General features: G+C 71.5%; 46 protein-coding genes, 1 tRNA gene and 1 rRNA gene. 16 read left to right on the top strand and 32 right to left on the bottom strand.

What is annotated here, in order from left to right:
- Nucleotides 1–84: 84 nt before the first annotated feature.
- The 6 genes from hflX to miaA all read right to left on the bottom strand — a co-directional run bounded on the left by hflX (nucleotide 85) and on the right by miaA (nucleotide 8219).
- Nucleotides 85–1590: a GTPase HflX gene (hflX, locus tag ACFWA7_RS21795; protein ID WP_385540009.1), complete on the bottom strand. Its 1506-nt coding sequence runs from the start codon at nucleotides 1588–1590 to the stop codon at nucleotides 85–87.
- A gap of 189 nt (nucleotides 1591–1779) precedes the next feature.
- Entirely contained in the window at nucleotides 1780–3225 is a 1446-nt protein-coding gene (locus ACFWA7_RS21790; RefSeq protein ID WP_385540011.1) for a M1 family metallopeptidase, read from the bottom strand.
- A gap of 80 nt (nucleotides 3226–3305) precedes the next feature.
- The gene (locus ACFWA7_RS21785) at nucleotides 3306–5393 is read right to left on the bottom strand and encodes a RelA/SpoT family protein (protein ID WP_385540013.1); all 2088 of its coding nucleotides are present in this window, start codon (nucleotides 5391–5393) and stop codon (nucleotides 3306–3308) included.
- 139 nt (nucleotides 5394–5532) lie between these two features.
- Nucleotides 5533–6417 carry a diaminopimelate epimerase gene (dapF, locus tag ACFWA7_RS21780; protein ID WP_385540014.1) on the bottom strand — a complete coding sequence of 295 codons (885 nt, stop codon included), beginning with the start codon at nucleotides 6415–6417 and terminating at the stop codon, nucleotides 5533–5535.
- Between the two features lie 172 nt (nucleotides 6418–6589).
- Complete coding sequence (locus ACFWA7_RS21775; protein ID WP_385540072.1) at nucleotides 6590–7174, bottom strand: hypothetical protein; 585 nt, start codon at nucleotides 7172–7174, stop codon at nucleotides 6590–6592.
- A 106-nt stretch (nucleotides 7175–7280) separates the two neighbouring features.
- Nucleotides 7281–8219 (bottom strand): tRNA (adenosine(37)-N6)-dimethylallyltransferase MiaA, encoded by a 939-nt coding sequence (gene miaA / locus ACFWA7_RS21770; protein WP_385540016.1) that lies wholly within the window; start codon nucleotides 8217–8219, stop codon nucleotides 7281–7283.
- 182 nt (nucleotides 8220–8401) lie between these two features.
- Between miaA and ACFWA7_RS21765 the strand changes: the two genes are divergently transcribed.
- Nucleotides 8402–8668: a hypothetical protein gene (locus ACFWA7_RS21765; protein WP_385824635.1), complete on the top strand. Its 267-nt coding sequence runs from the start codon at nucleotides 8402–8404 to the stop codon at nucleotides 8666–8668.
- A gap of 94 nt (nucleotides 8669–8762) precedes the next feature.
- Nucleotides 8763–9002 (top strand): antitoxin, encoded by a 240-nt coding sequence (locus ACFWA7_RS21760; RefSeq protein WP_385540019.1) that lies wholly within the window; start codon nucleotides 8763–8765, stop codon nucleotides 9000–9002.
- Nucleotides 9003–9124: 122 nt separating this feature from the next.
- Here the strand turns inward: ACFWA7_RS21760 and ACFWA7_RS21755 are convergent, their stop codons facing one another.
- Nucleotides 9125–9847, bottom strand: coding sequence for a class III extradiol dioxygenase subunit B-like domain-containing protein (locus ACFWA7_RS21755; protein ID WP_385824633.1), 723 nt, complete (start codon nucleotides 9845–9847; stop codon nucleotides 9125–9127).
- A gap of 238 nt (nucleotides 9848–10085) precedes the next feature.
- Nucleotides 10086–11582, bottom strand: a complete 1497-nt coding sequence (gene miaB / locus ACFWA7_RS21750; RefSeq protein ID WP_385824631.1) for a tRNA (N6-isopentenyl adenosine(37)-C2)-methylthiotransferase MiaB — start codon at nucleotides 11580–11582, stop codon at nucleotides 10086–10088.
- Between the two features lie 98 nt (nucleotides 11583–11680).
- On the opposite strand from miaB, the gene ACFWA7_RS21745 reads away from it, so the two are divergent.
- Entirely contained in the window at nucleotides 11681–12676 is a 996-nt protein-coding gene (locus tag ACFWA7_RS21745) for a TAXI family TRAP transporter solute-binding subunit (protein ID WP_385824629.1), read from the top strand.
- A 63-nt stretch (nucleotides 12677–12739) separates the two neighbouring features.
- Here ACFWA7_RS21745 and ACFWA7_RS21740 read toward each other — a convergent pair whose 3' ends face one another.
- Entirely contained in the window at nucleotides 12740–14140 is a 1401-nt protein-coding gene (locus ACFWA7_RS21740; RefSeq protein WP_385540026.1) for a sensor histidine kinase, read from the bottom strand.
- Between the two features lie 15 nt (nucleotides 14141–14155).
- Nucleotides 14156–14860: a response regulator transcription factor gene (locus ACFWA7_RS21735; protein WP_371655082.1), complete on the bottom strand. Its 705-nt coding sequence runs from the start codon at nucleotides 14858–14860 to the stop codon at nucleotides 14156–14158.
- A gap of 253 nt (nucleotides 14861–15113) precedes the next feature.
- On the opposite strand from ACFWA7_RS21735, the gene ACFWA7_RS21730 reads away from it, so the two are divergent.
- The 8 genes from ACFWA7_RS21730 (at nucleotide 15114) to ACFWA7_RS21695 (ending at nucleotide 21541) form a co-directional block, all read left to right on the top strand.
- Nucleotides 15114–15899, top strand: coding sequence for an amino acid ABC transporter ATP-binding protein (locus tag ACFWA7_RS21730; protein ID WP_385540028.1), 786 nt, complete (start codon nucleotides 15114–15116; stop codon nucleotides 15897–15899).
- Nucleotides 15900–16010: 111 nt separating this feature from the next.
- Nucleotides 16011–16931 (top strand): glutamate ABC transporter substrate-binding protein, encoded by a 921-nt coding sequence (locus ACFWA7_RS21725; RefSeq protein WP_385540029.1) that lies wholly within the window; start codon nucleotides 16011–16013, stop codon nucleotides 16929–16931.
- Between the two features lie 143 nt (nucleotides 16932–17074).
- Entirely contained in the window at nucleotides 17075–17722 is a 648-nt protein-coding gene (locus ACFWA7_RS21720) for an amino acid ABC transporter permease (RefSeq protein WP_385540031.1), read from the top strand.
- The gene (locus tag ACFWA7_RS21715) at nucleotides 17719–18633 is read left to right on the top strand and encodes an amino acid ABC transporter permease (protein WP_385540033.1); all 915 of its coding nucleotides are present in this window, start codon (nucleotides 17719–17721) and stop codon (nucleotides 18631–18633) included. The genes ACFWA7_RS21720 and ACFWA7_RS21715 overlap by 4 nt, the downstream gene beginning before the upstream one ends.
- A 143-nt stretch (nucleotides 18634–18776) precedes the next feature.
- Nucleotides 18777–20381 (top strand): FAD-dependent monooxygenase, encoded by a 1605-nt coding sequence (locus ACFWA7_RS21710; RefSeq protein ID WP_385540035.1) that lies wholly within the window; start codon nucleotides 18777–18779, stop codon nucleotides 20379–20381.
- 32 nt (nucleotides 20382–20413) lie between these two features.
- Nucleotides 20414–20500 carry a putative leader peptide gene (locus ACFWA7_RS21705; protein WP_311605579.1) on the top strand — a complete coding sequence of 29 codons (87 nt, stop codon included), beginning with the start codon at nucleotides 20414–20416 and terminating at the stop codon, nucleotides 20498–20500.
- A 127-nt stretch (nucleotides 20501–20627) separates the two neighbouring features.
- Entirely contained in the window at nucleotides 20628–21143 is a 516-nt protein-coding gene (locus ACFWA7_RS21700; protein WP_385540074.1) for a cysteine dioxygenase, read from the top strand.
- Entirely contained in the window at nucleotides 21134–21541 is a 408-nt protein-coding gene (locus ACFWA7_RS21695; protein ID WP_385540076.1) for a rhodanese-like domain-containing protein, read from the top strand. The genes ACFWA7_RS21700 and ACFWA7_RS21695 overlap by 10 nt, the downstream gene beginning before the upstream one ends.
- A 181-nt stretch (nucleotides 21542–21722) precedes the next feature.
- On the opposite strand, the gene ACFWA7_RS21690 is transcribed toward ACFWA7_RS21695, so the two are convergent.
- From ACFWA7_RS21690 to ACFWA7_RS21665, 6 genes are all read right to left on the bottom strand, one after another.
- A complete protein-coding gene (locus ACFWA7_RS21690) occupies nucleotides 21723–24314 on the bottom strand; it encodes an FtsX-like permease family protein (protein ID WP_385824627.1) in 2592 nt (863 codons plus the stop codon).
- Nucleotides 24311–24913, bottom strand: a complete 603-nt coding sequence (locus ACFWA7_RS21685) for a helix-turn-helix domain-containing protein (RefSeq protein ID WP_385540036.1) — start codon at nucleotides 24911–24913, stop codon at nucleotides 24311–24313. The genes ACFWA7_RS21690 and ACFWA7_RS21685 overlap by 4 nt, the downstream gene beginning before the upstream one ends.
- 291 nt (nucleotides 24914–25204) lie before the next feature.
- A complete protein-coding gene (gene recX / locus ACFWA7_RS21680) occupies nucleotides 25205–25861 on the bottom strand; it encodes a recombination regulator RecX (RefSeq protein ID WP_385540038.1) in 657 nt (218 codons plus the stop codon).
- A 3-nt stretch (nucleotides 25862–25864) separates the two neighbouring features.
- Entirely contained in the window at nucleotides 25865–26986 is a 1122-nt protein-coding gene (gene recA, locus ACFWA7_RS21675) for a recombinase RecA (RefSeq protein WP_385540040.1), read from the bottom strand.
- 230 nt (nucleotides 26987–27216) lie between these two features.
- A complete protein-coding gene (locus ACFWA7_RS21670) occupies nucleotides 27217–28368 on the bottom strand; it encodes an AI-2E family transporter (protein ID WP_385540078.1) in 1152 nt (383 codons plus the stop codon).
- 332 nt (nucleotides 28369–28700) lie between these two features.
- The gene (locus ACFWA7_RS21665; RefSeq protein WP_385540042.1) at nucleotides 28701–28895 is read right to left on the bottom strand and encodes a DUF3046 domain-containing protein; all 195 of its coding nucleotides are present in this window, start codon (nucleotides 28893–28895) and stop codon (nucleotides 28701–28703) included.
- Between the two features lie 79 nt (nucleotides 28896–28974).
- Between ACFWA7_RS21665 and ACFWA7_RS21660 the strand changes: the two genes are divergently transcribed.
- Nucleotides 28975–29916, top strand: a complete 942-nt coding sequence (locus tag ACFWA7_RS21660) for a hypothetical protein (RefSeq protein ID WP_385540043.1) — start codon at nucleotides 28975–28977, stop codon at nucleotides 29914–29916.
- Nucleotides 29917–30074: 158 nt separating this feature from the next.
- On the opposite strand, the gene ACFWA7_RS21655 is transcribed toward ACFWA7_RS21660, so the two are convergent.
- The 3 genes from ACFWA7_RS21655 to ACFWA7_RS21645 all read right to left on the bottom strand — a co-directional run bounded on the left by ACFWA7_RS21655 (nucleotide 30075) and on the right by ACFWA7_RS21645 (nucleotide 32099).
- The gene (locus ACFWA7_RS21655; protein WP_385824625.1) at nucleotides 30075–30383 is read right to left on the bottom strand and encodes an AzlD domain-containing protein; all 309 of its coding nucleotides are present in this window, start codon (nucleotides 30381–30383) and stop codon (nucleotides 30075–30077) included.
- The gene (locus tag ACFWA7_RS21650; protein ID WP_385824637.1) at nucleotides 30380–31138 is read right to left on the bottom strand and encodes an AzlC family ABC transporter permease; all 759 of its coding nucleotides are present in this window, start codon (nucleotides 31136–31138) and stop codon (nucleotides 30380–30382) included. The genes ACFWA7_RS21655 and ACFWA7_RS21650 overlap by 4 nt, the downstream gene beginning before the upstream one ends.
- A 106-nt stretch (nucleotides 31139–31244) precedes the next feature.
- Entirely contained in the window at nucleotides 31245–32099 is an 855-nt protein-coding gene (locus tag ACFWA7_RS21645; protein WP_385824622.1) for an AraC family ligand binding domain-containing protein, read from the bottom strand.
- Nucleotides 32100–32155: 56 nt separating this feature from the next.
- Here ACFWA7_RS21645 and ACFWA7_RS21640 point away from each other — a divergent pair, with 56 nt between their 5' ends.
- The 3 genes from ACFWA7_RS21640 (at nucleotide 32156) to ACFWA7_RS21630 (ending at nucleotide 38820) form a co-directional block, all read left to right on the top strand.
- Entirely contained in the window at nucleotides 32156–36817 is a 4662-nt protein-coding gene (locus ACFWA7_RS21640) for an ATP-dependent helicase (protein WP_385824620.1), read from the top strand.
- A 353-nt stretch (nucleotides 36818–37170) separates the two neighbouring features.
- Nucleotides 37171–37965 carry an Fpg/Nei family DNA glycosylase gene (locus ACFWA7_RS21635; protein ID WP_385540051.1) on the top strand — a complete coding sequence of 265 codons (795 nt, stop codon included), beginning with the start codon at nucleotides 37171–37173 and terminating at the stop codon, nucleotides 37963–37965.
- 90 nt (nucleotides 37966–38055) lie between these two features.
- Nucleotides 38056–38820 carry an SDR family NAD(P)-dependent oxidoreductase gene (locus ACFWA7_RS21630; protein ID WP_385824618.1) on the top strand — a complete coding sequence of 255 codons (765 nt, stop codon included), beginning with the start codon at nucleotides 38056–38058 and terminating at the stop codon, nucleotides 38818–38820.
- Here ACFWA7_RS21630 and ACFWA7_RS21625 read toward each other — a convergent pair.
- From ACFWA7_RS21625 to ACFWA7_RS21580, 10 genes are all read right to left on the bottom strand, one after another.
- On the bottom strand, nucleotides 38768–38983 hold the full coding sequence (locus tag ACFWA7_RS21625; RefSeq protein ID WP_385540081.1) for a hypothetical protein: 216 nt from the start codon (nucleotides 38981–38983) through the stop codon (nucleotides 38768–38770). The genes ACFWA7_RS21630 and ACFWA7_RS21625 overlap by 53 nt on opposite strands.
- A gap of 179 nt (nucleotides 38984–39162) precedes the next feature.
- Nucleotides 39163–39633: a Dps family protein gene (locus tag ACFWA7_RS21620; protein WP_385824616.1), complete on the bottom strand. Its 471-nt coding sequence runs from the start codon at nucleotides 39631–39633 to the stop codon at nucleotides 39163–39165.
- A 150-nt stretch (nucleotides 39634–39783) separates the two neighbouring features.
- Nucleotides 39784–40167, bottom strand: coding sequence for a helix-turn-helix domain-containing protein (locus tag ACFWA7_RS21615; RefSeq protein WP_067165033.1), 384 nt, complete (start codon nucleotides 40165–40167; stop codon nucleotides 39784–39786).
- 109 nt (nucleotides 40168–40276) lie between these two features.
- Nucleotides 40277–40786: a CinA family protein gene (locus ACFWA7_RS21610; protein WP_385824614.1), complete on the bottom strand. Its 510-nt coding sequence runs from the start codon at nucleotides 40784–40786 to the stop codon at nucleotides 40277–40279.
- Nucleotides 40783–41472, bottom strand: coding sequence for a CDP-diacylglycerol--glycerol-3-phosphate 3-phosphatidyltransferase (gene pgsA / locus ACFWA7_RS21605; RefSeq protein ID WP_385540059.1), 690 nt, complete (start codon nucleotides 41470–41472; stop codon nucleotides 40783–40785). Before pgsA ends, ACFWA7_RS21610 begins: the two co-directional genes overlap by 4 nt.
- Nucleotides 41469–42944: a 30S ribosomal protein S12 methylthiotransferase RimO gene (rimO, locus tag ACFWA7_RS21600; RefSeq protein WP_385540061.1), complete on the bottom strand. Its 1476-nt coding sequence runs from the start codon at nucleotides 42942–42944 to the stop codon at nucleotides 41469–41471. Before rimO ends, pgsA begins: the two co-directional genes overlap by 4 nt.
- Before the next feature lie 94 nt (nucleotides 42945–43038).
- Nucleotides 43039–43902 carry a helix-turn-helix domain-containing protein gene (locus tag ACFWA7_RS21595; protein WP_385824612.1) on the bottom strand — a complete coding sequence of 288 codons (864 nt, stop codon included), beginning with the start codon at nucleotides 43900–43902 and terminating at the stop codon, nucleotides 43039–43041.
- A gap of 255 nt (nucleotides 43903–44157) precedes the next feature.
- Nucleotides 44158–46971 carry a DNA translocase FtsK gene (locus ACFWA7_RS21590; RefSeq protein WP_385824610.1) on the bottom strand — a complete coding sequence of 938 codons (2814 nt, stop codon included), beginning with the start codon at nucleotides 46969–46971 and terminating at the stop codon, nucleotides 44158–44160.
- A gap of 161 nt (nucleotides 46972–47132) precedes the next feature.
- Entirely contained in the window at nucleotides 47133–47813 is a 681-nt protein-coding gene (locus ACFWA7_RS21585; RefSeq protein ID WP_067165024.1) for a two-component system response regulator, read from the bottom strand.
- A 244-nt stretch (nucleotides 47814–48057) separates the two neighbouring features.
- Nucleotides 48058–53517, bottom strand: coding sequence for a HAMP domain-containing protein (locus ACFWA7_RS21580; RefSeq protein ID WP_385824608.1), 5460 nt, complete (start codon nucleotides 53515–53517; stop codon nucleotides 48058–48060).
- Between the two features lie 298 nt (nucleotides 53518–53815).
- Here ACFWA7_RS21580 and ACFWA7_RS21575 point away from each other — a divergent pair, with 298 nt between their 5' ends.
- On the top strand, nucleotides 53816–56515 hold the full coding sequence (locus tag ACFWA7_RS21575; RefSeq protein WP_385540068.1) for a SpoIIE family protein phosphatase: 2700 nt from the start codon (nucleotides 53816–53818) through the stop codon (nucleotides 56513–56515).
- Between the two features lie 107 nt (nucleotides 56516–56622).
- On the opposite strand, the gene ACFWA7_RS21570 is transcribed toward ACFWA7_RS21575, so the two are convergent.
- From ACFWA7_RS21570 to rrf, 3 genes are all read right to left on the bottom strand, one after another.
- Nucleotides 56623–56695 (bottom strand) — tRNA-Thr (locus tag ACFWA7_RS21570).
- Between the two features lie 112 nt (nucleotides 56696–56807).
- The gene (locus ACFWA7_RS21565; RefSeq protein WP_385824606.1) at nucleotides 56808–57485 is read right to left on the bottom strand and encodes a DegT/DnrJ/EryC1/StrS family aminotransferase; all 678 of its coding nucleotides are present in this window, start codon (nucleotides 57483–57485) and stop codon (nucleotides 56808–56810) included.
- Nucleotides 57486–57583: 98 nt separating this feature from the next.
- Nucleotides 57584–57671, bottom strand: a 5S ribosomal RNA gene (rrf, locus tag ACFWA7_RS21560); the annotation flags it as partial.

Raw genomic sequence — 57671 nt, 5'->3', positions numbered from 1 at the left:
CGACGACAAGGCCCGCCCCCTCGTACGGAGGGGGCGGGCCTTGTTCGCGTCTGCGGGCCGGTCAGTGCCCGGCCGCGCCTGCGGTCAGTGCGTCGCCGGTACGTACGGAGCGAGCTCCGCCGCCAGCACCTCGTGCACCCGCGCCTTGAGCAGCGTGCCCTCCGGGGTGTGCTCCTCGGAGATCACCTCGCCCTCGGCGTGCGCGCGCGAGACCAGCTGTCCGTGCGTGTACGGCACGAGGGCCTCGATCTCGACCTCGGGGCGCGGCAGTTCGGCGTCGATGATGCCGAGCAGCTGCTCGATGCCCATGCCCGTACGGGCGGAGACCGCGATGGAGTGCTTCTCGATCCGCAGCAGGCGCTGGAGGACCAGCGGGTCGGCCGCGTCCGCCTTGTTGATCACCACGATCTCGGGCACGTCGACCGCGCCCACCTCGCGGATCACCTCGCGCACGGCGGCCAGCTGCTCCTCCGGTGCGGGGTGCGAGCCGTCCACCACATGCAGGATCAGGTCGGAGTCGCCGACCTCCTCCATGGTGGAGCGGAACGCCTCGACCAGGTGGTGCGGCAGGTGCCGGACGAACCCGACGGTGTCGGCCAGTGTGTACAGCCGGCCGCTGGGCGTCTCTGCCCGGCGCACGGTCGGGTCGAGGGTGGCGAACAGTGCGTTCTCCACCAGGACGCCCGCGCCCGTGAGGCGGTTGAGCAGCGAGGACTTGCCGGCGTTGGTGTACCCCGCGATGGCTACCGAGGGGACCTTGTTGCGACGGCGCTCCTGGCGCTTGATCTCGCGGCCGGTCTTCATCTCCGCGATCTCCCGGCGCATCTTCGCCATCTTCTCGCGGATCCGCCGCCGGTCCGTCTCGATCTTGGTCTCACCGGGACCACGGGTGGCCATGCCGCCGCCGGACGAGCCGGAGCCGCCACCGCCCATCTGCCGGGAGAGCGACTGGCCCCAGCCGCGCAGCCTGGGCAGCATGTACTGCATCTGGGCCAGCGAGACCTGGGCCTTGCCCTCTCGGGACTTGGCGTGCTGGGCGAAGATGTCGAGGATCAGGGCGGTCCGGTCGACCACCTTGACCTTGACGATGTCTTCCAGATGGATCAGCTGGCCGGGGCTGAGCTCACCGTCGCAGACCACGGTGTCGGCGCCGGACTCCAGGACGATGTCCCGCAGCTCCAGTGCCTTGCCGGATCCGATGTAGGTGGCCGGGTCGGGCTTGTCGCGGCGCTGGTAGACGCCGTCGAGCACCAGCGCGCCCGCTGTCTCGGCGAGTGCGGCGAGCTCCGCCAGGGAGTTCTCCGCGTCCTTGAGCGTGCCCGTGGTCCAGACGCCCACCAGCACGACGCGCTCCAGGCGCAGCTGGCGGTACTCGACCTCGGTGACGTCTTCGAGTTCGGTGGAGAGGCCCGCCACGCGCCGCAGGGCGGCACGCTCGGAGCGGTCGAGCTGCTCGCCGTCCCGCTCGCCGTCGATCTCGTGGCTCCAGGCGACGTCCTCTTCCATCAGGGCATCGGCCCGAAGGCTCTCGGTGCGGTTCTTCTCCGCGAAGCTCTGCTCGTCCTGGGAAGGGGATGAAGAGGAGGTCATTGGATCCTTACGTCGTTGGAATGCGGTTACGTCGGTCACAACGCGTAATGGACCCGAAAGATTCCCGAGTGGAATCCGGCCCCGGCAGCGCCGCCGACCCGTCGATGGTCGCACGGTGCCACCGGGCCCGTCACCCCGGTTTTCCGGCGCTCGGCGGCGCCGGGGACGGGTGCCCCGGCGCCCGTGCCCCTAGGCGTGCCGGGGTGCGGCGCTGCGCCAGTCCTTGTGCCCGGGCATCGGCGGCGTCTTCGCCCCGTACAGCCAGCCCTGGAAGAACCCGGCGAGGTCGCGCCCGGCGACCTCGGACGCCAGGCCGACGAAGTCGGCGGTGGCGGCCGTCCCGTCCTCGTGGTCGCTCACCCAGCGCCGTTCCAGCTCGCGGAACCTCGCCGTGCCGATCTCCTGCCGCAGCGCGAACAGCACCAGCGCGCTCCCGTCGTAGACGACCGGCCGGAAGATGCTGATCTTCTGGCCGGGGGCGGGCGGCTTGGGGGCCGCGGGCGGCCCGCCGGCGGCGCGCCAGCCGTCGGACTGGCGGTAGGCCTCGCGCATCCGCGTCTCCATCGGCCGCTTGCCGTGCTCCTGCGCGTACAGCGCCTCGTACCAGGTGGCGTGCCCCTCGTTGATCCAGAGGTCGGACCACGCGCGCGGGGAGACGCTGTCGCCGAACCAGTGGTGCGCCAGCTCGTGCACCATCACCGAGTCCACGTACCACTCGGGGTACCCGGCGCGCAGGAACAGCGCCCGCTCGAAGAGCGACAGTGTCTGGGTCTCCAGCTCGAACCCGGTGTCCGCGTCGGCGATCAGGACGCCGTACGTCTCGAACGGGTACGGCCCGACCTGTTTCTCCATCCACGCGATCTCGGCCGGCGTCTTCCTCAGCCAGCGCTCCAGCTGCTGCCGGTCGGCCACCGGGACGACATCGCGCACGGGCAGCCCGTGCGGCCCCTGGCGGCGCACCACGGCCGAGCGGCCGATGGAGACCTGGGCGAGCTCGGTCGCCATCGGGTGCTCGGTGCGGTACGTGGAGACGGCCCGGCCGCCCGCCCGCGTCCGGCCGGTCTCCAGCCCGTTGGCGACGACCGTGTACTCCTTGGGGGCGTCCACCCGGAAGGTGAACATCGCCTTGTCGGAGGGGTGGTCGTTGCACGGGAACACGCGGTGCGCGGCGTCGGCCTGGTTGGCCATCACCAGGCCGTCGGTGGTGCGCACCCAGCCGCCGTCCTCGGCACCGCGCGGGTCGCTGGTGTGCCGGACGGTGATCCGCAGCCTCTGTCCTCCGTACACCCGGTGGCGCGGGGTGATCACCAGATCCTCGTCGGCGCTCGCGAACTCGGCCTGCTCCCCGTTCACTTCGACGGCGTGGACGGTGCCGTGCGCGAAGTCCAGGTTGATCCGGTCGAGCCAGCCGGTGGCGCGGGCATCGATGGTGGTGACGGCCTCAAGCGGCTTGCTGTTGTCGCCCTGATAGGTGAATCCGATGTCGTACGAGAGGACGTCGTACCCGGGGTTGCCCAGACGCGGGAAGAGCGGATCGCCGATTCCGGCCGGGGCGGGCGGCGGAACGGCGGCCAGGACACAGGCGGCTGCGGTGGCCAGCAGAGCGGCACGCACACGGCGCGAGGAGAGCAGCATGCCCTACTGCTACCAGCACACCGTGCGAGGGCGGGGCCGACGCGCACCACCCCCACCCGAACGAGCGTCGGCCCGTCGGTTCAGCCGGCCGCGGCCGGGTGCTGCGCGCGGGTCACGTCGTACACCCCCGGCACATCGCGCATCACGCGCATCAGGGCGGGCAGCTCGGCGGCATCGGCCAGTTGGAGCGTGTAGGTGTGCCGCACACGCTGCTCGCTGGGCGGCTCGACGGTGGCGGAGACGATCGCGGCGCCCGCCGTGGCGATGGCCTCGGTGACGTCGGCGAGCAGGCGCGGGCGCCCGAACGCCTCGGCGACCAGCGTGACCCGGCAGGCGGCGGTGTCACCCCAGCGCACCCCGACCCTGGCCCGCCCGAGCGCCGTCATACGGGCCACCGCCGGACACTCCTCGCGGTGGACGGTCACGGCGCCGCCGCGCACCGCGAAGCCGGTGACCGCGTCCGGCGGGACCGGCGTACAGCACCCCGCGAGCCGTACCGTCGCGTCCGGCAGGTCGGTGACGGCGTTGGCGGCACTGCGCCGGTCGGTGGTGAAGGTGACCTGCGGGCGGGGCGCGGCCGCCGGGATCTTGACCCCTTCGGGGTGGTCGGCGAGCCAGCCGGTGATGGCGATCCGCGCGGCCGGGGTCCTGGCGTGGTCGAGCCAGTCCGGGGACGGCCCGGAGGCGGCGTCCTGGGCGAGCAGCAGCTGCACGGTGTCGCCGTCGCTGAGCACCGTACTGAGCGTCGCCAGACGGCCGTTGACGCGCGCTCCGATGCAGCGGTGGGCGGCCTCGCCGTACTGGCCGTACGCGGCGTCCACACAGCTCGCTCCGGCCGGCAGGCCCAGGGTGCGGCCGTCGGCGCCGAAAACGGTGATCTCGCGGTCCTGCGCCAGTTCCTCCCGTAGGGAGGACCAGAAGGTGTCGGGGTCCGGCGCGTTCTGCTGCCAGTCCAGGAGACGGGAGAGCCAGCCGGGCCGGGTGGGGTCCTCGCGCTCGTCGGCCGCCGGGTCGGCGCCGTCGCCGGGCCCGCCCCCGGCGTACGGATTCCCGAGGGCGATGACGCCGGCCTCGGCGACCTTGTGCATCTGGTGGGTGCGGATGAGGACTTCGGCCACCGCGCCGTCGGAGCTCGCCACCGCCGTGTGCAGCGACTGGTACAGGTTGAACTTGGGAGCGGCGATGAAGTCCTTGAACTCGGAGATCACCGGGGTGAAGCAGGTGTGCAGTTCACCGAGGACGGCGTAGCAGTCGGCGTCCTCGGCGACCAGGACGAGCAGCCGGCCGAGGTCCGTGCCGCGCAGCTCTCCGCGTTTGAGCTGGACACGGTGGACGGAGACGAAGTGCCGTGGCCGGATGAGTACTTCGGCGCTGATGCCGGCCTCGCGCAGCACGGCCCTGACGCCGTCCGCGATGGCGGTCAACGGGTCCTCGGAGCCCGAGTGGGCCGCGATCAGGGCACGGGTGTGCTCGTACTCCTCGGGATGGAGGATGGCGAAAACCAGATCCTCCAGTTCGGTCTTGAGGGCCTGCACCCCCAGCCGTTCTGCCAGCGGAATCAGCACGTCACGGGTGACTTTGGCGATCCTCGCCTGCTTCTCCGGGCGCATCACGCCCAGGGTGCGCATGTTGTGCAGCCGGTCCGCGAGTTTGATCGACATCACGCGTACGTCGTTGCCGGTGGCGACGAGCATCTTGCGGAAGGTCTCGGGCTCGGCCGCCGCGCCGTAGTCGACCTTCTCCAACTTGGTGACGCCGTCCACCAGATAGGTGACTCCCTCACCGAACTCCGCCCGCACCTGATCGAGCGTCACCTCGGTGTCCTCGACGGTGTCGTGCAGCAGCGAGGCCGTCAACGTGGTGGTCTCGGCGCCCAGTTCGGCGAGGATGAGGGTGACGGCCAGCGGATGCGTGATGTACGGCTCGCCGCTCTTGCGGAACTGGCCCCGGTGGGACGTTTCCGCGAGTACGTACGCGCGCCGCAGCACCGCCAGGTCGGCGTCGGGGTGATGGGCCCGGTGCGCCTCGGCGACGTGCCCGATGGCGTCGGGCAGCCGGTCGCGCGACGTGGGGCCCAGCAGGGCGGCCCGGCCCAGCCTGCGGAGGTCGATCCTGGGAAGTCCGCGTCGGCGACTCTGCGCGTCAGGATTCGTGGCCTCTGCACTCATGGGGCACCTCCGGCAGCATCGACCGGCGGTGGAAAGGCAGGCGTGCCCTCCGGGCCGGTGCTTGATGCTACCGACCCCACCACGTGGCGCAGTCCGGCTCTCGCTCAGCGTGAACCGGATCACCCATTCGAGCGAAGGTTCAGGCCACGGCCGTTTCAACCGTTTCGAGGAGCGCCGGGTCGATCACGCCTTCGGCGACGATCACGGCGGGGCCGGTCATCTCGATCTCGCCATCGGGGAACTCCGTGATCACCAGAGTCCCGCCCGGGAGGTCCACCGTGTACGTCACGGGGGCGCCGGTGACGGCGGGGTCCGCGCCGTCCCTGCGCGCCGCCGCCACGGCGACCGCGCACGCGCCCGTGCCGCAGGAGCGGGTCTCGCCGGAGCCGCGCTCGTACACCCGCATCGCCACGTGGCCGGGGCCCCGGTCGACGACGAACTCGACGTTCACACCCTCCGGGTAGACGGCGGCCGGGCTGTACGGCGGCACCGAGCGCAGTTCTCCCGCGTGGGCCAGGTCCTCGACGAAGGCGACCGCGTGCGGGTTGCCCATGTTGACGTTGCGGGCGGGCCAGCTGCGTCCCTCGACCGCGACCGTGACGCCCTCTTCCGGCAGCACGGCGCGGCCCATGGAGACCGTGATGTCGCCGCCCTTGGAGATGTGTGCCTTCTTGACCCCGCCCCGGGTGGCGATCGCCAGGTCGCCCTCCTCGACGAGCCCGGCGCGCTGGAGGTACCCGGCGAAGACGCGCACGCCGTTGCCGCACATCTCGGCGATCGAGCCGTCCGAGTTGCGGTAGTCCATGAACCACTCGGCCTCGCCGGCCATGGTCTTCGCCTCGGGGTGCGCTGCGCTGCGCACGACGTGGAGCAGCCCGTCGCCGCCGATGCCGGCCCGGCGGTCGCAGAGGCGGGCGACGGTGGAGGCGGGCAGGTCGACGGCGTTGTCCGGGTCGGGGAGGATCACGAAGTCGTTCTCGGTCCCGTGGCCCTTGAGGAAGGTGAGCGGCGAGGTGTTGTTCACGCCGTCAATCGTACGGGTGCCCACTGACAACGGGCCGGGACGCTCCGGGACGACGTGTCCAGGGCGGGGGGGGCGGGGTCGTGGGTCCCCGGGCGGGGGTGGGCGGGGTCGACGGGTTCTCGTCGGAGTCGGCGGGCACCGGACTCCGCCGGCCCACGCCGACCCGCGGCGCTCAGCGCAGCCGGGCGACGCGCCAGACGGCCAGTGCCACCGCCGCGGCCAGGCCGCCCACGTACAGCCCGATCACCCGCCAGTCGGGGCGCTCGCCCGATCCGCGCGCGGGCAGCCCCGGCCACGTGTAGCCGACCCGGCGGGCGGCCATCATGCCCCAGCCGGCGGCGCAGCAGCTGATCAGGAGGCCGAGCATGGCCACGACCGGGCCGCCGTCGCCGAACTCGAAGGCGAGCGGGAAGGCGAACATCAGCGAGCCCATGGCCGCGAGCATCACGATCGGCGCGAGCTGCCAGATCCGCAGCCTGCGCTGCGGGCGGATCTCGACCTCGACCTCGCCGCCCTCGGCGAGCACACTGTCGTCCTGCGGTCCGTCGGGGGTGAGTCCGACGGCTCCCGGCACGGCCGGGCCCAGGGCACCGACGACCAGCTCCGCGGGGCTCGGCTCCGGGGCGTCGCGGTGGGCGGGCTCCCGTCCGGCGTCGCTCACGTCCGGCCCTTCCGACACTGCCGTCACTTCCGAAGGACCCGGTTGCGCGGGCTCGTCCCGCGTTCCGTGCTCTCTGTCGCGAGGGCCGGCCTCCATCGCCACGCGCCCTCCCAACTCGGACTCCACTGGTCGATCGAGGTCGATGATGGCACGCGCGCGGGTGCCGGAATGACCGGCGGTGCGTCCCGATGCCATCACGTGATCAGGCTGTGACCGCTCGTTCGACCAACGCCAGCGCCTGCCCCGGGAGTTCCCCTCGGTGCTCGACAGCACCGCTCAGCCAGTGCACGCGCGGGTCCCGGCGGAACCAGGAGTCCTGGCGGCGCGCGAAGCGCTTGGTGGCGCGGACGGTCTCGGCGCGCGCCTCGTCCTCGGTGCACTCCCCCGCGAGCGCCGTGAGCACCTGCTGGTAGCCCAACGCGCGCGATGCGGTACGCCCCTCCCGCAGCCCGTGGGCCTCCAGCGCGCGCACCTCGTCCACCAGGCCCGCCTCCCACATCCGGTCGACCCGGACGGCGATCCGCTCGTCGAGCTCGGGACGGCCGACGTCGACGCCGATCTGCACGGTGTCGTACACGGAGTCGTGGCCGGGCAGGTTGGCCGTGAACGGCTTGCCGGTGATCTCGATGACCTCCAGGGCCCGCACGATCCTGCGGCCGTTGCTGGGCAGGATCGCGCGCGCCGCCCCGGGGTCGGCCTCGGCCAGGAGCCGGTGGAGCGCGCCGGGCCCGTCCTGCTCCAGCTCGCGCTCCAGACGCGCGCGTACCTCGGGATCGGTGCCGGGGAAGTCGAGCACGTCGATCGCGCCGCGCACATAGAGGCCGGAGCCGCCGACGAGGACCGGCGTGCGGCCCTCGGCGAGCAGCCGGTCGATCTCGGCGCGGGCGAGCTTCTGGTACTCGGCGACGCTGGCGGGCTCGGTCACGTCCCAGATGTCCAGGAGGTGGTGGGGCACTCCGCCGCGCTCGTCGAGTGTCAGCTTGGCGGTGCCGATGTCCATCCCCCGGTAGAGCTGCATCGAGTCGGCGTTGACGACCTCGCCGCCGAGCTGCTGGGCCAGGAAGACACCCAGATCGGACTTTCCGGCCGCTGTGGGGCCGACGACGGCGATGACCCGCGGTGCGGGAGCTGCAGTTCTCACTGTCACAGTCTCGCAAACCTCGGCCACCGTCCCCGAACGAGCTACGTGACGGGGCGCATGCGGGTTCGTTTTCTGTTGCGAGGTTCCGACCGCCGGTTTGCCGAGCCGGTACCCCCGGGCGACGCAATGAGGCGTCCGGGTGGGGCGGGATTTCGCCCACACGAGTACGCTATGGAGTAGATATGGGTGTTTTTTCAAGGTTTCGCCGTAAGGCCGATGAGGCTGTAGCGGAGTCAACCGAGGAGGCGAAGTCCGCCACCCTGACGGCCGATGGGGAGGCCGCGGAGGGCGAGCCGGAGACCGCCGCCACGGAGGGTTCCGAGCCTGCCGCGGAGGCCACGGCGGAGGAGTCCGCCGAAGCGGCGGCCGCCGAGGGCGTGGAGATTCCCAAGCAGCAGTCGGCGGAGGAAGCGGCGGACAACGAGGCGGGCGAGAGCGCCCGGAAGTGACGCGGCGTATGCGCGCAATTCGTACGGTCCCCTGATCGAGGGCGTGCAGTTCCCGAGATGAGGACAGAGGGAAAACAGAGGGAAAGGTGACCACATGGGCTTCTTGGAGAGCCTGAAGGACAAACTGGCCCCCGCCAAGAACAAGGTGTCCGACTTCGCACAGCAGCACGAGGCAAAGATCGGACAGGGGCTGGACAAGGTCGCCAGGACCGTCGACGAAAAGACCAAGGGCAAGTACAGCGACAAGATCCAAACGGGTACGGGGAAGGCCAAGGACGCCCTGGACCGGATCTCGCACAAGGACGACGGCGGCACCCCGCCCCCGACGGCCTGATCACCTCGGGGACGGCCGTGGAGCACTCAAGCTCCACGGCCGTCCCCGTGTGGTGTCGCGGCCCCGTGCGCCGCCTGGCACGCGCCGCTCCGCAGGCGGCCCGGGCCGGGATCCGGCGTCGCTCAGGACCAGACGGCGACGAAGTACCCCACGCCGTACGGCGCGTCCTCGTACAGCAGCCGACCCGCCAGGCCCGCCCCCTCGGCAGCGCCCGCCAGCACCTGCCAGGGTGCCCGGCCGGCCGCCTTGAGTTCGTACGCGAGCTCCGCGTCCAGCTCCAGCAACGCGCGCGTGTCGGCGGCGCCCAGCGCGCTCGCCACGCCCTCGTCGAAGACGGTGGCGCGCTCGTCGAGGTAGCCGGGGGACTTGAGGGTGCGGCAGGCGCTGCCGTCGCCCATCACCAGGAGAGCGACGCGGTCGGCCCTGGCGCCCAGGCCCCGCCCCGCGTCGGCGCAGCGTGCGGCCTCCAGCGGCTCGCCCACTCCCAGCCCCTCGACCGGGGCGTCCGACCAGCCGGACCGTTCCAGCAGCCACGCGCCGACGGCGAGCGAGGGCGGCAGCTCTCGCTCCTCGCGCGCGTCACCGTCGGCCGGCGCCGGGCCGAGCCGTACGCGAAGGTCCACGCCGAAGCCCGCGAAGGACCCGGGCGCGCCCTGGGGGTGCGGGCCGCGCGCCGTCTGGTCGGCGGGGCCGACCACGACGAGCAGATCGGGCCGGGAGGCGGCCAGCAGCCCCACGGCGTCGGCGCAGGCGTCCCGCGCGGCATCGAGCTCCGGCGCGGCGCCGGAGGCGACCGCGGGCACCAGTAGCGGCGGACAGGGGCAGACGGCGGCGGCTACGAGCATGATCCGCAGCGTAGTGGGTGCGCCCGGCTTCGGCCCGGCACGGGCGCCACGAACCGGCCACGCGCGCGTGAGCGGAGCGAAGGCGATCCGGGCGGCGGCGCGCTTGGCGATGAACCGGCCACGCGCGCGTGAGCTGAGCCCGTACGGGCAATCCACCCGCGTTGTGAGCCGGAACCCGCCACGCGCGCGTCGACGGGCCACCCGCGAGTGGCTTCGTCCACGCACGCGTGGAGGGACTTCAGACGACGCTGCATCCGCCCGTCGCGGCCGGCAGCGGCTCGGGGACGCCGATCTTCGGCAGGCCGAGCAGCACCCCGGCGGGCTGTGCCGGGGCCGCGTTGCGCTTCTCCCAGGCGTCGCCCGCGCGGGTGCGGCGCACGGCGCTCGTCGGGCCCTCGGCCAGCAGGTGGTGCGGGGCGGCGTAGGTGATCTCGACGGTCACCACGTCGCCGGGGCGCACGTCCTGCTCCGGCTTGGTGAAGTGCACCAGGCGGTTGTCGGGGGCGCGGCCGGAGAGCCGGTGCGTGCTGCCGTCCTTGCGGCCCTCGCCCTCGGCGACCATGACCTCCAAGGTACGGCCGACCTGCTTCTTGTTCTCCTCCCAGGAGATCTCCTCCTGGAGGGCCACCAGACGCTCGTAGCGCGCCTGCACGACCTTCTTGGGGATCTGTCCCTCCATGGTCGCGGCGGGGGTGCCGGGGCGCTTGGAGTACTGGAAGGTGAAGGCGTTCGCGAAGCGGGCCTCGCGGACCGCGTGCATGGTCTGCTCGAAGTCCTCCTCGGTCTCGCCCGGGAAGCCCACGATGATGTCGGTGGAGATGGCCGCGTGCGGAATGGCGGCGCGGACCTTCTCGATGATCCCGAGGAAACGCTCCTGCCGGTACGAGCGGCGCATCGCCTTCAGGACGGTGTCCGAGCCGGACTGCATCGGCATGTGGAGCTGCGGCATCACGTTCGGGGTCTCGGCCATCGCCGCGATCACGTCGTCCGTGAAGTCGCGCGGGTGCGGCGAGGTGAAGCGGACCCGCTCCAGGCCCTCGATCTTGCCGCAGGCGCGCAGCAGCTTGGAGAAGGCCTCGCGGTCCCCGATGTCCGAGCCGTACGCGTTGACGTTCTGGCCGAGCAGGGTGATCTCGGAGACACCCTCGGCGACCAGCGCCTCGACCTCGGCGAGGATGTCGCCGGGGCGGCGGTCCTTCTCCTTGCCGCGCAGCGCGGGGACGATGCAGAAGGTGCAGGTGTTGTTGCAGCCGACCGAGATGGAGACCCAGGCCGCGTAGGCGGACTCGCGCCGGGTCGGCAGCGTCGAGGGGAACGCCTCCAGCGACTCGGCGATCTCGACCTGCGCCTCTTCCTGGATGCGGGCGCGCTCAAGGAGCACCGGCAGCTTGCCGATGTTGTGCGTGCCGAAGACGACGTCCACCCAGGGCGCCCGCTGGACGATGGTGTCGCGGTCCTTCTGGGCCAGACAGCCGCCGACGGCGATCTGCATCCCGGGCCGCTTCGTCTTCATCGGGGCGAGGCGGCCGAGATTGCCGTACAGCTTGTTGTCGGCGTTCTCGCGCACCGCGCAGGTGTTGAAGACGACGACGTCGGCGTCACCGTCGCTGCCCTCGGGCGCGCGTACGTAGCCCGCGCCCTCCAGGAGGCCGGACAGCCGCTCGGAGTCGTGCACGTTCATCTGGCACCCGTAGGTGCGCACCTCGTACGTTTTCAAACCCTCTACCTCGCTCATCTCGTACACCAGGGTACGAGGTCGTACCGGCACGCCGCCCCGCCTTCCCCCGACCCCGGGCCTGGCCATCACGGGGAGTGAGCTGGCAGGATCGCGCCATGCTCCAGGCCCTCCCCCGTGTCAGCCGCCGTCGTGCCCTCCAGGGGGCGGTCGCGGCGCTGGTGGTGTTCGGGCTGCTGCTGTGGTGGCTGCCGCCGCTGGGGGCCTCGCGGCCGTCGGGGACGATCACGTTCAGTACGGGTGTGCGGACCGGGGTGTACCAGCGGTACGGCGAGCTGCTGGAGCGGGCGCTGGCCGACGATCTGCCCGAGGTGGACGTCCGGCTCCAGACCAGCGAGGGCTCGCAGCAGAACCTGAAGCGGGTGGCCACCGGGCAGGCCGACTTCACCATCGCGACCGCCGACGCGGTGGCCAAATACCTCCGCGACGACTCCGTCGGGGCCGACCGCCTGCGCGGCTGCGCCCGCCTCTACGACGACTACGTCCAGCTCGTCGTGCCCCGCGACTCGTCGGTGCGTACGACGGCGGACCTGCGCTCCAAGCGCGTCGGCATAGGCCAGCCCGGGTCGGGGGTGCGGCTGCTCGCGGAGCGGCTGATGACCGCCGCCAAGCTGGATCCGGCGCATGACATCACTCCGGTGTCGGCGGGCATCGACACCATGCCGGAGCTGCTGCGGACCGGGAAGATCGACGCGTTCTTCTGGTCGGGCGGGCTGCCCACCACAGCGGTGCTGCGGCTGTCCGAGCAGGACCAGATCCGCCTGGTGCCGCTGGGCGACCTGGTCACCGCGCTGCACCGAGAGGACGGGCTCACCGGTTTCTACCGGGCGGCGACCATGCCCGCCGACGCCTATCCGCAGGCGCAGCGGGGCGTCGCCGTACCGACGATCGCGGTGGCGAACCTGCTGGTCACCACGGACCGTACGGACCGGGGCCTGACCGAGGAGTTCACCCATACCGTGATCCGCAGCCGGGACGCCATCGGCCGCGAGGTGCACGCCGCGCAGCTGGTGGATCTGCGCACCGCGATCTACACGGAGCCGCTGCCGCTGCACGACGGCGCGCGCCGCTACTACCTCTCGACCAAGCCCTGACCGGGGGCACCGGCAGCCGGCCGACCCGCCTCAGCCGGGCTCTCCCGGGGCCGTAAGAACCCCTCAGCCCGTCGGCGAGGTGCGCGGCACCCTGAGCGTCACCCGCAGGCCGTGCGGCTCGTGGTGGGCGTATGTGATGGTGCCGTCGCCCGCAGCGAGCAGGATCCGCGAGATGGACAGGCCCAGGCCCGATCCCTTGATGTTCTGGTGCCGGCCCGAGCGCCAGAACCGGTCCCCGATCCGGCTCAGTTCGTCGTCGGTCAGGCCGGGTCCGCGATCGGTGACGGTGATCTTCGAGTAATCGCCGTCAGCGGCGACGGCGACCGTGACCTCCTCACCCTCCGGAGTGAACTTCAGTGCGTTGTCGATGACGGCGTCCAGGGCGCTGGAGAGCGCCACGGGGTCCACCCAGGCGGTGACGGCGGCCCGCTGCTCGGTGAGCCGCACGCCCTTGTCCTCGGCGAGCGGGCGCCAGGCCTCCACCCGCTCGCCCGCCAGCGCGCCGATGTCGGTGAGATGGAGGTCCGCCTCGGCGTGCTCGGCCAGCGCCAGGCCCAGCAGGTCGTCGAGCACCTGGGCCAGGCGCTTGCCCTCGGCGCGCACCGAGGCGATCTCCTCGTTCCCTTCGGGCAGTTCGAGCGCGAGGAGTTCGATGCGCAACAGCAGGGCGGAGAGCGGGTTGCGCAACTGGTGGGAGGCATCGGCGACGAAGGCGCGCTGCTGGTCCAGCACGTCCTCGACGTTGTCCGCCATCTCGTTGAACGACCGGGCCAGCCTTCTTAGTTCCGGGGGTCCGCCGGCGACCGCGACGCGTGACTTCATGCGCCCGGTCGCTATGTCGTGGGTGGCCGCGTCCAGGACGCGTACGGGCCGCAGCACCCAGCTGGTGAGCCGGAAGGCCGCACCGACCGCGAGCAGCATCGCCGCCACCTCGCCCGCCGCGATCAGCAGCCAGCCGCGCAGTGCCCGCGACCGCATGTGCCCGGTGGGCGAGTCGGTGACCACCACGGCGATCACATCGCCCTCGCGCACCACCGGGGAGGCCACCACGAGCCGTCCGCGCTGCCAGGGCCAGACCTGGGGCGGATCGTGGCTCCTGCGGCCCGCCAGCGCCTCCTGGAAGGCGTCACCGCCCTTGCTGTCGTCGGGCACGGCCCAGCCCCTGGGGGCGCTCGCCATGGCGACGCCGTTGCGGAAGAAGACGCCCGCGCGGATCCCGTACAGCTCGTGGTAGCGGGCGAGTTCCTCCTCCAGGGTGGCCAGGCGCTCTTTGCTGCTGGTGTCCTTGTCGTCGGCGGCGGTGACGAACTGGGCGAGCGCCGCGAAGCGCGCGGTGTCGTCGATGCGGTCGACGACGACCTTCTGCTGCTGGGCGGAGGCGACGCTGATCGCGAGCGGGAAGCCCAGCGCCATCAGGACGAGGGCGAGCAGGAAGATCAGCAGCGGCAGGAGTCGCGTACGCACCGGGTGTGTCGGGCCTTACAGCGCGGCCGGGGCGACGAGCCGGTAGCCGACGCCGCGCACGGTCTCGATCAGGGCCGGCATCCGCAGCTTGGAGCGCAGGGACGCGACGTGCACTTCGAGAGTGCGCCCCGTGCCCTCCCAACTGGTACGCCACACCTCGCTGATGATCTGCTCGCGCCGGAAGACCACCCCGGGCCGCTGGGCGAGCAGCGCGAGCAGGTCGAACTCCTTGCGGGTGAGCTGGACGCACTCGCCGTCGACGCTGACCCTGCGGGTGGGCAGCTCGATCTGGACGCGCCCCAGTCGCAGGGCGACCGCCGGGATCGCGCCGCTGTCCTCGCCCGTGGTGGTGCGGCGGCTGACCGCGTGGATGCGCGCCAGCAGTTCGCCGGTGTCGTAGGGCTTGACCACGTAGTCGTCGGCGCCGAGGTTCAGGCCGTGGATGCGCGAGCGCACGTCCGCGCGCGCGGTGACCATGATCACCGGGATGGCGGTGCGCTTGCGGATCTTCCCGCAGACCTCGTAGCCGTCCTGGTCGGGCAGTCCGAGGTCGAGCAGGACGACTCCGAAGGGCTCCTTCGGGGCGCGGTCGTCGGGCAGCAGCGCCCGCAGCGCCTCCTCGCCGTTGCGCGCGTGCACCACGGCGAAGCCGTGCTTGGCGAGCACGGCGGACAGGGCCGCGGCGACATGGTCGTCGTCCTCGACGAGCAGCAGTCTCATCGTCCCCCCATCCGTAGTCGTCGCCAGGCATGTACTCCCGCATCCACGCCCATGCCGACGGTGTGCGTCAAGAGGGCACGCACCGGAGCGCGGCTTCCGTTACGCAGCCGGTATTGCACTGCGCGCCCCCTTAACGGAGAGTGCCACTCCGCTACCGGATCGTGATGCTCAATTTCCGCTCAGATGTAATGACGCTGGTCGTAGCGGCGCACTACGTTCCTCCCCAACCGAGGAAGAGCGGAGCTGGAAGCCGATGAGCGGAGTATCAGTGACCAAGGACGCCGAGGACGCGGCACCCGCGTCGGGCGACCTGGTCGTGCTGAACAACGTCAACAAGCACTTCGGCGCGCTGCACGTGCTCCAGGACATCGATCTGACGATCGCGCGCGGCGAGGTCGTGGTCGTGATCGGACCGTCGGGGTCCGGAAAGTCCACGCTGTGCCGCACCATCAACCGCCTGGAGACGATCGACTCCGGGGCGATAACGATCGACGGGAAGCCGCTGCCGCAGGAGGGCCGCGAACTGGCCCGGCTCCGCGCCGACGTCGGCATGGTCTTCCAGTCGTTCAACCTCTTCGCGCACAAGACCGTGCTGGAGAACGTCATGCTGGGCCAGACCAAGGTCCGCAGGACGGAGAAGAAGCAGGCCGAGGAGAAGGGCCGCGCCCTGCTCGACCGGGTGGGCGTGGGCACCCAGGCCGACAAGTACCCCGCGCAGCTGTCCGGCGGACAGCAGCAACGCGTCGCCATCGCACGCGCGTTGGCGATGGACCCGAAGGTCATGCTCTTCGACGAGCCCACCTCGGCGCTCGACCCGGAGATGATCAACGAGGTCCTGGAAGTCATGCAGCAGCTGGCGCGCGACGGCATGACCATGATCGTCGTCACCCATGAGATGGGCTTCGCCCGCTCCGCCGCCAACCGCGTCGTCTTCATGGCCGACGGAAAGATCGTCGAAGAGGCCACGCCCGACCAGTTCTTCAGCAACCCGCGCAGCGACCGGGCCAAGGACTTCCTGTCGAAGATCCTTCACCACTGAGGCTCCCCCGCGGACCCGGAGCGGCTGCCCGAGTGCGGCTCCTCCCCCACCGGCGCCACCGGCCGGCGGCCCCCACATCTGAGCGATTCAAGCGATACGAGGGATGTTCACATGAAGCTCCGCCAGTCCGCCGCCTTCGCGGCGATCGCTGTGCTCGCGCTGACCGCGACCGCCTGCGGCGGCAAGTCCGGTTCCGCGGGCGACAAGCAGGCCGCCAAGCCCGGCCAGTCGGGCGCCCCGCAGCTGCCCACGTACACCGTCGCCAAGGACGTCACCCTCGACTCCCCCGCCTTCAAGGCCGCCAAGGCCCGCGGCAAGCTGGTCATCGGCTCCAAGGCCGACCAGCCCTACCTCGGCTTCGAGGACCAGTCGACCAAGGTGCGCTCCGGCTTCGACGTCGAGATCGCCAAGATGATCGCCGCCGACCTGGGCTTCACCGACCAGCAGATCCAGTGGAAGACCGTCGACTCCGGCATCCGTGAGACCGCGATCTCCAAGGGCCAGGTCGACTACTACGTAGGCACCTACACGATCAACGACAAGCGCAAGAAGCTGGTCGGCTTCGCGGGCCCGTACTACAAGGCCGGCGCCGACCTGCTGGTCCGCAAGGACGAGACCGCGATCACCGACAAGAACACGGTCAAGGGCAAGAAGGTCTGCTCGATCGTCGGCTCCACCCCGCTCCAGGAGATCAAGAAGCCGGAGTACGGCGCGAAGGTCGTCGAGCTCGCCAAGTACTCCGACTGCGTGCAGCAGCTGCTGACCAAGCAGGTCGACGCGGTCACCACCGACGACTCGATCCTCAAGGGCTACGCGGCCGCCAACCCCGGCAAGCTCAAGGTCACCGGTCACCCGTTCACGCAGGAGCCGTACGGCGTCGGCATGAGCAAGGACGACAAGGCGCTGCGCGACTTCGTCAACGACTCGATCGAGAAGCACGTCAAGGACGGCACCTACAAGAAGATCTACGAGGCGACCCTCGGTCTGTCGGGCGCCAAGTACGTCGACCCGCCGGCCGTCCAGCGCTACTGATCCGGTCGCACCCCTACGGGTGTCACCGAGACGGCACGGTTGACCGCGCCGACGCCGACCCGGCCGGCTGAGCCGCCCTCCACGCGCGCGTGGAGGGCGCTCCCGGCCCTGCCCGCCCAGCCGCCCGCCGACGCGGAGACCTCATGAACGTACTGCTCGACAACTTCTCGGAATTCCGTGACGGCTTCATAGGAACCGTGGAGATCACCGCCGTCAGTTCGGTCATCGCCCTGGTCCTCGGGCTGCTGCTGGCCGGATTCCGGGTCTCGCCGGTGCCGCCGCTGCGCTTCTTCGGTACCGCCTGGGTGACGCTGCTGCGCAACACCCCGCTGACCCTGCTGTTCCTCGCCTTCTTCTTCGTCGTCCCGGAGATCTTCTTCCCCGGGATGAGCCCCTTCCTGCTCGGCTCGCTCGCCCTCGGCTTCTACACCGCCTCCTTCGTGTGCGAGACCGTCAGGTCCGGCATCAACACCGTGCCGCTGGGCCAGGCCGAGGCCGCCCGCTCGATCGGCATGTCGTTCACACAGACCCTGCGCCTGATCGTCCTGCCGCAGGCCACCCGGACCGTCATCCCGCCGCTGAGCTCGATCTTCATCGCGCTCACCAAGAACTCGGCGATCGCCGGCGCCTTCAGCGTCACCGAACTCTTCGGCTGGCAGAAGCTGATGAGCGACGAGGGCTACGACATCGTCCCCGTCTTCGTCTGGGTCGCACTGGGCTACCTGGTCGTCACCTTCTTCATCAGCGGCGCCTTCCGCCTGCTGGAGAGCCGTATGGAGGTCGCCCGATGAGCGCCAGCGTTCTCTACGACGCCCCGGGCCCCAAGGCCGTCGTACGCAACCGGATCTACGCCGTCCTCGGCTCGCTCGCCATCCTCGCGCTGCTCGCCCTGAGCATCGTGCGGCTGTCGGACAAGGGCCACCTCGCCCCCGAGATGTGGGACATCTTCAACTACTCGGGCATCCGGGAGAACATCGCCGACGGTGTCGTCGCCACCCTCAAGGCCTTCGGCCTGGCGGCGGTCGGCTCGCTGGTCCTCGGCGTGCTCCTGGCGGTCGCCCGGCTCTCCGACCACAAGCCGGTCCGCTGGGCGGCGACGGGCTTCATCGAGCTCTTCCGGTCGATCCCGCTGCTGATCACCATCTACGCCGTCTGGGTCGGATTCCTGACCGACTACTCGATGTGGGCGCTGGCGCTCGGCCTGTCGATCTACAACGGCTGCGTCCAGGCCGAGGTGCTGCGCGCGGGCGTCAACTCCGTACCCAAGGGCCAGCGCGAGGCGGCGTACGCGCTCGGCATGAGCAAGACCCAGGTCATGACCAGCGTGCTGATGCCGCAGGCGGTCCGGGCGATGCTGCCGACGATCATCAGCCAGCTGGTGGTGACCCTCAAGGACACCTCGCTCGGCTTCATCATCCTCTACCCCGAACTGCTCCAGACGGCCCGTCTGATCGCGAGCAACACCCAGGTCAACGGCCAGTACCCGTACGTGTCGACGATCGTCGTCATCGGCACCATCTACGTGGGGATGTGCATGGCGCTCTCCGGCCTCGCCACCTGGATCGAGCGGCGCGGCCGACGCGCCAAGACCGGCATCACCATGGCCGCGGCAGCGGCCCCGGTGACCGGCGCCGACCCGGTCGGTGCGGTCGTGGGAGCCGGTGCCGAAGCGCCCGACGGGCCCGGCGGTACGACAAACTGACGGTGTATGAGGCAGTGGCGCTCGCGTCACTGCCTCCGTCACTTGACGCAAGCACCCGCAGTGGGTTGCATACGTTCTGTGATCGTGCACCGGGTCCTCAGCGCCACCTGCCAGCCGTCCCGCCGGGCCCAGGGAGCCACGCCGTGGACCCGGTGATCGTCGTCGGCGCCGGTCCGGTCGGACTCGCGCTCGCCCTCTCCCTCGCCGCCCAGAAGGTGCCCTCCGTCGTCCTGGACGAGGGATCCGGCGGTGAGGAGCCCCGCCCGGTCCGTACGGCCGTCCTGCGGCCCGACACGGCCGCCTTCGCGGAACGGCTGGGCTGCGCCGCGGTACGCGACGAGGGCGCCCGCTGGGCGGGCTGGCGGGCCATGCGGCGCGGCACCCTGCAACGTCAGGTCTCCTTCGGAGACGGTCTCGACGGCGGCCCCTCACCGGTCCATCTGCCCCAGCACGCCCTCACCCTCGGCCTGCGGGAAGCCGCGGCCGTCTCCCGGCTCGTCAAGCTGGCACCCCAGAGCCGTCTGGACGCCCTGGAGCAGGACGACAGCGGCGTCTCCGCCCACACCACCGGCCCGGGCGCCGCCCGGTGGCGCGGCAGCTACCTGGTGGGCTGCGACGGCGCGCGCTCCACCGTGCGCAAACTCCTCGACGTCCGCTTCGCCGGGCGTACGGCAGTGGAGCGCCAGGCAGTCGTCGCGCTGCGCACCGAACTGCCCTGGCCCGGCGAGGCGTTGCTGCACCGGCTGCCGCCGTGGCGCACCGGCGGCGAGGAGGTGACGGCCCGCCCGCTGCTCGACGGGACCTGGCGCATCGACTGGCTGCTGCCGCCCCGCGCCGAACTCGTCACCCCGGACGCGCTGATGGGCCGGCTGCGCGACACGCTGGCCGGGTGGTGCGGCACGACCCCGTCGTACGAACTCCTGGACACCGGCGTGTACACGCTCCACCATCGCCTCGCCCGCCGCTGGCGGGTGCGCCGCGCCTTCCTCGCCGGGGACGCCGCCCATCTGCTGGGCGCGGTGGGCATCCAGGGCCTCGACGAGGGGCTGCGGGACGCCTCCAACCTGGCCTGGAAGCTGGCGCGGGCCTGGCACCACGGCGCCTCCGAGGTGCTGCTCGACAGCTATCAGACGGAGCGCCGCGCGAGTGTCGCCGCCCGGCTGCGCGCCGCCGACCAGGCGATGCCCGTGCTGCGCGGCGGCGGAGGGCTGCGCTCGTACATCCCGGGCGCCGCGCGTGGCCACGACGCGCTGCTCGCCGACGGCCACCTGGGGCACGGCCCGCTCGGCGCGCCGCCCGCCTACCCGCACTCCCCCCTCGCGCCCCCACCCGCCGAGGCGCACGCGCCGGTCGGCACGGAGGCGGGCGCACCGGTCGAGGACGTCCCCGTGACGGCTCCGGACGGATCCACGGTGGCACTGCGGGACCGGCTGGGCCGGGGACGGCTCCTGGTGGTCCTGATCGCACCCGGCACCGGCGTCTGGGACCGGCGGCACTGGCTGACCGCTGGGGTGATGCCGCGCCTGACGGCCGCGGTGAACGCCCTGCCCGCCGACGCCGAGCTGCTGGTGGCCGAGGAGTACCCGGGAGCCGCGGCCCACACCGTGCTGCTCGTACGCCCCGACGGGCACCTGGTCACCGCGTTCGGCGGGGTCTGGCCGGGCGAGCTGTACACGGCCGCCGACGCGGCGCGCGGTGGGGCCGTCGTCCACGCGCGCGTGGAGGACCGCACCGCGGACATCAATTGACCGGCACAGGCGCACATGGTGTACTCCGGAACGTGACCGACACCGATGTGCGCCTGTGGCGGAGGGTCCATATGGACCTCGTCCGCTACGCGGGCTGCGTGTGTCGCCCGTCCTGCTGATTCGCCTCTCCCTCCTCGCGCCGCCGGCCCGCTGTCCGGCGTACGCGCGCACACGCGAACTCCCCCAGGACGGTCCCACGTGTCACCTTCCGCGCATCCCCCTACGCCCGACTCCACCCGCGTCTCCCTGCCCGGGGCCGCTTCCCCCTCCGCTCCGAGCCAGGCGGACCTGCTCGACTTCGCCCGCCGTACGGCCGCCGACGCCTCGCTCGTCGCCTCCCTGCCGCTCGACCCGCAGGGCAGGACCTGGATCCGGCTGGACGGCCCCGGCGGCAGCGAGGCCTGGCTGATCGGCTGGCCGCCGGGCACCGGCACCGGCTGGCACGACCACGGCGGCTCCCACGGCGCGTTCGCGACGGCGGCCGGGACGCTCAAGGAGGACTCCCTGGCGGCCAGGCTGCCGTCCGAGGGGTGGAAAACGCTGGAACTCGCCGAGGACCTCGACCGTTCACGGAACGTGGAGGCCGGAAAGGGGCGGGCTTTCGGACCGCACCACGTGCACGAGGTGCGCAACGAGTCGACGACCGACCACACGATCTCGGTCCACGCGTACTACCCACCGCTGCCCCTGATCCGGCGCTACAGCCGTACGGGCGCGGTGCTGCGGCTGGAGCACGTCGAGCGCCCGGGGGACTGGCAGTGAGCGAACACCCGGTGGGAATCGACGAGTTGCTGGACCGGGTCCGCGAGGACCTGGACCGGGTCGAGGCGCGGGAGGCGCACGAGGCCGCGCGGGCGGGCGAGGCGCTCCTGGTCGACATCCGGTACGCGGCGCTGCGCGAGCGCGACGGCCTGATCCCCGGAGCGCTCGTCGTCGAGCGCAACGAGCTGGAGTGGCGACTCGACCCCCAGGGCAGCCACCGCGCCCCGGAGGCCACCGGCCACGACCTGCGGGTCGTGGTGATCTGCAACGAGGGCTACGCGTCGTCCCTCGCGGCCGCGTCCCTTCGCCAGTTGGGGCTGCGCCGGGCGACGGACCTGATCGGCGGATTCCAGGCGTGGCGCGCGGACGGACTGCCGGTGACGGCTCCTGCCGGGTGACGCGCGGGCGGGCTCGGCGGGCCTAGCGGGCTGACCGCGCTTGCAGGCATGAGGGCTGACAGGGCTTGCCCGATTGCGAGCGCCAGGGCTGCCGGTCAGCTGGTGTTCATCCGCTGACCGGCAGCCCTGGCCCGGACCGGTGGTGGAGGCGGCCGAGCCCGGGGGCGGCGGCCGAGGAGGGCTACTGCTTGCTGGTGGCCACCTCCACCGGGCGTACGGCGAGCGCCATCCGCCCGGGCAGGGCCGTCGCGACGAGGGCCAGCAGCCCGGCGACCCCGACGACGGTCACGTACACCGGGGGAAGGACGGCCGGGGCGGCGCTGCCCGTCATGCCCACGCTGAAGGCGGTGAGCACGGCCAGCGAGATCGCCGAGCCGAGCACCGCGGCGATCGACAGCAGCGCGACGGCTTCGAGACGGAGCATCCGCAGCACCTGGCGGCGCGTGGCACCCGCGAGCCGGAGCATCGCGAACTCCCGGAACCGCTCGGACACCGACATGGCGAGCGTGTTGACGACGGCGATGGCGGTGAAGGCGAGCACCAGCCCCATGGCCAGGTAATTGACCTCGGCGCCCGCCCGCTGCTGGTCGGCCTGGATCTTGTCGACACTCGAACGGGTGACTACGGACAGGCCGGGGAACTCCTTCACCGCGGCGACGAGTTCACTCTGCGTAACCGTGTTGGCGGCGGAGACCAGGACGGTGGAGGCGAGGGGGTTGTCCATGTGGTGGGCGAGCAGGTCGTGCGGGAGGGTGATGTCACCGAAGCCGAGCCCGCGGGCGTATACGGCGACGACGGTCAGGGTGGCGGGCGTTCCGTCGCCGAGAGTGAGCTTGAGCGGGCTGCCGGGGCGCAGCCCCAGCTGGTCGGCGGCGAGTCGGCTGACGGCGACGGCGTTCTTGTCGCGGGTGAGCGGGTCGAGGCTGCCGCGGGTCACATCCGGGTCCCAGGTGCGCGCAAGACCGTCCGGAGTGACGCCCTGGGCGGCGTACTTGTCGAGGCCGACCCGGACGGTGGTCCGGACGATCTCGGTGGTGGCGGCGACCCCGTGGGTCGTACGGATCTTCTCGGCGGCGCGGGCCGGGACACCCGGGCCCTGCGCGACGAGCACCCAGTCGGCGCGGAGGCCGTCACGGACCTGGGCGCGGGCTGCGTCACCGAGCGTCGGCTGGACGAACAGGACCGTGCAGGTCATACCGATGAGCAGGGCGAGCGGAGTGACGGCGGCGGCCATCCGAGCGGCGTTCCCGCGCAGATTGGAGGTAGCGAGCCGGCCACTGGATCCGGCGAGCCGCAGCGGCGCGGCGAGCAGTGCGGCCGCACCCTTGACCAGCAGCGGACCGAGCAGCGAGACGGAGGACGCCAGGACAACAACAGCGAGGAACGTGACGGGAGTTGAGGCGGGCTCGGTACGCAGTCCGCTCAGGACGGCGACGAGGACGACCCCGCCCGCGAGCAGGATCAGACCGGCGATGACCCGGCCCCAGGCGGGGCGAGTGCGCTCCACGGCGGACTCGGCCATGGCCTCGGCGGGACGGATCCGGGAGATCCGGCGGGCCGAGATACGGGCGGCGCCCCACGCGCCGAGCAGCGTCGCGGCGACCGCGGCAAACATCGGGAAGACGCTGACGGCTCGCTCCAGGGTTACCGGGACGGCGCCCATCGCGACGAACCGGCCGTGCAGCCAGGCCCCCAGCGGCAGTCCGGCGAGGGAGCCGAGCACCCCGGCGACCGCGCCCACGAGCAGCGCCTCGCGGCCGATCAGCCTGCGCACCTGCTGGGGAGTGGCGGCGATGGCGCGCAGCAGGGCGAGTTCACGGTGTCGCTGCTGGATGGAGAGGGCGAAGGTGCCGACGACGACCAGGACCGCGACGAGCAGCGAGGTGCCGCCGATGGCACCGCCCATGGAGACCAGCTTGGTACGGGCCCCGGCCGCGTCCAGGAACTCGACGGCGCCCCGGGCGTCGCCGGTGGAGATCCGGGCAGCGCTGCCCGGAGTGTCCCCGGCGTCCGCACCCCGACCGCCACCCGCCGCGACGGCGAGCGCCTTGCCGATGCCTGCCTTCAACTGCCCGACATCCGCACCAGGTTCGGGGACGACTCCGATGGCGGAGAGCTGTCCGGGCCGGGCGGCGAGGCGCGCGGCTTCGGCGGCGGAGAAGAAGAGGGAGGTCTGACGCTTGAGCTGACCGGAGGAGGGGGCGGCTACCCCGGTGACGGTGTACGTCTGCGGTGACTGGGTTGACTGCACCGTAAGCCGGTCGCCGGGGGTGAGGTGGGCGCGCGAGGCGAGCCCCTGGTCGATGACAACATCAGTGGCCGCTCTCGGGGCGCGTCCCTGGACAAGCGAGAAAGGAGTGAGCGGAGCGGACTCCCAGCTGTGCCCGTATGTTGCCTGGTCCGTCCCACCCGTCACCAACGGCTGGGCGAGAAAGGTGAGTTCAGGGACGGCGGACTTGACGCCGGGCACGGCACGTACGGCGGGAAGCAGTCGGTCGGGCAGCCACGCTCGTTCGGCGACGGGTTTGGCCTTGTGCTTGACCTTGGTCTTGCCCTTCTTCTCCTTGACCGTGGTCTGGTGGACGTTCTGGTCGGCGGAGACGATCAGGGGCGCGGCTGCATAGCGTTCGGTGGCTATCTTTCCGCGCAGCCCGGTCTCCAGGAGCGTCCCGCAGGCGGTGATCAACGCGGCCGCACACATGAGGGCGGTGAACGCACCCAGGAACCCGCCCCTGCGGTCCCGGATGGTCTGCAAGGCATAGCGCAACATCATGAGGATTCCTCGGGAGCGTGAACTTCGGGGGCGGAGGGGGTGGGGGCGGGGGCGGGGGCGGGGAAGGCCATCAGCCGGGTGTGCACGACCCGTGCCCCCGCCGGCGTCTCCCCCTCCGAGCGCTTGTAGCGGTTGAGGAGGGCGATGTACTCCTCGAAGAACTCGCGGAGTTCGGTGTCCGTGAGCCGGATCTCACTGCGCGAGTAGGCGAAGTCATCGGTGGTGCTCTCGCGCTGAAGTCGTTCGAAGAGCTCGGCGTCGGCCGCGTAGGCGTGGTGGTTCAGCTCGTCCATGACGAGCCGCATCTCGGGGGTCTGACGGCTGCGGGGCGGAAAGCGCCGGTCGCCGGGGACGGCCCGCCACCAGCGTTGCCGACGCGGGCTGTTGCCTTCGGTCTCCTCGACGAAGCCGTACCGGGCGAGTTCACGCAGGTGGTAACTGGTGGCGCCGGTGTTCAGGCCGAGGCCGCGCGCCAGGATCGCGGACGTGGCCGGGCCGTGGAGAGCTAGGTGCTGAAGGATCTGCTGCCGCCGCGGCTGCGCCAGCGCCTTGAGCGCGGCGAGATCCGCGATCTCGGTACCGCCGGGTTCCTGTGCCATGCGTACACATTCGCCTGTGCACAGATACCTGTGCACTGGAGCGCCCCGGCGTCCTCGGGGTGGGGATATCCCCCGCCCGGTGCGGGAGAAGCACGGTTTCCGCAGCTCAGAAGGAGTCGGTGGCGACTGGACGGAGCGGCGTGGGATCCGCGCACGACAACGCCCCCGGCCGGGTGACCGGGGGCGTGTGTGGTTCTGGCGGCGAGTTGACCGGGCTCTGGGGTGGAGATGCGGGCTTTGGCCTCGGGCTGGCGGCAGTCGGCTCTGCGGGTGCGCAAGCCCTGGGAAACCTCAGTACGTCTCGTACAAGTCGTCCGCGGTTTCGCCCTCGGCTTCCAGGGCCTGGCGGACAACTCTGAGGGCCATGCCTTCCGGGTAGCCCTTGCGGGCCAGCATGCCGGCGAGGCGGCGGATGCGGCGGTCGCGGTCCAGGCCCCGGGTGGAGCGGAGCTTGCGGGCCACCAGCTCCCGCGCGGTCTCCTCCTCCTGGTCGGAGTCGAGCTGCCCGACGGCCTCGTCGACGACCGCCGAGTCCACACCCTTGGTGCGGAGCTCGCGGGCGAGTGCCCGGCGGGCCAGGCCGCGTCCGTGGTGGCGGGATTCGACCCAGGCCCCCGCGAACGCCGCGTCGTTGATCAGTCCGACCTCTTCGAAGCGCGAGAGGACTTCCTCGGCGACCTCGTCGGGGATCTCCCGCTTCTTGAGGGCGTCGGCCAGTTGCTTGCGGGTCCGGGGGGTCCCGGTGAGCAGGCGCAGGCAGATCGCCCGCGCCCGCTCAGCCGGGTCCTGCGGCGCCGGTTCCTTCTCGCCCTTCGACGAGTCGGCACCGTCACCGCATCCCTCCGGGCCGGCCCGTCGGGAGCCGGCCCTCTTCGGGCCCGGCCGCCCGGACCGGGCCCGGTCGGGACCCGTCCCGTCCGGCTCGGCCCATTCGGTCCTGCGTGTCATGGTCTAGCTCTTGGCAGCGGCGGCCTTGGCCGTCTTGGCCTTGGTGGCCGGGGCGGGCACGGATGCCGCCTCCGCCTCCGGGGCCGCAGCGGCCGCGTCCGGGCCGGGCTCGGCCTTGGGAGCCTCGGGCCGGACGCCGACGCCCAGCTTCTCCTTGATCTTCTTCTCGATCTCGTCGGCGAGGTCGGGGTTGTCCTTCAGGAAGTTGCGGGCGTTCTCCTTGCCCTGGCCGAGCTGGTCGCCCTCGTACGTGTACCAGGCGCCGGCCTTGCGGACGAAGCCGTGCTCGACGCCCATATCGATCAGGCCGCCCTCGCGGCTGATGCCCTGGCCGTAGAGGATGTCGAACTCGGCCTGCTTGAAGGGCGGCGCGACCTTGTTCTTGACGACCTTGACGCGGGTGCGGTTGCCGACCGCGTCGGTGCCGTCCTTCAGGGTCTCGATGCGGCGGATGTCGAGGCGCACCGAGGCGTAGAACTTCAGGGCGCGGCCACCGGTCGTGGTCTCCGGCGAGCCGAACATCACACCGATCTTCTCGCGGAGCTGGTTGATGAAGATCGCGGTGGTCTTGGACTGGTTCAGCGCGCTGGTGATCTTCCGGAGCGCCTGGCTCATCAGACGGGCCTGGAGACCCACGTGCGAGTCGCCCATCTCGCCCTCGATCTCCGCGCGCGGCACCAGGGCCGCGACGGAGTCGATGACGATCAGGTCGAGGGCGCCCGAGCGCACCAGCATGTCGACGATCTCCAGAGCCTGCTCGCCGTTGTCCGGCTGGGACAGGATCAGGTTGTCGATGTCGACGCCGAGCTTCTTCGCGTACTCGGGGTCCAGGGCGTGCTCGGCGTCCACGAAGGCGACCTGGCCGCCGGCCTTCTGCGCGTTCGCCACCGCGTGCAGGGTCAGGGTCGTCTTGCCGGAGGACTCCGGTCCGTAGACCTCCACCACGCGGCCGCGCGGCAGGCCGCCTACGCCGAGCGCCACGTCGAGCGCGGTCGACCCGGTGGGGATGACCTCGATGGGCTCGTTCGGCCGCTCGCCCAGGCGCATCACCGCGCCCTTGCCGAATTGCCGTTCAATCTGTGCGAGCGCGGCGTCCAACGCCTTCTCGCGGTCGGTTCCTGCCATGGGTTCCACCCGGTTTGCTTGAGTCGATCGCTTCACGTCAAAGACGCTAACCCCTGCCACTGACAATGGGCTCCGGAGTCCCTCCCGCCTGTGGATAACCCCCACCGGAAACCCGGCGGAACCCAAGTGAACACAGGGCCCTGCTTCCATAAGAATGGATGTTCGATTTTGGTGTCAAGCGCACCACGCGGCACGGGCGAGGGTGCGGCCGGACGGTTCCGACCGTCGCCTCAGGCGCCGTCGCCGCCCGTCGGAGCGACCGGCTCCGCCGCCCGGTCCCGGCTCAGCGCACGCCGGATGCGCACCAGGGCGGAGTCTCCGACCCGCTCGCGCCTGCCGTGCACGCGCGGGTCGTCCGTCACGTCGTAGCGCTTCACATAGGCGCCCAGGAACGCCTGGAGCGTCGCCACCGCGGGGATCGCGATCAGCGCGCCGACCGCGCCCATCAGCGCGGTGCCGGCGATGACCGAGCCGAAGGCGACCGCCGGGTGGATGTCGACCGTCTTCGCGGTGAGCTTGGGCTGCAGCATGTAGTTCTCGAACTGCTGGTAGATCACCACGAACCCGAGCACCCACACCGCGTACCAGGGGTCGACGGTGAAGGCGATCAGCATCGGGAGCGCGCCCGCCAGATACGTACCGATGGTGGGGATGAACTGGGAGACCAGGCCCACCCAGACCGCGAGCACCGGCGCGTACGGCACGCCCAGGATCTGCAGCAGGACGTAGTGCGCGACGCCGGAGATGAGCGCCATCAGGCCGCGCGAGTAGAGGTAGCCGCCGGTCTTGTCGACCGCGATCTCCCAGGCGCGCAGCACTTCGGCCTGGCGGGCGGGCGGCAGCATGGAGCAGACCGTGCGCCGCAGCCGGGGCCCGTCGGCCGCGAAGTAGAACGAGAACAGGAAGATCGTCAGCACCCGGAAGAGGCCGCCCAGGACGGTGGTCGAGACGTCGAGCACACCGCTCGCGCTGTTCTGCACGTACTTCTGGAGCCAGTCCGAGTGCAGCAGGCTGTCCTGGACCTCGACGCGTGAGAGGTCGGTGTGGAACGACGCGTTGATCCAGCTGATCACCGAGTCGAGGTACTTGGGGAAGTGCTCGACCATGTCGACGATCTGGCCCGCCAGCATCGAGCCGAGCAGCACGATGAACCCGGCCGCCGCGATGATCACCGCGAAGAAGACGATGAAGGTGGCGAGGCCGCGGCGCATCCCGCGAGCCGACATCCGCCCGACGGCCGGCTCCACCGCGAGGGCGAGGAAGAACGAGATCAGAATGTTGATCAGCAGCCCGATGAGCTGGTGGAAGGCCCAGCTGCCGAGCTGGAAACAGGCGTAGAGGGCGAGCGCGAGCACCATGGCGCGCGGCAGCCACCGCGGCATGCGCACGGCGCCGCCGGTCCCGGGCACGGGCGGCGGCCCCGCGGTCCCGGCGCCCGGAGCCGCTCCGGGCGCGGCCGGGGCCTCGCCCACGGCCGCGTGCGGGATCACGCGCCCGTGGTCGCCGCCCGTCGCGGACAGGCGGCCTTCCTCGGGCAGGCGCCCGTCGCCGTCGGAACGGAGCTCGCCCTCGGAACGGACTTCGTCCCCGGGTCTGCGGTCGTTCCCGGCCGGGCGGTCGGCCAGGCGGTCTGTCTGGGTGTCGCTCTCGTCAGTCGGTGCCACGCAGCAAGTCTCGCCCATGCCTCCGACAGCGGGCTCTCAGCCCCGGATCGTCACCGCCTGTACGCGGGCACGTCCATGGCGGTGCACACGGCCCGCCAGACGTCCTTGGTCTCCCAGCCCGCGTCGAGTGCCTCGTGGACGGTACGCCCGCCGAGCTCCGCCATGACATGGTCGCGCGCGAAGGAGTCGGCGTAGGCGGCGCCGAAGTGGTCGGCCATCCGCTCCCAGAAAATCGTCAACCGCATGAGTCCAGTATCCCGCCCCTGAGAGTGCAGCCGGGGCCGTCCGGCTTGTCTGCGGCGCTTCGCGCCCTACGGTCGGACCATGGCCGGATCCGGAACATCACCCGCGACTGTCCCCACGCTCCGCACGCCGCTCGCCCGAGCCGAGCACTTCGTCTGGCTGACGGCCCGAGTGCTGGAGCAGCGGCGGTTCGCGCACCACTTCCTCGGCGGCGGCGCCGACCCAGTGGAGACCGCACTCGCCGCCTACCAGAACGACGACGGGGGCTACGGGCACGCGCTGGAGCCCGATCTGCGCGGCCCCGTCAGCCAGCCCCTGCCCACCGTGCACGCGCTGCGCGTCCTGGACTCCGTCGGCCGTGTGAGCGGTCGGCGGACGGAGCGGATCTGCGGCTATCTGACGGCGGTCTCCACGCGCGACGGCGCCCTGCCCGCGCTGCACCCGTCGGCGCGCGGCTACCCCGTGGCGCCGTTCGTGCAGATCGTCGACGACCCGCCCAGCGAACTGCTGGCCACGGGTCCGGTGGTCGGGCTGCTCCACCGCAACCAGGTGTGGCACGCCTGGCTGTTCCGGGCGACGGACTTCTGCTGGGCGGCGGTCGACGCCCTGGAGAAGTCGCACCCGTACGAGATCGAGGCGGCGATCGCCTTTCTGGACGGGGTGCCGGACCGCGCGCGGGCCGAGGCGGCGGCGGACCGGCTCGGACGGCTGGTGCGCGAGCAGCGGCTCGCGGTGCTCGATCCGGACCGGCTTGAGGACTTTCCGGTCGCTCCCGGATACGCCCCGGCCGAGCACCACTTTCCGCACGACTACGCGCGCGTGCCGGAATCGCTGGCCCGCCGCTGGTTCACGGACGAGGAGATGGCGCGCTCGCTCGACCACCTCGCGGCCGAGCAGCGGGAGGACGGCGGCTGGCCCATCCACTGGCGCGAGTGGGCGCCGGGCACGGCTCTGGAGTGGCGGCCGATCGTGACGATCGAGGCGCTGCGGACCCTGCGCGCGTACGGCCGCGCGATCGACTGACGCCGGGCGTTCCGACAGCCGGGCATCCACCTGTCCCCTACGGAGGGCGTCCGTCTTCCCTGCACGGAGGGAGGTCCGCCTCTCCCGTCCGGAGGCCGGACTGCCTTCCGGTGCTGCGGCGGGCGGATGCCCTCCGTACGGGCTGTGCGGGGCAGCTCTCAGCCGCCCAGGGCCCGCACCCCCGCCGTCACCAGTACGGCAGCGAAGACGATCACCAGGAAGGGGGCGCGCAGCATCAGGGCGACGGCTGCCGCCGCGAGGCCCGCGCCCCTGGCGTCGAGCACCAGGTGCTGCCCGCTGCTGAAGGTCTGCTGGGCGGTGAGGGCGGCCAGCAGCGCCACCGGCAGCAGCGCGGCGAGCCGGCGCACCAGTGGCCGCTCCAGGGCCCCGGCGGGGACGAGGAGGCCGAGGAGCTTGACCAGGTAGCAGCCGACGGCGGTGGCCGCGATGGCGATCCAGACGTTCAACGTCCCGCTCCCTTCCCGGAGTTCCCGTCGGCCGATACGGACTTCGCCCGGCCCTTCCTGGTGTTCTCGCGGCCCTTCGCGGCGTCCTTGCGGCCCTTCAGGAACAGCACGACGGGGGCGGCGAGCGCGGCCGTCAGGACCGGCGCTCCGGCGGGCAGTACCGGCAGAAAGCCCAGTGCGAGCAGTACCGCGAGCCCGGCGGTGATCCGTTCCGTGGCGGTGGTGAGCATCGGCGCGAGCAACGCCAGGAAGACGGCGGGGCTCGCCGCGTCCAGCCCCCACGCGTCCGTGTCGCCGATCGCCTCCGCGCCCACGGCTCCGGCCAGGGTCGTCAGGTTCCACAGCACGTAGAGCGTGAGTCCGGTGACGGTGAAGCCGATCCGCGCGGCCCGCCGGGTGGGCTGGGCGAGGGTCACGGCGGTCGTCTCGTCGATCACCCAATGGGCGGCGAACGGCCGCACCGCGCGCGGGAGTGCGAGCAGCTGCGACAGCCGCAGCCCGTAGAACGCGTTGCGTACGCCAAGGAAGAAGGCTCCGGCCGCCGCCGTGAACGGGTTGCCGCCCGCGGCGAGCGCGCCCACCAGGGCGAACTGCGAGGCCCCGGTGAAGACGAGGAGGCTGAGCGCACAGGTCTGGAGGAGTGTGAGCCCCGATCCCGCCGAGGTCACACCGAAGGCGAAGCCGGAGAGCCCGACGGCCACGCCGACGCCGAGGGCGTCCCTGACGACGGCGGAGTCCGGCTTGGCCTCGCCCACGACGGCGGAGTGCGAACCGGTGCCGGTCGCCGCGGAGCCCGGTTCGGCTTCGCCCTCCGGGCGTATTTCTGGGAGTGCTGACTGTTCTGTTGCCACGTCCGGGACGTTACGTGGGCGGGCTCCCCGCGTTCTTGTACGTTCTTGCGCGCTCCCTGCGGTACACGCCCGGCGTCACGCCCACAATGCGGGTGAAGTGGCGGTTGAGGTGCGGCTGGTCGGTGAAGCCGACGGCCACGGCGGCCTCCGCGGGCGCGGTCCCGGCCTCCAGGAGCTGCCGGGCCCGGCGGACGCGTTCGCCGGTGAGCCAGGTGTGCGGGGGCAGCCCGTACGCGCCCTTGAAGGCTCGCAGCAGCGCGAACGGGCTGGTCCCGAGGCCGCGGGCCAGCTCTTCCAGGGACGGCGGGTCGGCCAGCCGCTGCTCCAGGACGGCCCGTGCGGCTGCCGCCGTGCGAGCGCCCGCCGAGCCGGTGGTGCGCGCGGGCAGGGAGCGTCCGTGGCGGCGCAGCAGCCGGGCGACGGCGACGCGGAACACGGTGTCGGCGGCGAGCGCGTTGCCCTGCTCGGCCGCCCGGTGCACCTCCTGGATGAGCAGGGAGGTGTCCGGGTCCTCGACGATGATCTCGGCGAATCCCACGGTGCCGCGCAAGGTGGTGACCTCGGCGGCGATGTCGGCGATCAGCTGCGACGAGGGGTAGAGCGTGGCGTACGTCCAGCCCTCGGGGACTCCGGCGTGGGCGGAGTGCGGCACCTCGGGGTTGATCATGACGACGGTGCCGGGCCGTGCCCGTATGGTCTCGCCGGGCAGGACCACGTCCTCGATCCCGCCGCGTACCGCGCCGAAGACGAAGCCCTCGTGGCTGTGCCGGGAGAAGGAGTGGCTGACGTAGCGGGCGTGGAGCAGCTCCAGGCCCGGCAGCCCCGGGTACTGCCAGTGCCGTGCCCACTCCTCGGCCGCGTTCATATCCCCATTCTCCCAGGTCCGGGCCATTGTCAGTGGGTGGGTGCACGATGGGGACCATGGCAAGGACAGCACTGGACTCCTTCTCTCCCGCGACCAGGGGCTGGTTCACGGGGGCCTTCACCGCGCCCACCGCCGCGCAGGAGGGCGCCTGGCGGGCGATCTCCGAGGGTTCGGACGTCCTGGTGGTCGCGCCGACGGGCTCGGGCAAGACCCTCGCCGCGTTCCTGGCCGCTCTGGACGCGCTGGCCGCCGCCCCGCCGCCCGCCGAGGCGAAGAAGCGCTGCCGGGTGCTGTACGTGTCGCCGCTGAAGGCACTGGCGGTCGACGTCGAGCGCAATCTGCGCTCCCCGCTCACCGGTATCCGCCAGGAGTCGGTGCGCCTGGGGCTGGCGGAGCCAGAGGTGCGGGTCGGGATCCGTTCCGGCGACACTCCGCCCGCCGAGCGCCGCGCCATGTCGACCCGGCCGCCGGACATTCTGATCACCACGCCCGAGTCGTTGTTCCTGATGCTCACGTCGTCCGCGCGCGAGGCGCTGTCGGGCGTGGAGACGGTGATCCTGGACGAGGTGCACGCGGTGGCGGGCACCAAGCGCGGAGCCCATCTCGCCCTGTCCCTGGAGCGGTTGGACGAGCTGCTGGCCAGACCGGCCCGCCGGATCGGTCTTTCGGCGACGGTGCGTCCGGTGGACGAGGTGGCGCGCTTCCTGTCGCCGCAGCGCAAGGTGGAGATCGTCCAGCCGCGCTCCACCAAGGAGTTCGACCTGTCGGTGGTCGTTCCGGTGGAGGATCTGGGAGAGCTGGGCGGCTCACCGGCGGCCGACGCCTCGGAGGGCGCGGAGAAGCCGTCGATCTGGCCGCATGTCGAGGAGCGCATCGTCGACCTGGTCCAGGCGCACCGCTCGACGATCGTCTTCGCCAACTCCCGCCGTCTCGCCGAGCGATTGTGCAACCGGCTCAACGAGATCGCGTACGAGCGTGCCACGGCGGCCGCGCTGGAGGCGGGCGAGGCCGCCGTGCCCCTGGCGGAGGCCCACTCCCCGGCCGAGGTCATGGCCCAGTCGGGGGCGGCCAAGGGCGCGCCGCCCGTCCTCGCGCGCGCCCATCACGGCTCGGTCTCCAAGGAGCAGCGCGCCCTGGTCGAGGAGGACCTGAAGGCGGGCCGGCTGCCCGCCGTCGTCGCCACCTCCAGTCTTGAACTGGGCATCGACATGGGCGCGGTGGACCTGGTCGTGCAGGTCGAGTCGCCGCCCTCGGTCGCCTCGGGCCTCCAGCGGGTGGGCCGCGCGGGTCACCAGGTGGGCGCGGTCTCCACAGGGGTGGTCTTCCCGAAGTACCGGGGCGATCTGGTCCAGTCGGCGGTGGTCACCGAGCGGATGCGCTCGGGAGCCATCGAGTCGCTGCGGATCCCGTCCAATCCACTGGACGTGCTGGCGCAGCAACTGGTCGCCATGACGGCCCTGGACAGCTGGCAGGCGGACGATCTGCTGGCGCTGGTCCGCCGGGCGGCGCCGTTCGCGGCGCTGCCGGAGTCGGCGTTCACGGCCGTCCTGGACATGCTGGCGGGCCGCTATCCGTCCGACGCCTTCGCGGAACTGCGCCCGCGCGTGGTGTGGGACCGCGTGGCCGGTACGGTGACGGGCCGCCCCGGCGCGCAGCGCCTCGCGGTGACGTCCGGCGGCACCATCCCGGACCGCGGCCTCTTCGGGGTCTTCCTTGCGGGCTCCGACCCCAAGAAGGGCGGCGGCCGGGTCGGCGAGCTCGACGAGGAGATGGTCTACGAGTCGCGCGTCGGCGATGTGTTCACGCTGGGCACCACGTCCTGGCGTATCGAGGACATCACCCGCGACCGCGTGCTGGTCTCCCCCGCCCCCGGCGTGCCGGGAAGGCTGCCCTTCTGGAAGGGCGACCAGCTGGGCCGCCCGCTCGAACTGGGGCGCGCACTGGGCGCGTTCCTGCGCGAGGTCGGCTCGCTCAGCCCCGAGGACGCGCGGCTGCGGCTGCTGAGCGCGGGCCTGGACGACTGGGCGGCCGACAACCTCCTGGCCTACCTCGACGAGCAGCGCCGCGCGTGCGGCCACGTGCCCGACGACCGCACCATCCTCGTCGAGCGGTTCCGCGACGAGCTGGGCGACTGGCGGGTCGTCATCCACTCCCCCTTCGGGGCCCAGGTGCACGCGCCCTGGGCGCTGGCGCTCGGCGCCCGCCTGGCCGAGCGGTACGGGATGGACGCCCAGGTGATGCACGCGGACGACGGCATCGTGCTGCGGCTGCCCGACGCCGACCTGATGGGCCTCGACCTCATCGACCAGGACCCGGGGCACCTGGACTCCCCCCTGAACACGGCGGCCGACAGCGAGCAGGCCCCGGTCGGCGCGGCGGACGCCGTCTTCGACAAGGGCGAGATCGAGCAGATCGTCACCGACCAGGTGGGCGGCTCCGCACTGTTCGCCGCCCGCTTCCGGGAGTGCGCCGCGCGCGCGTTGCTGCTGCCCCGGCGCAGCCCCGGCAAGCGCACCCCGCTGTGGCAGCAGCGCCAGCGGGCGGCCCAACTGCTCCAGGTGGCGAGCGAGTTCGGCTCGTTCCCGATCGTCCTGGAGGCCGTCCGCGAGTGCCTCCAGGACGTCTTCGACGTGCCGGGGCTGACCGAGCTGATGGGTGACCTGGAGGCGCGCCGGGTCCGGCTGGTCGAGGTGACCACGCCCGAGCCGTCCCCCTTCGCGCGCTCGCTGCTCTTCGGCTATGTCGCCCAGTTCCTCTACGAGGGCGACTCGCCGCTGGCCGAGCGGCGGGCCGCCGCCCTCTCGCTCGACTCCCGCCTCCTGGCCGAGCTGCTCGGCCAGGCCGAGTTGCGCGAGCTCCTGGACGCGGACGTCCTGACCGAGCTGGAGCAGGAGCTCCAGTGGCTCACCGAGGACCGCCGGATCAAGGACGTGGAGGGCGTCGCCGACCTGCTGCGGGTCCTGGGGCCGCTGACCGACGACGAGCTGGTCGCGCGCGGCGCCGATGCGGGGTGGCCGCAGGAGCTCGCGGCCGCCCGCCGCGCCATCCGGGTACGGATCGGCGGCGCCGGGCACTGGGCGGCGATCGAGGACGCGGGGCGGCTGCGCGACGCGCTGGGCACGGCGCTGCCGGTGGGCGTGCCCGAGGCGTTCATGGAGCCGGTCAAGGAGCCGCTCGGCGACCTCCTGTCGCGGTACGCGCGCACGCACGGGCCGTTCACCTCGGCCACGGCGGCCGCCCGGTTCGGCCTCGGCACGGCCGTCACCGACGGCGCGCTGCAACGGCTGGCGGCGAGCGGGCGGGTGGTGCAGGGCGAGTTCCATCCGGCGGGGCTCGGGCAGGAGTGGTGCGACGCGACGGTGCTGCGCAGGCTGCGCCGCCGCTCCCTGGCCGCGCTGCGCCACGAGCTCGAACCGGTGCCGCCCGCGGCGCTCGCCACCTTCCTGCCGCAGTGGCAGCACCTGGGGAGCAACAGCCTGCGCGGCATCGACGGGCTGGCCCGGGCCGTCGAGCAGCTGCAGGGCGCCGCAGTGCCCGCGTCCGCCCTGGAGAAGCTGATCCTGCCGTCCCGGGTCTTTGACTACGGGCCGGGGCTGCTCGACGAGCTCACCACCACCGGCGAGGTCCTGTGGGCGGGGGCGGGCGCACTGCCGGGCAAGGACGGCTGGGTGTCCCTGTTCCTCGCGGACGCGGCGCCGCTGCTGCTGCCACCGCCGCACCCCCTGGAGCTCACCGCGCTGCACGAGTCGGTGCTGACGGCGCTCGCCCCGGGATACGGGCTGTTCTTCCGCCAGATCGCCGACCAGGTCCGCTCCACCACGCACCCGGAGGCGAGCGACCCCGAACTGGCCGACGCCGTATGGGACCTGGCGTGGTCGGGGCGGCTCACCAACGACACGCTCGCTCCGCTGCGGGCGCTGCTCGGGTCGGGCCGGACCGCCGGGTCCACGGCGCACCGGGCCAGGCGGACCGTTCCGCGCGGGCGTTACGGGACGCTGACGGCGGCGGCGCGGCCCGCGTCGCGCACCGGACCGCCGACGGTGTCGGGGCGCTGGTCACTGCTGCCCGCCCGCGAGCCGGACCCCACGCACCGGGCGCACGCCCTGGCCCGGACGCTCCTGGACCGCCACGGCGTGGTCACCCGGGGCGCGGTCGCGGCCGAGGGGGTCGAGGGCGGCTTCTCGGCGACGTACCGGATCCTGGCGGCGTTCGAGGACAGCGGCCAGGCGCGGCGGGGCTATGTCGTCGAGGGACTGGGCGCGGCCCAGTTCGCGATGGACGGGGCGGTGGACCGGCTGCGGGCGGCGGCCACCGCGCGCGACCGTGCGGAGGCGCGGCCCGCGCCCCGTGGCGTGGTGCTGGCGGCCGCCGACCCCGCCAACGCCTACGGGGCGGCGCTTCCCTGGCCCGAGCCGCCGACGGGGGCCGGGCACAAGCCTGGCCGCAAGGCCGGGTCGATGGTGGTCCTGGTCGACGGTGAGCTCGCGCTCTACATGGAGCGCGGCGGCAAGTCCCTGCTGGTCTGGCCCGCAGAGCCCGACGATCCGGCGCTGCTGGCGGCGGTGGAGGCGCTGGCGGGGGCGGCGCGTGCGGGACGGCTGGGGACGGTGACCGTGGAGCGGGTCAACGCAGAGTCCGCGCTCACGTCGCCGCTCGCCCGGGCGCTGGAGGCGGCGGGCTTCGTCCCGACACCGAGGGGGTTGCGGCTGCGGCCTTGATGTTCCCCACCCGCCCCTTCCCGAAAGCCCTGCGGGCGGCCGGTGACGGACGGGGCAGGCGGGTTTCCCGGGGGCCCGCCCCCCGGAGCCCCCGAGCGGGGCTGCGCCCCTGCACCGCCTCGGGATCCGCCCCGGGCCCCGCACCCGGTCGAGGCTCTCCTCCCGCACGCCGCCGGGGCTCACCCCTGCCCTTGCCGCCCGCCGAGGGACTGGCCCCAAACCCCAACCCCGCCCCACCACCCCGACCCCCACCGCCACCGCCACCGCCACCGCCACCGACACCGACACCGACAAGGGCCGCGCCTGAACCGCTCCGTACGCCACCCACGCCCCCACCCCGGCACAATGGCCCCATGCCCGAAGGAGACACCGTCTGGCAGGCCGCTCGGCGGCTCGATGACGCGCTCGCCGGATGCGAGCTGATCCGGTCCGATCTGCGCGTGCCCCGGCTCGCGACCGTAGACCTGACCGGGCGGACCGTGCTGGACGTCACCCCGCGCGGGAAACATCTGCTCACCCGGATCGAGGGCGGTCTCACCCTCCACTCGCATCTGCGGATGGAAGGGTCCTGGCGGGTGTTCTCGCCCGGGGAGCGCTGGCGGGGCGGCCGGAGCGACCAGATCCGGGCGATCCTGGGCACGGCGGAGCGGACGGCCGTCGGGTACCGGCTGGCCGTGCTCGAACTGCTCCGCACCCGCGACGAGCACCGCGTCGTCGGCCATCTGGGCCCCGATCTGCTCGGGCCCGGCTGGGACCCCGAGCTGGCCCTGCGCAACCTGCTCCAGGACCCGGCCCGGCCGCTCGGCGAGGCGCTGCTCGACCAGCGCAATCTGGCGGGCGTGGGCAACATCTACAAGTCGGAGATCTGCTTCGCCGTCCGGGCCGTGCCGTGGCTGCCGGTGGGCGACCTCACCGACCCCGCGCGGGTCGTCGTCGCCGCCAAGAAGCTCCTGGAGGCGAATCGGGAGCGCACGTCCCGGAAGGTGTATGTGTACGGGCGCAGCGGGCAGCCCTGCCCGCGCTGCGGTACGGCGCTGCGCGCCACCACCCTGCGCGATCCGGCCGGCAGCGAGCGCCCCACCTACTGGTGCCCCCGGTGCCAGCCCAGCCCTCCGGCGGACAGCCGCCCCGGACAGAACGGCAGTTGACCCGGCCGGCCGGTTGACGCGGCAAGGCGGCAGGTGGCCACGACGGCACGACAGTTGACGCCCCGTCAGATCCCGCCGTACCGTCCCCGCATGCCCCTCTCGGCGTACGACCTCACCGATCGCACCGCCTTCGTGACCGGCGCCGCCGGCGGTATCGGGCGGGCCAGTGCCGTACTTCTCGCGGAGGCGGGCGCGGTCGTGCACTGCGCGGACCTCGACGACCAGGGCCTCCAGGGAACCCGCGAGCTGATCGCCAAGGCCGGGGGCACCGCCTACACCCAGGTGCTCGACGTGACCGATCGCACCCGGCTGCGCGCGGCCGTGCGGACCGCGGGCAGGGTCGACATCCTGGCCGCCGTCGCCGGGATCATGCACTCCAGTACGGTCCTCGACACCGACGACGCCGACCTCGACCGCGTTCTCGCGGTCAACTTCAAGGGCGTACTGCACTCCTGCCAGGAGGCGGCCCGCGTCATGATCGAGAACGGTACGGCGGGCAGCATCATCACCATGGCCTCCGGAGCAGTCGACTCCGCCGGGGCCGGCCTTTTCTGCTACAGCGCCTCGAAGGCGGCCGTCGTCCAGCTCACCAAGACCCTCGCCACGGAGCTCGGCCCGCACTCCATCCGCGTCAACGCCGTCGCGCCGGGCTGGGTCCGCACGCCGATGACCGAGCGGCACTCGGCCGAGCACCAGCGGCAGATCGAGTCGACGATGGTCCGGCTCTCCCCGCTCGGGCGGGTCGGCGAGCCCGAGGACATCGCGCACGCCGTGCTCTATCTCGCCTCGGACGCGTCGTCGTTCACGACGGGCCAGATCCTGCGTCCGAACGGCGGCGTCGCGATGCCGTGGTGACCGTGGGGCTCGCGACGTGCACCGGCAGCAGGCTCAGACCCCAGCCGCCCGCGGCCACCGCGCCTTCGAGGACGCCGGCCTCGTCGGGTGCCGTCAGCAGGCGCAGCACCGCCCACCACCACAGCGCCCCCACCACGAGCGCCGGCACCCAACGCACCGCCACTGCCATGGCCGCCTCCTCGGGCCGACGCTAGACCGCCCTCCTCGCTCACCGGGAGGGCGCACCGGATGCAGTCCCAGCGCGTACACCGTCCCGCACGCCCCACGTACCCCTCAAGCGCCCTCAGCCCGCAGACCCCAAGGCCGCCGACTTCAAGGCCGCAGACTTCAGGCCACAGACCCTCAGGCCGTCTCCGCCTGGAACATCCACGCATGCTTCTCCAGGTCCGCCGTCAGCCCGATGAGCACGTCCTGGCTGACCGGGTCCGGGTCACCGGTGGACCCGACCCGCTCGCGCATCCTGGTGATCACCGCACCCAGCGCGTCAACCAGGATCCGTACCGCGTCACCGTCCTTGATCCAGCCGGTGGGCACCGTGCCGATCGCGCTCGACGACGACACGGTCGCCGCCCGGCCGTCCGGGGCGACCCCGAGCGCCGCGGCCCGCTCGGCCACCATGTCGGAGTGGAGCCTGGCCGTGTCGACCACCTCGTCGAGCTGGAGGTGGACGGACCTGAAGCGCGGCCCGACCACGTTCCAGTGCACCTGCTTGGCGACCAGCGACAGGTCCACGAGGTCGACGAGGGCGCCCTGCAACGCGTCGCCCACCACCTTCAGATCGGCCTCGGACAGCGAGCTCTTCACGACAGACATGCGTGCACTCCGTTTCGTATGCGCCGGCTCTCCCCGCTTCTCCTCCCCCACCTTTACACGGAAGCCTCAAATAGGGCATTCCGGGGAAAAGAGAAGCCCCGACCGGTCAACAGACCGGCCGGGGCCACTCGCAGACAGAGCCCGACAGCGTCAGGCCGCGACGACGTCCACCGCTTCCGCGGGCGCCTTGATCGTCACCCGTTCGGTCGGGACACCGGTCACCGACGTCACGGAGATCGAATTGAGCATCGGACGTACCGGTGCAGGCACCGGATCGCTCGCCGCCGCCGAGGCAGCGAGCTCGGCAAGTGCCAGCTCGTCGCTCACTTCCCGCATGAGCTCGGACATCCGTACGTCAAGCGCGTCGCAGATCGCGGAGAGCAGCTCGGAGGATGCCTCCTTCTGCCCCCGCTCCACCTCGGAGAGATAGCCGAGTGAGACTCGGGCGGACGAGGAGACTTCGCGCAGAGTACGGCCCTGGCGCTGGCGCTGCCGACGCAGCACGTCACCCAGCAGGCGACGGAGCAGAATCATCGGTGGCTCCCTCCTCGGACCGCGTAGCCGCATCCTTCACGCCCCACCGTACCGCCTCGCGCTGCGGCCGTGCGGGGAGCGATGTCGTGTTCACTCAGGGCTGCAAACATCAATTCCCCCCGTTCTGTTCCGTATCCTGTGCCCGCGCATCTCCGCCGAGTTCACCGGAGAGCAGTTCGAGCACGCTCCGTACACTCTCTCTACGGATTTCCGCCCTGTCGCCGTTCAACCTCAAAGCGGCGGTTTTCCCGTTCCCGTCCGGCCCTTCGACCGCCACGTAGACGGTCCCGACCGGCCGGCCGTCCTGAGCTGCGGGCCCGGCGACGCCGGTGGTGGCGATGCCCCAGTCGGCGCCCAGAACCTTCCGCACACCCGCCGCCATCTGCCGCGCGACCTCGGGATCCACCGCTCCTCGCTCCCCCAGAAGGGTCGCGTCGACGCCCAGCACATCCCGCTTCAGCTCGGTCGCGTACGCCGTGACGGAGCCGCGGAAGACGCGTGAGGCGCCCGCCACGGACGTCACCTCGGCGGCCACCAGACCGCCCGTGAGTGACTCCGCCACCGCAAGCGTCTGCTCACGCTCCGTGAGCACCCGCACGATCCGGGCCGCCTCGCTCACCGGCCCGGTCCCTCCACGGCGGCCTCGGCGTCGCTCGCCGCGCGCTGCGCGGCGAGCCCCTGGCGCCTAAGTACGACCGCCTGTCGCACATAGTCGAGCCCGGTGACGATCGTCAGCACCAAGGCGACCGCCATCACCCAGAAGCGCAGGGTCGCCAGCGGACCCGTGAGCGCCAGCACGTACATCCCCGTTGCCGTGCCCTGCGCCAGGGTCTTCAGCTTCCCGCCCCGGCTGGCGGGAATCACCCCGTGCCTGATGACCCAGAAACGCATGAGCGTGATCCCGAGTTCCCGGAAGAGGATCGCCCCGGTCACCCACCACGGCAGATCGCCGAGCGAGGAGAGGCAGACCAGCGCGGCGCCCATGATCGCCTTGTCCGCGATCGGGTCCGCGATCTTCCCGAAGTCCGTGACCAGGTTGTACGTCCGGGCCAGATGGCCGTCGAAGATGTCCGTGATCATGGCGACGGCGAACGCCGCCCACGCCCAGGCGCGCCAGACCGGGTCGTACCCGCCGTCCTGCAGCATCAGCGCCACGAAACCCGGCACGAGGACGAGCCGGATCATGGTGAGGATGTTGGCGATGTTCCAGAGGCTGGCCTGGTTGACGGCCGCCGCGCCCAGCTTGCCGCCGGGCGCCGGCGTCCGGCCGGTACCACCCGCCGCGGATGCCGGGACTCCGGTCATCTGGCCGCCTCCTCAAGGACGTCGAGACTCGTCACCACCAGGTCGACGCCCTCGGCGGCGACGACCTTCGCCTCGACGATACGGCCCGGCGTCAGTCCGGTGCCCTCCGTGAACCGCACTTGACCATCGGTCTCGGGCGCCTGGTGCTCGGCGCGGCCGATCACGCCGTCCTCGCTGTCGACCGACTCGACCAGCACCCGGACGGTGTCGCCGACACGCTCCTCGGCGCGCTGGGCGGTCAGCTCCTCGGCGAGCCGCGACAGGTGGTCGAGCCGCTCGGCGATCACCTCGGCGTCCAGCTTGTTCTCGTACGTGACGGCCTCGGTGCCCTCCTCGTCGGAGTAGCCGAAGACGCCGATGGCGTCGAGCCGGGCGCCGGTGAGGAAGCGTTCCAGCTCCTGGAAGTCGGCCTCGGTCTCACCGGGGAAGCCGACGATGAAGTTGGAGCGCACACCGGCCAGCGGCGCCTTGGCGCGGATCGTCTCCAGGAGCTCAAGGAACCGCTCGGTGTCGCCGAAGCGCCGCATGGCCCGCAGCACGCCGGGAGCGGAGTGCTGGAAGGACAGGTCGAAGTACGGGACGACCTTGTCGGTCGAGGTCAGCACGTCGATCAGGCCCGGCCGCATCTCGGCGGGCTGGAGGTAGCTGACGCGTACGCGCTCGATGCCGTCGACGGCCGCGAGCTCCGGCAGCAGCGTCTCCAGGAGCCGGATGTCGCCGAGGTCCTTGCCGTACGAGGTGTTGTTCTCGGAGACCAGCATGACCTCCTTGACGCCCTGCTCGGCCAGCCAGCGCGTCTCGCCGAGGACGTCCGAGGGGCGGCGCGAGATGAAGGAGCCGCGGAAGGACGGGATGGCGCAGAACGAGCAGCGGCGGTCGCAGCCGGAGGCCAGCTTCACCGAGGCGACCGGGCTGGTGTCCAGGCGGCGGCGCAGCGGGGCGCGCGGGCCGGAGGCGGGCGCGACACCCTCGGGCAGGTCCTCGGGGGCGCTCTCCGGTGCCTCCTGCGCGTGGCCGGGCAGCGCCACGTCGGCGCTCTGGCGCTCGACGGGGCTCAGCGGCAGCAGCTTGCGCCGGTCGCGCGGGGTGTGCGCCTCCACGCTGCCACCGCTGAGGATGGTCTGGAGCCGGTTGGAGATGTCGGAGTAGTCGTCGAAGCCGAGCACGCCGTCGGCCTCGGGGAGCGCGTCGGCGAGTTCCTTGCCGTACCGCTCGGCCATGCATCCGACGGCGACCACGGCCTGGGTGCGGCCGTGGTCCTTGAGATCGTTGGCTTCGAGGAGCGCGTCGACGGAGTCCTTCTTGGCGGCTTCGACGAACCCACAGGTGTTGACGACGGCGACATCGGCGTCCGAGGCGTCCTCGACGAGCTCCCAGCCGTCCGCTGCCAAGCGGCCTGCAAGCTCCTCCGAGTCCACCTCGTTACGGGCGCAGCCGAGAGTGACAAGGGCGACGGTACGGCGTTCGGGCATGGACTCAAGACTACTTTGTCCCGGCCCGCGGTCCCGCCGCGAGGGTTGATCAAGGAATCGGCGGCCGTACGCGGCCGGGACGCGGCGGCCCCGGTCAGCCGACGACCGGGTCGCCCTTGGTGTAGGTCAGCCGCTCGACCTGGCCGTCACCGAACTGGTCCTCGACCTTCTTGCCGTTGACGTAGAGCTCGATCGCCCCGGCGTTGCCGAGGATCAGATCGATCTTCTCGCCGTCCACGAAGGTCTTCGACTCGCCCTTCTCCAGGAGGCCGTCGTAGAGCACCTGGCCGTTGTGCGCCTTGGCGGAGATCCAGCTCTTGTCGGAGATGGCGCTGAGCTTGACGGTGACCTTGTCCTGCGGGGCCGCGGCGATGGCGCTGTCGGAGGGGGCGGGGGGCTTGGGCGCGGCGGGCAGGCTCGGGACCGGCTTGGGGATGGGGCTCTGCTGCTGCGTCTGGGTCGGGCCCTCGGCGACCTGGGCGCTCTTGCCCTTGGAGTCGCCGCTGCCGCTGAACATCGTGAAGCCGACGAAGCCGACGACCACCACGATCGCGGCGACCATGGCCGCGGTCCAGTTCGGGCGGCGGCGCTCGGGCCTGATCCGTTCGGCCTCGAACATGGGCGCCGCGGGCGTGGGCGCGGGGCGGCCGCCGTGCTCGGCGTCGTACTGCCCGACCAGGGGCTCCGGATCCAGGCGCACGGCACGTGCGACCGTGCGGATGTGTCCGCGCGCGTACACATCGCCGCCGCACCGGGAGAAGTCGTCCTCCTCCAGGCCCTGCACGATCGGGATGCGCACCCGCGTGATCGAACTGACCTCGTCGACGGTCAGTCCTGCCGCGATACGGGCCTGCTTGAGGGCGTGGCCGATCGTCGGCCGATCGTCGTCAGCAAAGGAGGGCCGGTCGTCGTCGCCGAGGGAAGGCCGGTCGTCTTCGGGGGAGTTGCCGATGGACACGGGGGCGCCTTTCGAGCGTGAGCCACCTGCTGGGTGTTCAGTCTAGGGGGGGGACGAAAGGGTGGGGCAACCGGGAGGGTGGAGTTTGTACGCCATAGGAATGGCCTCCTCCCTTCCTCCTAACGGGTCAGGAGGGGGACACGTTCCTGTTCTTCCCTCAACTGGACGTACAGCCGGGGAAAACGGTTGCCCCACGCCCCTGTTTCTGTGCTCCATTCGGCCGCGGGACCGACCCCTGGGGCCCGCCCCGGGCCATCAGGGAGCCTCCCCGCGGATCACCGCCAGCACACCGTCGAGTTCATCCGGCTTGACCAGGACGTCACGCGCCTTGGAGCCCTCGCTGGGGCCCACGATCCCGCGCGACTCCATCAGGTCCATCAGTCGGCCCGCCTTGGCGAAGCCAACCCGCAGCTTGCGCTGAAGCATGGAGGTCGACCCGAACTGGGTGGAGACGACCAGCTCAGCGGCCTGGCAGAGCAGATCGAGGTCGTCGCCGATCTCCTCGTCGATCTCCTTCTTCTGCTTCTGGCCGACGGTGACGTCCTCGCGGAAGACCGGGGCCATCTGGTCCTTGCAGTGCTGGACGATCCCCGCGATCTCGTCCTCGGTGACGAACGCGCCCTGGAGGCGGGTCGGCTTGTTCGCGCCCATCGGCAGGAACAGTCCGTCACCCTTTCCGATGAGCTTTTCGGCGCCGGGCTGATCGAGGATGACGCGGCTGTCGGCCAGCGAGGAGGTCGCGAAGGCGAGCCTCGACGGCACGTTCGCCTTGATCAGGCCGGTCACGACGTCCACGGACGGCCGCTGGGTGGCGAGGACCAGATGGATGCCGGCGGCGCGGGCCAGCTGGGTGATGCGCACGATCGCGTCCTCGACGTCACGCGGCGCCACCATCATCAGGTCCGCGAGCTCGTCGACGATCACCAGCAGATACGGGTACGGGGTCAGCTCCCGCTCGCTGCCCTCGGGCAGCTTGACCTTGCCGTTGCGGATCGCCTCGTTGAAGTCGTCGATATGGCGGAAACCGAACGCCGCCAGGTCGTCGTAGCGGAGGTCCATCTCGCGCACGACCCACTGAAGAGCCTCGGCGGCCCGCTTGGGGTTGGTGATGATCGGCGTGATCAGGTGCGGAATGCCCTCGTACGCGGTGAGTTCGACCCGCTTGGGGTCGACGAGCACCATCCGTACGTCCTCCGGCGTCGCCCGCACCATGACCGAGGTGATCAGACAGTTGATGCAGGACGACTTGCCGGAGCCGGTCGCGCCGGCCACCAGGACGTGCGGCATCTTCGCCAGGTTGGCCATCACATAGCCGCCCTCGACGTCCTTGCCGAGCGCGACGAGCATCGGATGGTCGTCCTCGGCCGCGTCCGCCAGGCGCAGCACGTCGCCGAGGTTGACCATCTCGCGGTCGGTGTTCGGGATCTCGATGCCGACCGCCGACTTGCCGGGGATCGGCGAGATGATCCGTACGTCCGGGCTGGCCACCGCGTACGCGATGTTCTTGGTCAGCGCGGTGATCCGCTCGACCTTCACGGCCGGGCCGAGCTCCACCTCGTACCGGGTGACCGTCGGGCCCCGGGTGAAGCCGGTGACGGCCGCGTCGACCTTGAACTCCGTGAAGACGTTCTGCAGCGAGGCCACTATGGCGTCGTTGGCGGCGCTGCGCGTCTTGCCCGGGCCGCCCCGCTCCAGCAGGTCCAGCGAGGGCAGCGCGTAGGTGATGTCGCCCGCGAGCTGGAGCTGCTCGGCGCGCGAGGGCATCTCGGAGTGGGCCGGGGCCGCCTTGGTCAGATCCGGTACGACGGCGGGCGCGCCCGGGGTCGCCCTGGGCGCCGGCTTGGTGACGTCGGCCTTGGCGGCGGGCTGCGCCCCGGCCTTGGCGGCGGCCTCGCCGCGGGCCGTGGGCACCGGTGTGGTGCTGCCGCGCTCCCGCTCGACGGAGACGCCCTGGGTGAGGTCGGCGACGATCGGGGACGGCGGCAGGCCGTTCAGTACGGCGCCGTCGAGCGCGGCGGCCGCGGCGGCGGCCACGTCGACCGGGTCCATCGGCAGGTCGAACGCCGGTTGCACCGAGGCGCGCCGGGGCTTGCGTCGCTGCGAGAGCGCCGCCTGCTCGGCCTCGTCCTGGCCGTACTCGTCCGACGGGGCGACGCGGCGCCCGGGCGTACGCCGGGCGCGCGGTGCGGGTTCCTCGTCGCGCCAGTCGTCTTCGTACAGCTCGTCCTCGCCGTACTCCCCCGGCAGGGGCTCGACGATGCCGAGCCGGGCGCCCAGGGCCCGCAGCCGCTGCGGGATGGCGTTGACGGGTGTCGCGGTGACGACGAGCAGCCCGAAGACGGTCAGCAGCACCAGCATCGGCACCGCCAGGACGTCGCCCATCAGGAATTCGAGCGGCTTGGACGCGGCCCAGCCGATGAGGCCGCCCGCGTCCTGCATCGCGCTGGTGCCGTCGTCCCGGCCCGGTGAGCCACAGGCGATGTGGACCTGGCCGAGCACGCCGAGCACCAGCGCGGAGAGGCCGATCACGATCCGGCCGTTGGCCTCGGGCCTCTCCGGGTAGAGGATCAGCCGGACCGCGATCGCGCCGAGCAGCAGCGGCAGCAGCAGGTCGAGCCGTCCGAACGCGCCGGTCACCAGCATCTCGACGAGATCACCGACCGGGCCGCGCAGATTCGACCAGGTACCCGCGGCGACGATCAACGCGACACCGAGCAGCAGCAGGGCGAGCCCGTCCTTGCGGTGGGCCGGGTCCAGGCCCTTGGCGCCCCGCCCTATGCCGCGAAACATCGCCCCGACCCCATGGGCCGCGCCCAGCCAGACGGCGCGCGCGAGCCGGTACACGCCCCCGGTGGGCGAAGGCGCCGGCTTGGGCGCGGGCTTGGCGGCCGCCGCCTTCTTGACCGGTGCCTTTTTGGCGGGGGCTTTCTTCGCGGGCGCGGCAGCCCTCTTCGCGGGCGCCTTCTTGGCGGGCGCGGCAGCCCTCTTCGCGGGTGCCGCGGTACGGCCGGTGCGCTTCGCGGTGCCCGCCGTGCCCTGGGAACCCTTGCCGGACGTACGTGAGGCCATGGTGCTGAGGTTACCGGTGCGGGCGGCGGTCGACACGACGGCCGGTGCTTCACCCGTTCGTGTCGTACCGAAAGACGATACTCACGTACGCACAAAAGGGCCTGACGCGTCATCAGCGTCAGGCCCCTCCGGACCGCTCGGTTCCGCGCCGCTCAGTGCGCTCAGTTCTGCGAGGGCAGGGCTGCCGTGCCACTGCCGGTGCCCGGCTCCAGGGCGTCAAGAGCCCGCCGCAGACCGGTCAGTTTGCGCTCCAGGTGGGCGGCGGTGGCCACCGCCGCCGCGTCCGCCGACTCGTCGTCGAGCTGCTTGGAGAGCGCCTCGGCCTGCTCCTCGACCGCCGCGAGCCGCGCGGACAGTTCGGCGAGGAGGCCCGCCGGCTCCTTGGGGTCGCCGGCCGTCTGGCCGCCGCCCTCCAGCTGGAGCCGCAACAGCGCGGCCTGCTCGCGCAGCTGACAGTTCTTCATATAGAGCTCGACGAACACCGACACCTTGGCGCGCAGCACCCAGGGGTCGAAGGGCTTCGAGATGTAGTCGACGGCTCCCGCCGCGTACCCCCGGAACGTGTGGTGCGGGCCGTGGTTGATGGCGGTGAGGAAGATGATCGGGATGTCCCGGGTCCGCTCCCGCCGCTTGATGTGCGCGGCGGTCTCGAAACCGTCCATGCCCGGCATCTGGACGTCCAGCAGGATGACTGCGAAATCGTCCGTCAGCAGTGCTTTGAGCGCTTCCTCCCCTGACGATGCCCGCACCAGTGTCTGATCGAGCGCAGAGAGGATGGCCTCCAGCGCCAGCAGATTCTCCGGCCGGTCATCGACCAGGAGGATCTTGGCCTTCTGCACCATGGCCCGTCCTCCTCGCCCCGGCAGTGCACCGGGCGCCGCCCCAGGGGACGACTCCCTTGCGCCGCCCGTCCTTGTGCCGGTCATCGTAGCCGCACCCCGCCTGTCGCCACACCCTGTCACCGCGATGTCACTGTGCACGTAGCAGAAACGTAGTGGGAGACCAGAAGGTTCCCCGAATATCGCCGTCTCACACGCCTTCGGCCACAGTCAGTCAGCAACTCGCGGTGAACCGTGCGGCCACCGATCACTTCCCGCGCATCCACTGCTCCATCACCGAGAGCAGATGGTCGGGGTCGACCGGCTTGGTGACGTAGTCGGACGCGCCGGACTCGATGGCCTTCTCCCGGTCGCCCTTCATCGCCTTCGCGGTGAGCGCGATGATGGGCAGCCCCGCGAACTGTGGCATACGACGAATCGCCGAAGTCGTGGCGTACCCGTCCATCTCGGGCATCATGATGTCCATCAGCACGACGGCCGTGTCCTCGTGCTGTTCCAGGACCTCGATCCCCTCGCGGCCGTTCTCGGCGTACAGCACCGACAGGCCGTGCTGCTCCAGGACGCTGGTGAGCGCGAAGACGTTGCGTACGTCGTCGTCGACGATCAGCACCTTCTCGCCACCGAAGTGGAAGGTGCGCGTCGGCGCGCGCTCCGGCTCCTGGGCGGCCCAGGAGTCCTGCGCCCCTCCCGGCTGGCCGGGCAGCGTCGCCGGGGGCTCCGTGCCCAGCGCCTTGCGGCGGCGCCGGAACAGCCCGGCCGCCCCCATCTGGCTCTCGCCCGGCGTGGGCGCCGCGCTCTCGTGCGGGACGAGGTCCTGCCGTGCGCCGTCCGCCGGGGCGCCCTCGGCGGACGCCTCGCCACCGGGCGGCAGCTGCGGGTAGCCCTGCGGCGGCAACTCGCTGGGGTGCAGCGGGAGATAGAGCGTGAAGGTGGAGCCGCGGCCGGGCTCGCTCGCCGCGTGGATCTCGCCGCCGAGCAGCCGGGCGATCTCGCGGCTGATGGAGAGGCCGAGGCCGGTGCCGCCGTACTTGCGGCTGGTCGTGCCGTCGGCCTGCTTGAACGCCTCGAAGATCACCCGCATCTTGCTGGCCGCGATGCCGATGCCGGTGTCGGTGACCGAGAACGCGATCAGATCGGCGTCCGCGTCGCGCAGCGAGCCCGCCTCCAGGAGCTGTTCGCGGATCGCGTGCGGAACGTCGGCGTGGGCGGGCCTGATCACCAGCTCGACGGCGCCGCTGTCGGTGAACTTCACCGCGTTCGACAGCAGGTTGCGCAGCACCTGCAGCAGCCGCTGCTCATCGGTGTGCAGCGTCGCCGGAAGCTCCGGCGAGACCCGTACGGAGAAGTCGAGCCCCTTCTCCGCGGTGAGCGGCCTGAACGTCGCCTCCACGTAGTCGACGAGCTGCACCAGGGCGATCCGGGTCGGACTGACGTCCATCTTGCCCGCCTCGACCTTGGACAGGTCGAGGATGTCGTTGATGAGCTGGAGCAGATCCGAACCCGCACCATGGATCGTTTCCGCGAACTCGACCTGCTTCGGCGAGAGGTTGCCCTCCGCGTTGTCGGCGAGCAACTTGGCCAGGATCAGCAGCGAGTTGAGGGGCGTGCGCAGCTCGTGCGACATGTTCGCCAGGAACTCGGACTTGTAGCGCATCGAGACCGCGAGCTGTTCGGCGCGCTCCTCCAGGACCTGCCGGGCCTCCTCGATCTCGGTGTTCTTCACCTCGATGTCACGGTTCTGCTGGGCGAGCAGCTCGGCCTTCTCCTCCAGCTCCGCGTTGGACTCCTGCAGGGCCTTCTGCCGGTTCTCCAGCTCCGCCGACCGCTCGCGCAGCTGCTCGGTCAGCTCCTGCGACTGCTTGAGCAGCACCTCCGTCTTGGAGTTGACGCTGATCGTGTTGACGCTGGTCGCGATCATCTCCGCGATCTGGTTGAGGAAGTCCTTCTGGATGTGGGTGAACGGCTGGAACGACGCCAGCTCGATCACGCCGAGGACCTTGCCCTCGAAGAGCACCGGCAGCACGATCACATGGGCGGGCGGCGCCTCCCCGAGGCCGGAGGAGATCTTCAGATAGCCCGGCGGCACGTTCTCCACCAGGATCGTGCGCTTCTCCTCCGCCGCCGTGCCGATCAGCGTCTCGCCGGGCCGGAACGAGGTGGGCATCGAGCCCGACGAGTACCCGTAACTCCCGCGCATCTTCAGCTCGTACGGGCTGTCCTCGTCCCCGCCGACCTCGGGGGAGCCGGCGGCCGGCAGGGCGAGGAAGAACGCGCCGTGCTGGGCCGAGACCACGGGCGTCAGCTCGGTCATGATCAGGGAGGCGACGTCGTCCAGATCGCGGCGGCCCTGCATCAGGCCGGAGATGCGGGCGAGGTTGCCCTTGAGCCAGTCCTGCTCCTTGTTGGCGACCGTGGTGTCGCGCAGGTTGGCGATCATCGTGTTGATGTTGTCCTGGAGGGCCTGGATCTCGCCCGCCGCGTCCACGTCGATCTTGAGGTTGAGGTCGCCGCGGGTCACCGCGGTGGCGACAGCCGCGATGGCGCGCACCTGCCGGGTCAGGTTCCCGGCCATCTCGTTCACGGACTCGGTGAGGTCGCGCCAGGTGCCGTCGACGTCGCGTACGCGCGCGTGGCCGCCGAGCTGGCCCTCGGTGCCCACCTCGCGGGCGACCCGGGTGACCTCCACGGCGAACGACGACAGCTGGTCGACCATCGTGTTGATGGTGTTCTTCAGCTCCTGGATCTCACCGCGCGCATCGATGTCGATCTTCTTGGTGAGATCGCCCTTGGCGATGGCGGTGGTGACGGTGGCGATCTGGCGCACCTGGCCGGTGAGGTTGTCGGCCATGGAGTTCACCGATTCGGTGAGGTCCTTCCACGTGCCGGAGACACCGGGGACGCGGGCCTGGCCGCCGAGGATGCCGTCGGTGCCCACCTCGCGCGCGACCCTCGTGACCTGGTCGGCGAAGGAGGACAGGGTCGTCACCATCGTGTTGACGGTGTCGGCGAGTTCCGCGACCTCGCCGCGCGCCTCGACCGTCACCTTCTTGGTGAGGTCGCCGTTGGCGACCGCCGTCGACACCCGGGCGATGTTGCGCACCTGGTAGGTGAGGTTCGCGGCCATCAGGTTGACGTTGTCGCTGAGGTCCTTCCAGATGCCGGTGACCCCGCGCACCCGGGCCTGGCCGCCGAGGATGCCCTCGGTGCCCACCTCGCGCGCGACCCTCGTCACCTCGTCCGCGAAGTTGGAGAGCTGGTCGACCATCGTGTTGACGGTCGTCACCAGCTCCAGGATCTCGCCCTTGGCGTCGACGGTGATCTTCTTCGAGAGGTCGCCCTTGGCGACCGCCGTCGTCACCTCGGCGATGTTTCGCACCTGGAACGTCAGGTTGTTCGCCATGAAGTTGACGGACTGGGTGAGGTCCTTCCAGGTGCCCGAGACGCCCTGCACCTCGGCCTGGCCGCCCAGGATGCCCTCGGTGCCCACCTCGCGGGCCACCCGGGTCACCTGCTCCGCGAAGTTCGAGAGCTGGTCGACCATCGTGTTCAGGACGTTCTTCAGTTCCAGGATCTCGCCGCGGGCGTCCACGTCGATCTTCTGCGACAGGTCACCGCGCGCCACCGCCGTGGCGACCTGGGCGATGTTGCGGACCTGGGCGGTGAGGTTGCCGGCCATGCCGTTCACCGAGTCGGTCAGATCGCGCCACACACCGGCCACGCCCGGCACCTGCGCCTGGCCGCCGAGGCGGCCGTCGGTGCCCACCTCGCGCGCGACCCTGGTCACCTGCTCGGCGAAGCCGGACAGCTGGTCGACCATGTTGTTGATGGTGTTCTTCAGTTCCAGGATCTCGCCGCGGGCGTCCACGTCGATCTTCTGCGACAGGTCACCGCGCGCCACCGCCGTGGTCACCTGGGCGATCTGGCGCACCTGGGAGGTGAGGTTGCCCGCCATGAAGTTGACGGAGTCGGTGAGTTCCTTCCAGGTGCCCAGGACGCCGTCCACCCGGGCCTGGCCGCCGAGCCGGCCCTCCGTGCCCACGTCCTGCGCCATCCGCGTCAACTGGGCGGAGAACGACGCCAGCTGGTCGACCATCGTGTTGACGGTGTTCTTCAGCTCCAGCATCTCGCCGGAGACGTCCACCGTGACCTTCTGCGACAGGTCGCCGTTGGCGACCGCCGTCGTCACCTGGGCGATGTTGCGCACCTGACCGGTGAGGTTGCGGAACGCGTTGTTGACGGAGTCCGTCAGGTCCTTCCAGGTGCCGGCCGCGCCCGGCACCTCGGCCTGGCCGCCCAGACGCCCCTCGACGCCGACCTCACGGGCCACCCGGGTCACTTCGGAACCGAACGACTGGAGCTGGTCCACCATCGTGTTGACGGTGTTCTTCAGCTCCAGCATCTCGCCCGCGACGTCGACCGTGACCTTCTGGGTCATGTCGCCGTTGGCGACCGCCGTGGTCACCTGGGCGATGTCGCGCACCTGCGTCGTCAGATTGCGGAAGACCGTGTTGACCGAGTCGGTCAGGTCCTTCCAGGTGCCCGCCGCGCCCGGCACCTGCGCCTGACCGCCCAGCAGGCCCTCGGCGCCGACCTCGTTGGCGACCCGGGTCACCTCGTCGGCGAACGTACGCAGTGTCTCGGTCATCTGGTTGATCGTCTCGGCGAGCTGGGCGACCTCCCCGCGCGCGTTGACGGTCACCTTCTGCGACAGGTCGCCGTTGGCGACCGCCGTCGTCACCTGGGCGATCCCGCGCACCTGGGCGGTGAGGTTGCCCGCCATCAGGTTGACGGAGTCGGTCAGGTCCTTCCACACTCCCGCGACGCCCGGCACCTGCGCCTGGCCGCCGAGCTCGCCCTCGGTGCCCACCTCGCGCGCGACCCTGGTCACCTCGGAGGAGAACGAGGAGAGCTGGTCGACCATCGTGTTCACGGTGTTCTTCAGCTGGAGCATCTCGCCGGCGACGTGCACGGTCACCTTGCGCGACAGATCGCCCTTGGCGACCGCCGTCGTCACGAGAGCGATGTCACGTACCTGGGCGGTCAGCCGGTACGCCATCGTGTTCACCGAATCCGTGAGGTCCTTCCACGAACCGGACATTCCGCGCACCTGTGCCTGGCCGCCGAGCTTGCCCTCGGTGCCGACCTCCAGTGCGACCCTCGTCACTTCGTCGGTGAACGCCGACAGCTGATCGACCAGGTTGTTGACGGTTCGCCCCACTTTGAGGAATTCGCCGCGCAACGGCCGCTCGGCGTTGTCCACACCGTGCGAACGCAGGTCCATGCGCTGTTCCAGATCACCCTCGGCGACCGCCGACAGCACCCTGCCGACCTCGGAGACCGGCCTGGCCAGATCGTCCACCAGGGCGTTGGAGGCGTCGATGGCGGCCGCCCAGGAGCCCTCACAGGCCCCGTTCTCCAGCCGCTCGCTCAGCTTCCCCTCGCGCCCCACCATCCGCCGTACCCGGGCGATCTCCCCGGTCAGATGGAGGTTGCGGTCGGCGACCTCGTTGAAAACGGCGGCGATCTCGGCCATCACCCCGTCCCCGGAGACGGTCAGCCGCTTGCGGAAATTGCCGTCCCGCATCGACGCCAGTGCGGCGAGCAGCCGCTGCAGCGCAGCGGTGTCCACCTCGGTCGTCCCCTTGCCGCGGGTCCGTCCGCCTTTCGCGCGCGTGCTCTTGCCACGCGCCGCCACGCCAGACTCCACCGTGTCCCTCCCGCAGGGGTCGACCGCCCTCGTCGGGCTTCCTTCAAGCCTTCCCAGTGTTTCACCATGACCGAACCCGGCCATAACAGTTCGGCAGCTTCGCATACCGTCCCCGCCCTCGCAGGGCGGAAACACTGGTGACCGGCATCCGCCAGGACAGCGAAGGTAAGTAACCTGGCTTCCGGCTGTCCAACCGCCCCGGTCCGTCCGAAGGCGGGAGCGCCCCCTGCTCCTCTGAGCCCGGGGACAGCGGACGCCACAAGGACGACCACGGGACACCGGAGGGGGCGGGCCACACATGGGAGTGTTGATTCCCGGGGGGCACCTTCCCGGACCCCGGCAGGGGAAACCGGGCGTCGAGACGCGTACGAGGAGTTCTGTGATCACCGCGCGGGCGGAAGCCAGCTTCGAACCCGTCGGGCGGTCCGTCGCGACCGCCCGCGCCTTCGTCCGCGACACCCTCCAGGGCTGGGGGTACGCGGACGTCGTCGACGACGCCGTCGTCCTCACCAGTGAGCTCGTCACCAACGCGGTCGTCCACGCGGGCACCGCCGCCGACGTACTCTGTCTGCGCTCCGAGGACGGCGTCCGGGTCGAGGTCGCCGACCATTACCCCGAACGGGAAGTTCCGCTCCACGCCTCCCCCGCCGAGGTCGCAGGCCCCGAACGTGAGAACGGCCGCGGCCTGCTGCTGTGCGCCGCCCTCGCCTCCCGCTGGGGCGTCGAGTACACACCCACCCAGAAGCACGTCTGGTTCCAGCTCGACCTCCCCGCCCGCCCGGTGGGCACCCGCTCGGCCGGACCGGCCCTGCCCGTCGAGCTGCTGCCCGTCACCGACGGCCGGGTCCGCGTCGCGGTCATCCAGATCGACCGCACCGGCGCCGTCCGCGCCTGGAACGAGGACGCCGAGGAACTGTTCGGCTACCCCGCCGAGAAGGTCACCGGCAAACAGCTCACCGAGTTCGCGGCCTGGCCGCACACCCCCGGCACCTCCACCGGAATCGTCGAGGCCCTGCAACTCTCGCGCTGGGAGGGAAGTTACGGCATCCGCAGCGCAGACGGCCGCGTCCTGCCCGTGTACGCGTCACATCTTCGGGTACGCGACACCAATGGCGAGCCGTCCACCGTCTGCCTGCTGGTCCGCGACGACGAGCGGGCCGTGCTGCAGACCCCGGTGCGGGCCCCCGCCGACTCCACCTCCATGGGCGAGAGCCGCAACGTCGACCCGTTCGAGGTCTTCATCGGCTCCCCCGCCCCCGACGACCTCGACGGACTGCTCCAGCGGACCGTGGAGCGCGCCCGCGACATGCTCGACGGCGACGCCGCGTTCCTGCTCCTGGCCACCGACGACGAGACCGAGCTGGAGGTCCGGGCCACCACCGGCCTCCCGTCCGCCCGCCAGCGCTTCGCGCGCGTGCCCGTCGAAGCGGGTACCGGCCGCTACGGCTCGGCCAGGATGCCCGCCGTCCACGAGGACCTCGCGGCCGTCCCCGGCGCCGTCCCGATCCTCGGCGGCTCCGGCATGCGCTCGGTCGTCACCGTCCCGCTCAAGGTCGAGGGCCGCCTCACCGGCTCCCTCGGCGTCGCCGCCGAGTCGGCCGGGCGCTACTCCAACGAAGAAGCGCTGCGCCTCCAGTTCGCCGCCGACCGCATCGCGCTCGCCGTCGAGTCGGCACGGCTGGGCGAGCTCGAACGGCTGCGCCGGGGATCGCTGAGCTTCCTCGTGGAAGCCTCGGACCTGCTCGCGGGAACCCTGGACCGGGACCAGACGTTGGCCCTGATGGCACAGATGACCGTCCCCACCCTCGCCACCTGGTGCGCCGTCTACACGATCGCGGACCAGGCCTCCGATCCGTACCTGTCGTACGTCCTCCACGAGGACGAGGAGCGCATCGACGGCCTCAAGGCGCTCCTCTCCAAGATCGACCCGCCGGAGCCGGTCCCCACCCCGGGCGCCCGCGTCTGGACCGCCCCCGGTGAAGCGGCCCACCAGGCCGCGCTGCGCACCTCCATGCGCGACCTCGGCCGCGGCACCAGCCCGCACCTGGGCAGCGGCCTCAGCACCACGCTGTCCACTGCCGCCGCGGTCGGCGGTGAGACGGTCGTCCTGCCCCTGGTCGCCCGCAACCGCGTCATCGGCATGCTCACGCTCGGCAAGCCCTCCGACGACCACTTCCGCCAGGAGATCCTGGAACTGGCCGAAGACCTCTCGCGCCGGGCCGCGCTCGCCCTCGACAACGCCCGCCTCTACTCCGAGCGCACGGCCATCAGCCGCTCCCTCCAGCGCAGCCTCCTGCCGCCCGGCCTCCCGCAGATCCCCGGCGTCGAGGTCGAGGTCATCTACCGCGCGGCCGGCGAGGGCAACGAGGTCGGCGGCGACTTCTACGACCTCTTCCCGATCCGCGACGGCGCGTACGGCTTCGCCATCGGCGACGTCTGCGGCACCGGCCCCGAGGCCGCGGCCGTCACGGGCCTGGCCCGCCACGCCCTGCGCCTCCTCGCCCGCGAGGGTTTCGGCGGCCCGGCGGTCCTGGAGCGCCTCAACGCCGCGATCCTCGACGAGGGCGCCCGCAGCCGCTTCCTGACGCTCCTGTACGGCGAGTTGTGGCCGCAGGAGGACGGCAGCGCGGTGCTGAAGATCGTCTGCGCGGGCCATCCGCTCCCGCTGCGCCTGCGCCAGGACGGCACGGTCGAACCCGCCGCCGAACCCCAGCCGCTGCTCGGCGTCATGGAGGACCTGGAGCTGTACGAGCAGACGATCACCCTGGACCCGGGCGACGTCCTGCTGTGTGTGACCGATGGCATCACCGAGCGCCGCGAGGGTACCCGGATGCTGGGAGACGACGGTCTGACCGACGTCCTCGCCACGTGTACGGGCCTGACCGCCGGCGCCGTTGCGGCCCGCGTCCTGCGCGCGGTGGAACGCTTCGCCGCCGAGCCCGCGTCCGACGACATGGCGATCCTGTCGATGCGCATCCCGGAACAGCCCCGGCACTAAGCGGGGCCGGGGGCCCCGACAGGGCCGAGGGCCACCGGAAACCGGTGGCCGTAAGAACGCGAAAGGCCCCGCCCAATTGGGCGGGGCCTTTCATCGTCTTACTGCTGAGCCCCCATGCGGAATCGAACCGCAGACCTTCTCCTTACCATGGAGACGCTCTACCGACTGAGCTATAGGGGCCGGTTGTTGTTTCGGGGTTTCCCCCTCACCAACGAGATAAAGCATACCCCGGATCAGACGGTGGTCCGAACCGCGCTCGCCAGTTCCTCCGGCGCGCTTTCCGGCGCCCCCGTCACGCGGGCTGAAGGAGCCCTCCGAGGGCATTGCAGACCGAGACCAACTTCCGTACGCCCGCGTCGGAAAGCCCGTCCAGACGGGGCAGCGCGAGCGTCTCGTCCACGGCCCGCTCGGTCTCCGGCAGCACACAGCCGACCCGCCTGAACTCCCGCGTCCGGTGCACGGGCGTAAGCACGGGCACCTCGCACTCGACCCCGCGCCGCCGCAACAGCCGCGCGAACGCGTCCCGATCGGGCCGCCCGTTCCCGGGCACCCTTACGACATAGCGCTGGTACCCGTGCCCGGCGGCCGGTACGGGCGTCCGCACTCCGATGAGCCGCCGGTCCAAATACCCGGCCCGCTCCCGGCGTTGCACGACGTCGCCGCCGCCGTCTTCGTCTTCGTCCTTCTCCACCAGCAACAGCCCGAGCCGGTCGGCGAGTTGCCTGAACTGCCCGGCGTCGGCCGGGTGCCCGAAGCGGTGGACGAGTACGAGCCCGACGGTCCGCGAGGTCACGACGGCCTCGATGCCTCCGACGCCCAGGCAGTACGTCTCCGGGTCTATGTCGGCGAACACCGGCAGGGCACCGGCCGCCACCACGGCCCCCGCCACCGCACCGTCGTCGTACGCCGGCACGATCACTTCGTCCCCGGCCGCGAAGCCCGCGGACTCCAGCTTTCCGATGATCCCCATAGCTGGGCATGGTGCTCGCACGATATGAACAGCAGGTGATCGGGCATAAAAAAACGCGGGTCCCCGAGCCGAAGCTCGGGAACCCGCGTTGAAAATTTGTTCGGCGGTGTCCTACTCTCCCACAGGGTCCCCCCTGCAGTACCATCGGCGCTGAAAGGCTTAGCTTCCGGGTTCGAAATGTAACCG

Source organism: Streptomyces sp. NPDC059994, from assembly GCF_042737755.1.
In the GTDB taxonomy this organism is placed as follows: Bacteria; Actinomycetota; Actinomycetes; order Streptomycetales; family Streptomycetaceae; genus Streptomyces.
This window is presented reverse-complemented; position numbering and strand designations above follow the sequence as displayed.

Bases quoted from the DNA above. Each gene is read 5' to 3' on its own strand.
- pgsA (WP_385540059.1), bottom strand. From the start codon at position 41,472: ATGACCGGAGTCCCGGCATCCGCGGCGGGTGGTACCGGCCGGACGCCG.
- ACFWA7_RS21730 (WP_385540028.1), top strand. From the start codon at position 15,114: ATGAGCGGAGTATCAGTGACCAAGGACGCCGAGGACGCGGCACCCGCG.
- ACFWA7_RS21645 (WP_385824622.1), bottom strand. From the start codon at position 32,099: ATGAACGCGGCCGAGGAGTGGGCACGGCACTGGCAGTACCCGGGGCTG.
- ACFWA7_RS21745 (WP_385824629.1), top strand. From the start codon at position 11,681: ATGCTCCAGGCCCTCCCCCGTGTCAGCCGCCGTCGTGCCCTCCAGGGG.
- ACFWA7_RS21715 (WP_385540033.1), top strand. From the start codon at position 17,719: ATGAGCGCCAGCGTTCTCTACGACGCCCCGGGCCCCAAGGCCGTCGTA.
- ACFWA7_RS21565 (WP_385824606.1), bottom strand. From the start codon at position 57,485: ATGGGGATCATCGGAAAGCTGGAGTCCGCGGGCTTCGCGGCCGGGGAC.
- ACFWA7_RS21670 (WP_385540078.1), bottom strand. From the start codon at position 28,368: ATGCCGCGGTGGCTGCCGCGCGCCATGGTGCTCGCGCTCGCCCTCTAC.
- ACFWA7_RS21775 (WP_385540072.1), bottom strand. From the start codon at position 7,174: ATGGAGGCCGGCCCTCGCGACAGAGAGCACGGAACGCGGGACGAGCCC.
- ACFWA7_RS21615 (WP_067165033.1), bottom strand. From the start codon at position 40,167: ATGATTCTGCTCCGTCGCCTGCTGGGTGACGTGCTGCGTCGGCAGCGC.
- ACFWA7_RS21720 (WP_385540031.1), top strand. From the start codon at position 17,075: ATGAACGTACTGCTCGACAACTTCTCGGAATTCCGTGACGGCTTCATA.
- ACFWA7_RS21665 (WP_385540042.1), bottom strand. From the start codon at position 28,895: ATGCGGTTGACGATTTTCTGGGAGCGGATGGCCGACCACTTCGGCGCC.
- ACFWA7_RS21640 (WP_385824620.1), top strand. From the start codon at position 32,156: ATGGCAAGGACAGCACTGGACTCCTTCTCTCCCGCGACCAGGGGCTGG.
- ACFWA7_RS21620 (WP_385824616.1), bottom strand. From the start codon at position 39,633: ATGTCTGTCGTGAAGAGCTCGCTGTCCGAGGCCGATCTGAAGGTGGTG.
- miaB (WP_385824631.1), bottom strand. From the start codon at position 11,582: ATGAGCGAGGTAGAGGGTTTGAAAACGTACGAGGTGCGCACCTACGGG.
- hflX (WP_385540009.1), bottom strand. From the start codon at position 1,590: ATGACCTCCTCTTCATCCCCTTCCCAGGACGAGCAGAGCTTCGCGGAG.
- ACFWA7_RS21765 (WP_385824635.1), top strand. From the start codon at position 8,402: ATGGGTGTTTTTTCAAGGTTTCGCCGTAAGGCCGATGAGGCTGTAGCG.
- ACFWA7_RS21755 (WP_385824633.1), bottom strand. From the start codon at position 9,847: ATGCTCGTAGCCGCCGCCGTCTGCCCCTGTCCGCCGCTACTGGTGCCC.
- rimO (WP_385540061.1), bottom strand. From the start codon at position 42,944: ATGCCCGAACGCCGTACCGTCGCCCTTGTCACTCTCGGCTGCGCCCGT.
- ACFWA7_RS21790 (WP_385540011.1), bottom strand. From the start codon at position 3,225: ATGCTGCTCTCCTCGCGCCGTGTGCGTGCCGCTCTGCTGGCCACCGCA.
- ACFWA7_RS21635 (WP_385540051.1), top strand. From the start codon at position 37,171: ATGCCCGAAGGAGACACCGTCTGGCAGGCCGCTCGGCGGCTCGATGAC.
- ACFWA7_RS21685 (WP_385540036.1), bottom strand. From the start codon at position 24,913: ATGGCACAGGAACCCGGCGGTACCGAGATCGCGGATCTCGCCGCGCTC.
- ACFWA7_RS21735 (WP_371655082.1), bottom strand. From the start codon at position 14,860: ATGAGACTGCTGCTCGTCGAGGACGACGACCATGTCGCCGCGGCCCTG.
- ACFWA7_RS21785 (WP_385540013.1), bottom strand. From the start codon at position 5,393: ATGAGTGCAGAGGCCACGAATCCTGACGCGCAGAGTCGCCGACGCGGA.
- ACFWA7_RS21630 (WP_385824618.1), top strand. From the start codon at position 38,056: ATGCCCCTCTCGGCGTACGACCTCACCGATCGCACCGCCTTCGTGACC.
- ACFWA7_RS21725 (WP_385540029.1), top strand. From the start codon at position 16,011: ATGAAGCTCCGCCAGTCCGCCGCCTTCGCGGCGATCGCTGTGCTCGCG.
- ACFWA7_RS21690 (WP_385824627.1), bottom strand. From the start codon at position 24,314: ATGATGTTGCGCTATGCCTTGCAGACCATCCGGGACCGCAGGGGCGGG.
- ACFWA7_RS21590 (WP_385824610.1), bottom strand. From the start codon at position 46,971: ATGGCCTCACGTACGTCCGGCAAGGGTTCCCAGGGCACGGCGGGCACC.
- ACFWA7_RS21660 (WP_385540043.1), top strand. From the start codon at position 28,975: ATGGCCGGATCCGGAACATCACCCGCGACTGTCCCCACGCTCCGCACG.
- ACFWA7_RS21585 (WP_067165024.1), bottom strand. From the start codon at position 47,813: ATGGTGCAGAAGGCCAAGATCCTCCTGGTCGATGACCGGCCGGAGAAT.
- recA (WP_385540040.1), bottom strand. From the start codon at position 26,986: ATGGCAGGAACCGACCGCGAGAAGGCGTTGGACGCCGCGCTCGCACAG.
- recX (WP_385540038.1), bottom strand. From the start codon at position 25,861: ATGACACGCAGGACCGAATGGGCCGAGCCGGACGGGACGGGTCCCGAC.
- ACFWA7_RS21575 (WP_385540068.1), top strand. From the start codon at position 53,816: ATGGGAGTGTTGATTCCCGGGGGGCACCTTCCCGGACCCCGGCAGGGG.
- ACFWA7_RS21760 (WP_385540019.1), top strand. From the start codon at position 8,763: ATGGGCTTCTTGGAGAGCCTGAAGGACAAACTGGCCCCCGCCAAGAAC.